The organism is Quadrisphaera granulorum (assembly GCF_003149145.1).
In the GTDB taxonomy this organism is placed as follows: domain Bacteria; phylum Actinomycetota; class Actinomycetes; order Actinomycetales; family Quadrisphaeraceae; genus Quadrisphaera; species Quadrisphaera granulorum.
In genome coordinates, this window is record NZ_QGDQ01000008.1 from 115,344 (window position 1) to 157,331 (window position 41,988).

41 protein-coding genes (1 of these 41 cut by a window edge) are annotated in these 41,988 nt (G+C 73.5%); 21 read left to right on the forward strand and 20 right to left on the reverse strand.

Annotation, left to right across the window (positions count from 1 at the left end; all coding sequences use genetic code 11):
• The 4 genes from BXY45_RS08405 to BXY45_RS08420 all read left to right on the forward strand — a co-directional run.
• On the forward strand, positions 1-705 hold the 3' portion of the coding sequence (locus tag BXY45_RS08405; protein ID WP_109773882.1) for an ABC transporter substrate-binding protein. 246 nt of this gene lie to the left of the window's left edge; 705 of the gene's 951 nt are visible here — the last part of the coding sequence; the start codon falls outside the window, past its left edge; it ends in the stop codon at positions 703-705.
• Entirely contained in the window at positions 705-1,838 is a 1,134-nt protein-coding gene (locus BXY45_RS08410; RefSeq protein WP_109773883.1) for a FecCD family ABC transporter permease, read from the forward strand. Before BXY45_RS08405 ends, BXY45_RS08410 begins: the two co-directional genes overlap by 1 nt.
• The gene (locus tag BXY45_RS08415; RefSeq protein ID WP_109773884.1) at positions 1,835-2,857 is read left to right on the forward strand and encodes a FecCD family ABC transporter permease; all 1,023 of its coding nucleotides are present in this window, start codon (positions 1,835-1,837) and stop codon (positions 2,855-2,857) included. Before BXY45_RS08410 ends, BXY45_RS08415 begins: the two co-directional genes overlap by 4 nt.
• A 141-nt stretch (positions 2,858-2,998) precedes the next feature.
• Positions 2,999-3,499, forward strand: a complete 501-nt coding sequence (locus BXY45_RS08420; RefSeq protein WP_109773885.1) for an HIT domain-containing protein — start codon at positions 2,999-3,001, stop codon at positions 3,497-3,499.
• 44 nt (positions 3,500-3,543) lie between these two features.
• Here the strand turns inward: BXY45_RS08420 and BXY45_RS08425 are convergent, their stop codons facing one another.
• Positions 3,544-4,185, reverse strand: coding sequence for a LysE/ArgO family amino acid transporter (locus tag BXY45_RS08425; RefSeq protein ID WP_245961697.1), 642 nt, complete (start codon positions 4,183-4,185; stop codon positions 3,544-3,546).
• Between the two features lie 80 nt (positions 4,186-4,265).
• Here BXY45_RS08425 and BXY45_RS08430 point away from each other — a divergent pair, with 80 nt between their 5' ends.
• Entirely contained in the window at positions 4,266-5,216 is a 951-nt protein-coding gene (locus tag BXY45_RS08430) for a LysR family transcriptional regulator ArgP (protein WP_109773886.1), read from the forward strand.
• A gap of 184 nt (positions 5,217-5,400) precedes the next feature.
• Positions 5,401-6,732 (forward strand): histidinol dehydrogenase, encoded by a 1,332-nt coding sequence (gene hisD / locus BXY45_RS08435; RefSeq protein WP_109773928.1) that lies wholly within the window; start codon positions 5,401-5,403, stop codon positions 6,730-6,732.
• Between the two features lie 27 nt (positions 6,733-6,759).
• On the opposite strand, the gene BXY45_RS08440 is transcribed toward hisD, so the two are convergent.
• Positions 6,760-7,164 carry a type II toxin-antitoxin system VapC family toxin gene (locus BXY45_RS08440; protein ID WP_109773887.1) on the reverse strand — a complete coding sequence of 135 codons (405 nt, stop codon included), beginning with the start codon at positions 7,162-7,164 and terminating at the stop codon, positions 6,760-6,762.
• Complete coding sequence (locus BXY45_RS24510; protein WP_281270565.1) at positions 7,161-7,436, reverse strand: type II toxin-antitoxin system Phd/YefM family antitoxin; 276 nt, start codon at positions 7,434-7,436, stop codon at positions 7,161-7,163. Before BXY45_RS24510 ends, BXY45_RS08440 begins: the two co-directional genes overlap by 4 nt.
• 138 nt (positions 7,437-7,574) lie before the next feature.
• Between BXY45_RS24510 and BXY45_RS24515 the strand changes: the two genes are divergently transcribed.
• The 4 genes from BXY45_RS24515 (at position 7,575) to thpR (ending at position 10,069) form a co-directional block, all read left to right on the forward strand.
• Complete coding sequence (locus BXY45_RS24515; protein ID WP_281270566.1) at positions 7,575-7,700, forward strand: hypothetical protein; 126 nt, start codon at positions 7,575-7,577, stop codon at positions 7,698-7,700.
• On the forward strand, positions 7,697-8,320 hold the full coding sequence (locus tag BXY45_RS08450) for a helix-turn-helix domain-containing protein (RefSeq protein WP_170131388.1): 624 nt from the start codon (positions 7,697-7,699) through the stop codon (positions 8,318-8,320). Before BXY45_RS24515 ends, BXY45_RS08450 begins: the two co-directional genes overlap by 4 nt.
• 46 nt (positions 8,321-8,366) lie before the next feature.
• On the forward strand, positions 8,367-9,425 hold the full coding sequence (locus tag BXY45_RS08455; protein ID WP_109773889.1) for an isopenicillin N synthase family dioxygenase: 1,059 nt from the start codon (positions 8,367-8,369) through the stop codon (positions 9,423-9,425).
• Positions 9,426-9,514: 89 nt separating this feature from the next.
• Positions 9,515-10,069 carry an RNA 2',3'-cyclic phosphodiesterase gene (gene thpR, locus BXY45_RS08460; RefSeq protein ID WP_109773890.1) on the forward strand — a complete coding sequence of 185 codons (555 nt, stop codon included), beginning with the start codon at positions 9,515-9,517 and terminating at the stop codon, positions 10,067-10,069.
• A 48-nt stretch (positions 10,070-10,117) separates the two neighbouring features.
• Here thpR and BXY45_RS08465 read toward each other — a convergent pair whose 3' ends face one another.
• The 4 genes from BXY45_RS08465 to BXY45_RS08480 all read right to left on the reverse strand — a co-directional run bounded on the left by BXY45_RS08465 (position 10,118) and on the right by BXY45_RS08480 (position 13,412).
• Entirely contained in the window at positions 10,118-11,092 is a 975-nt protein-coding gene (locus tag BXY45_RS08465; protein ID WP_109773891.1) for an ABC transporter ATP-binding protein, read from the reverse strand.
• Entirely contained in the window at positions 11,089-11,910 is an 822-nt protein-coding gene (locus tag BXY45_RS08470) for an ABC transporter permease (protein WP_109773892.1), read from the reverse strand. The genes BXY45_RS08465 and BXY45_RS08470 overlap by 4 nt, the downstream gene beginning before the upstream one ends.
• Positions 11,903-12,706, reverse strand: a complete 804-nt coding sequence (locus BXY45_RS08475) for an ABC transporter permease (RefSeq protein WP_109773893.1) — start codon at positions 12,704-12,706, stop codon at positions 11,903-11,905. Before BXY45_RS08475 ends, BXY45_RS08470 begins: the two co-directional genes overlap by 8 nt.
• A 184-nt stretch (positions 12,707-12,890) precedes the next feature.
• The gene (locus tag BXY45_RS08480; RefSeq protein WP_211319364.1) at positions 12,891-13,412 is read right to left on the reverse strand and encodes a GNAT family N-acetyltransferase; all 522 of its coding nucleotides are present in this window, start codon (positions 13,410-13,412) and stop codon (positions 12,891-12,893) included.
• Between the two features lie 125 nt (positions 13,413-13,537).
• Here BXY45_RS08480 and BXY45_RS08485 point away from each other — a divergent pair, with 125 nt between their 5' ends.
• The 4 genes from BXY45_RS08485 (at position 13,538) to BXY45_RS08500 (ending at position 16,569) form a co-directional block, all read left to right on the forward strand.
• Positions 13,538-13,885 (forward strand): hypothetical protein, encoded by a 348-nt coding sequence (locus BXY45_RS08485; protein WP_146211138.1) that lies wholly within the window; start codon positions 13,538-13,540, stop codon positions 13,883-13,885.
• A 79-nt stretch (positions 13,886-13,964) separates the two neighbouring features.
• Entirely contained in the window at positions 13,965-14,858 is an 894-nt protein-coding gene (gene yidC, locus BXY45_RS08490) for a membrane protein insertase YidC (RefSeq protein WP_109773896.1), read from the forward strand.
• A 60-nt stretch (positions 14,859-14,918) separates the two neighbouring features.
• Positions 14,919-15,704 carry a hypothetical protein gene (locus BXY45_RS08495; protein ID WP_109773897.1) on the forward strand — a complete coding sequence of 262 codons (786 nt, stop codon included), beginning with the start codon at positions 14,919-14,921 and terminating at the stop codon, positions 15,702-15,704.
• 154 nt (positions 15,705-15,858) lie between these two features.
• The gene (locus BXY45_RS08500) at positions 15,859-16,569 is read left to right on the forward strand and encodes a hypothetical protein (RefSeq protein WP_109773898.1); all 711 of its coding nucleotides are present in this window, start codon (positions 15,859-15,861) and stop codon (positions 16,567-16,569) included.
• An 83-nt stretch (positions 16,570-16,652) separates the two neighbouring features.
• Here BXY45_RS08500 and BXY45_RS08505 read toward each other — a convergent pair whose 3' ends face one another.
• Positions 16,653-19,181 carry a protein kinase domain-containing protein gene (locus BXY45_RS08505; protein WP_109773899.1) on the reverse strand — a complete coding sequence of 843 codons (2,529 nt, stop codon included), beginning with the start codon at positions 19,179-19,181 and terminating at the stop codon, positions 16,653-16,655.
• A gap of 66 nt (positions 19,182-19,247) precedes the next feature.
• The gene (locus BXY45_RS08510; protein ID WP_170131389.1) at positions 19,248-21,227 is read right to left on the reverse strand and encodes a serine/threonine-protein kinase; all 1,980 of its coding nucleotides are present in this window, start codon (positions 21,225-21,227) and stop codon (positions 19,248-19,250) included.
• Between the two features lie 149 nt (positions 21,228-21,376).
• Between BXY45_RS08510 and BXY45_RS08515 the strand changes: the two genes are divergently transcribed.
• The 3 genes from BXY45_RS08515 to BXY45_RS08535 all read left to right on the forward strand — a co-directional run bounded on the left by BXY45_RS08515 (position 21,377) and on the right by BXY45_RS08535 (position 24,406).
• A complete protein-coding gene (locus BXY45_RS08515) occupies positions 21,377-21,697 on the forward strand; it encodes a PadR family transcriptional regulator (RefSeq protein ID WP_211319365.1) in 321 nt (106 codons plus the stop codon).
• A gap of 5 nt (positions 21,698-21,702) precedes the next feature.
• Positions 21,703-22,776, forward strand: a complete 1,074-nt coding sequence (locus BXY45_RS22865; RefSeq protein ID WP_146211139.1) for a hypothetical protein — start codon at positions 21,703-21,705, stop codon at positions 22,774-22,776.
• Positions 22,777-23,200: 424 nt separating this feature from the next.
• The gene (locus BXY45_RS08535) at positions 23,201-24,406 is read left to right on the forward strand and encodes an extracellular solute-binding protein (protein WP_170131390.1); all 1,206 of its coding nucleotides are present in this window, start codon (positions 23,201-23,203) and stop codon (positions 24,404-24,406) included.
• Positions 24,407-24,450: 44 nt separating this feature from the next.
• Here the strand turns inward: BXY45_RS08535 and BXY45_RS08540 are convergent, their stop codons facing one another.
• From BXY45_RS08540 to BXY45_RS08555, 4 genes are read right to left on the reverse strand one after another with little or no spacing between them, the layout of a single operon-like run.
• On the reverse strand, positions 24,451-25,944 hold the full coding sequence (locus BXY45_RS08540; RefSeq protein ID WP_109773906.1) for an NAD-dependent succinate-semialdehyde dehydrogenase: 1,494 nt from the start codon (positions 25,942-25,944) through the stop codon (positions 24,451-24,453).
• On the reverse strand, positions 25,941-27,182 hold the full coding sequence (locus tag BXY45_RS08545; protein WP_109773907.1) for an alcohol dehydrogenase catalytic domain-containing protein: 1,242 nt from the start codon (positions 27,180-27,182) through the stop codon (positions 25,941-25,943). The genes BXY45_RS08540 and BXY45_RS08545 overlap by 4 nt, the downstream gene beginning before the upstream one ends.
• Positions 27,179-27,583, reverse strand: a complete 405-nt coding sequence (locus tag BXY45_RS08550) for an FmdB family zinc ribbon protein (RefSeq protein ID WP_109773908.1) — start codon at positions 27,581-27,583, stop codon at positions 27,179-27,181. The genes BXY45_RS08545 and BXY45_RS08550 overlap by 4 nt, the downstream gene beginning before the upstream one ends.
• On the reverse strand, positions 27,583-28,356 hold the full coding sequence (locus BXY45_RS08555; RefSeq protein WP_109773930.1) for an MBL fold metallo-hydrolase: 774 nt from the start codon (positions 28,354-28,356) through the stop codon (positions 27,583-27,585). Before BXY45_RS08555 ends, BXY45_RS08550 begins: the two co-directional genes overlap by 1 nt.
• A 201-nt stretch (positions 28,357-28,557) precedes the next feature.
• On the opposite strand from BXY45_RS08555, the gene BXY45_RS08560 reads away from it, so the two are divergent.
• The gene (locus BXY45_RS08560; RefSeq protein ID WP_119700371.1) at positions 28,558-30,342 is read left to right on the forward strand and encodes a helix-turn-helix domain-containing protein; all 1,785 of its coding nucleotides are present in this window, start codon (positions 28,558-28,560) and stop codon (positions 30,340-30,342) included.
• Positions 30,343-30,351: 9 nt separating this feature from the next.
• On the opposite strand, the gene BXY45_RS08565 is transcribed toward BXY45_RS08560, so the two are convergent.
• The 3 genes from BXY45_RS08565 to BXY45_RS08575 all read right to left on the reverse strand — a co-directional run bounded on the left by BXY45_RS08565 (position 30,352) and on the right by BXY45_RS08575 (position 33,918).
• Positions 30,352-31,074 carry a YoaK family protein gene (locus BXY45_RS08565; RefSeq protein WP_245961700.1) on the reverse strand — a complete coding sequence of 241 codons (723 nt, stop codon included), beginning with the start codon at positions 31,072-31,074 and terminating at the stop codon, positions 30,352-30,354.
• Positions 31,055-32,275, reverse strand: a complete 1,221-nt coding sequence (locus BXY45_RS08570; protein ID WP_211319367.1) for a benzoate/H(+) symporter BenE family transporter — start codon at positions 32,273-32,275, stop codon at positions 31,055-31,057. Before BXY45_RS08570 ends, BXY45_RS08565 begins: the two co-directional genes overlap by 20 nt.
• A 155-nt stretch (positions 32,276-32,430) precedes the next feature.
• Entirely contained in the window at positions 32,431-33,918 is a 1,488-nt protein-coding gene (locus BXY45_RS08575; protein ID WP_170131391.1) for an aminotransferase-like domain-containing protein, read from the reverse strand.
• 60 nt (positions 33,919-33,978) lie between these two features.
• Here BXY45_RS08575 and yczE point away from each other — a divergent pair, with 60 nt between their 5' ends.
• Both yczE and BXY45_RS08585 read left to right on the forward strand, forming a co-directional pair.
• A complete protein-coding gene (gene yczE, locus BXY45_RS08580; protein ID WP_211319368.1) occupies positions 33,979-34,674 on the forward strand; it encodes a membrane protein YczE in 696 nt (231 codons plus the stop codon).
• Positions 34,675-34,806: 132 nt separating this feature from the next.
• Complete coding sequence (locus tag BXY45_RS08585) at positions 34,807-35,142, forward strand: MmcQ/YjbR family DNA-binding protein (RefSeq protein WP_109773934.1); 336 nt, start codon at positions 34,807-34,809, stop codon at positions 35,140-35,142.
• 9 nt (positions 35,143-35,151) lie between these two features.
• Here BXY45_RS08585 and BXY45_RS08590 read toward each other — a convergent pair whose 3' ends face one another.
• From BXY45_RS08590 to BXY45_RS08605, 4 genes are all read right to left on the reverse strand, one after another.
• Positions 35,152-36,024: an alpha/beta hydrolase gene (locus tag BXY45_RS08590; RefSeq protein ID WP_211319369.1), complete on the reverse strand. Its 873-nt coding sequence runs from the start codon at positions 36,022-36,024 to the stop codon at positions 35,152-35,154.
• A 124-nt stretch (positions 36,025-36,148) separates the two neighbouring features.
• A complete protein-coding gene (helR, locus tag BXY45_RS08595) occupies positions 36,149-38,443 on the reverse strand; it encodes an RNA polymerase recycling motor ATPase HelR (RefSeq protein ID WP_109773911.1) in 2,295 nt (764 codons plus the stop codon).
• Between the two features lie 213 nt (positions 38,444-38,656).
• Positions 38,657-39,517, reverse strand: a complete 861-nt coding sequence (locus BXY45_RS08600; RefSeq protein ID WP_211319370.1) for a class I SAM-dependent methyltransferase — start codon at positions 39,515-39,517, stop codon at positions 38,657-38,659.
• Positions 39,518-39,603: 86 nt separating this feature from the next.
• Positions 39,604-41,040 (reverse strand): MFS transporter, encoded by a 1,437-nt coding sequence (locus BXY45_RS08605; protein WP_109773912.1) that lies wholly within the window; start codon positions 41,038-41,040, stop codon positions 39,604-39,606.
• A gap of 75 nt (positions 41,041-41,115) precedes the next feature.
• Between BXY45_RS08605 and BXY45_RS08610 the strand changes: the two genes are divergently transcribed.
• Entirely contained in the window at positions 41,116-41,850 is a 735-nt protein-coding gene (locus BXY45_RS08610) for a TetR/AcrR family transcriptional regulator C-terminal domain-containing protein (protein WP_170131392.1), read from the forward strand.
• Positions 41,851-41,988 lie beyond the last annotated feature (138 nt).

Genomic DNA, 41,988 nt, shown 5'->3' on the forward strand with positions numbered 1-41,988 from the left:
CTCGATGTCGTGCCGGTCGGCGCGGCCGTCGTCAACGCGACTGCCGGCGTGCCTGCCTACCTGGGCGTCGGTGACCGCGTGAAGCCGGTCGGCACGGTCTCCGAGCCCGACCTGGAGGCCATCGCCGCGCTCGCGCCCGACCTCATCCTGGGCACGGAGGCGCGGCACTCCAAGCTCTACGACCAGCTGTCGCAGATCGCCCCGACGGTCTTCCAGACGTCGCAGACCGACCCCTGGCAGGACAGCGTCCGTCTCGTCGGCGAGGCCCTTGGCAAGCCCGAGGCGGCCACGGCCGCGCTCGGGACGTACACCCAGCGGTGCGAGCAGGTCCGCAGTGCCCATCCCACGAGCGGCATGACCGCGCAGCTGGTGCGCCCCCGCGACGAGACCACGCTCAGCCTCTACAGCCCGACGTCGTTCGCCGGCAGCACCATGGAGTGCGCGGGCCTGACCATCCCGCCGCGCGAGTGGGCGCAGGGCATCCAGACGGACATCTCCCCGGAGCAGATCGCCCAGGCCAAGGCCGACCTCGTGCTCGTCACCGCGGCCGACCCGGCCGCGATCCCCGCAGCCATCACCGCCAACCCCGCCGACTTCCCCCGCGTGGTCGCCGTCGACACGAGCTGGTGGATCTCCGGGGTGGGGCCGCTCGGCGGGCAGAAGGTCCTCGACGACCTCGACAGGATCCTCAGCGCCGGTTCCTGATGCCACCTCGCTCGCTGGAAGCCGCTGCGCCGTCGTCGTCGTCTTCGCCCGAGGTCGGATCAGGACGACGACGACGGCGGGCGCCGCTGACCGTCGGTCTGCCCGTCGTCCTGCTCGCGGGGTTTGCCGCGCTGGTGGCGGCCGTGGTGCTGTCGCTGGCCGTCGGCGCCAAACCGCTGGCGCCGGCAGCGGTGCTGGACGCCCTCGCCGGGCGCGGCAGCGCCGACGCCCAGTACGTCATGGGACTGCGGCTGCCCCGCACCGCCGCGGCCGTGCTCGCCGGCGCCGCGCTCGCGGTGGCCGGTGCGCTCGTGCAGGGCCTCACCCGCAACCCGCTGGCCGACCCCGGCCTGCTGGGCGTCAACGCCGGGGCGGCCTTCGCCGTCGCGCTCGGCGTGGCGCTGCTGGGGCTCCACGACCCGTGGTCGGTGCTGTGGCTCGCGCTCTCCGGGGCGCTCGTGCTCAGTGCGGCCGTCATCGTGGTCGGCGGAGCGGTCGGCGGGGCAGGCAGCGCCGGCAGGTCCGGCGGATCCGGTGCCGCCGGGTCAGTGGGCGGCGGGTCAGTCGGCGGCGGCGCACTGCGGTTGGTGCTCGCTGGGGTGGCGCTCGGCGCCGCGCTGTCCGGCATCACCACGGGCCTCGTGCTCAGCGACCCGGACGCCTTCGACGCGATGCGCAGCTGGAACGCCGGCTCGGTGCTCGGCCGCGGCTGGGACGTGCTGGGGCCGGCGCTGCCGTTCGTGCTGGCGGGTCTGCTGATCGCCGTCGTGTGCGCCCGCGGCCTCGACGCGCTCTCCCTCGGCGACGACCTCGCCCGCTCCCAGGGCGTCCGCGTCGCACGGCTGCGCCTGGCGGTGGTGGCCGCGGTGACGCTGCTGGCCGGTGCCGCCACCGCCGTCGCGGGACCGCTCGTGTTCGTGGGGCTGGTGGCGCCGCGCGTGGCGCGGTGGCTGGTCGGCCCGTCGCTCGGGCGGCTCCTGCCGACCTGCCTGCTGCTCGGTCCGGTGCTCGTGCTCCTCGCCGACGTGATCGGCCGGGTGCTCATCGCCCCCGCCGAGGTCCCCGTGGGTGTGGTGATCGGCGTGGTCGGCGCCCCGCTGCTCATCGCCGTGGCGCGGCGGAGCACCCGGTGAGCGCGCTGACGGGTGCTGTAGTGAGGGCGCTGAGGCCGCAGCGCCGGCGATCGCGCGGAGCGGTGGTGGGCGCCGCGCTCGTCGTCGTCGTCCTCGTCCTGCTGGTGGTGAGCCTCGGGCTGGGGCAGTTCCGGCTGTCGCCGGCGCAGGTGGTCGCGGCGCTGACCGGAGACGGGCTCGGGCACGTGGTGGTGGTGCAGTGGCGGCTGCCGCGGGCGCTAGCGGCGGTGGTGCTGGGGTTCGGGCTGGCGGTGGCCGGGGCGCTGTTCCAGACCGTGACGCGCAACCCGCTGGCCAGCCCCGACGTGGTCGGGCTCGCGCACGGGGCGTTCACCGGCGTGCTCGTGGCGCTGGTGCTCGGTGCCGGGAGCTGGCTGACCCTCACGGCGAGCGCCGTGGCCGGCGGGCTGTCGGCGGCGCTGGCGGTATGGCTGCTGGCCAGCGGGGGAGCGGTCGGAGGGCTGCGGCTGGTGGTGGTCGGCATCGGGGTCTCGGCGCTGCTCGCGTCGGTGAACACGTGGCTGCTGCTCCAGGTGGAGCTCGACGTGGCGATGTTCGCCTCCGCGTGGGGCGCCGGGTCGCTCAACGGTGTGACCGCCGTGCAGACCACTCCCGCCGCGGTGGTGACGGCCCTGCTGGTGGTCGGCGCGCTGACGCTGACGACGTCCCTACGACAGCTGGACCTCGGAGACGACGTGGCCGCCGCCACCGGCGTGCGCGTGGCGCTGGTGCGAGGGGTGGCGCTGCTGCTCGGCGTGCTGCTCGTGTGCGTGGCCACGGCCGTGGTCGGGCCGGTGGCGTTCGTGGCGCTGGTGTCACCGCACGTCGCGCGGCGCCTCGCCCGCACGCCTCACCAGCCGCTGCTGCTGTCCGGGCTGGTGGGGGCGCTGCTGCTGCTCGCCTCCGACGTGGTGGCGCAGCACGTGCTGCCCGTGCCGCTGCCCGCGGGCGTGGTGACGGTGTCGCTGGGCGGCGCCTACCTCGTGCACCTCGTGGCGCGGGAGGTGCGGCGGCGTTGACGTCTCGCGCAACGGCGGGGTGGTCACAGCGGCGTGCAGAAGTCCCGGATCGGGCCCCCTGAGGCGGTCTGCGGCGACTTCTGCACGCCGCTGCTACCAGGGTCTGGCTCTGGCCGCTGGTTGGATCGGCGCGTGATCGGAATGGACAGCTCGGACAGCTCAGGTAGCTCAGACAGCACGGACAGCTCGGAAGCGTGGCGTGGGGACAAGGTGGGCGCGGCACTCCGCGGGGAGAACCCCCGCGTCTTCGCGCGGCTCCCGGCCTCCTTCGCCGCCATGGGTGACACGCAGTTCCTGCCCGGGTACTGCGTGCTGCTCACCGACGACCCGGCGGCCACGCGCCTGTCGGACCTGAGCACGGCAGCACGTCGCGACTACATGGACAGCGTCGCCGCGCTCGCCGCAGCGGTGGAAGGCGCCTGCGCCGCTGCTGATCCTGCCTTCCGGCGCGTCAACATCGAGATCCTCGGCAACGCCAGCCCGTACCTGCACACCCACATCTGGCCCCGCTACGAGTGGGAGCCGGCCGACGTGGTCCGGCGCCCGGTCTGGGTCTACCCGATCGAGCGGTGGCACGAGCCCGCCACCGCGCTCGGACCCCAGCACGACCCACTCCGGCGGGCCATCGCGGAGCGCCTGTGATCGTGACGGCGCTCGCCGTCGTCGTCCTCAGGTGAGGTCCGAGCTCATGCGCCGAGCAGGAGCGAGGTCGCCAGTGCGGCCATCATCACGGCGATGATCCCGTCCAGCACCCGCCACGCCACGGGCTTGGCGAACAGCGGCCGCAGCAGTCGCGCGCCGAAGCCCAGCGCGGTGAACCAGATGACGCTGCCGGCGCCAGCGCCCGCGCCGAACCACCAGCGCTCGTCGCCGTGGGTGCTGGCGATGGAACCCAGCAGCACCACCGTGTCGAGGTACACGTGCGGGTTGAGCCACGTCAGCGCCAGGCACGTGACGAGCGCGGCGGTCAGCGCGGTCCCGCTGCCGGTGGTGTCGGCGCGCAGCGCAGCCGCCTCACCGTCGGCGGGGCGCAGCGCGCGGCGGGCGGCGAGCACGGCGTAGCCGGCGAGCACCACCGCCCCCAGCACCCTGACGACGACGAGCGCCGCAGGCCACGCCTGCAGCGCCTCTCCCGCTCCGGCGACCCCGGCGAGGATGAGCACGAGGTCGGACAGGGCACAGATGGCGACGACGCCCAGCACGTGCTCCCCGCGCAGCCCCTGGCGCAGCACGAAGGCGTTCTGTGCGCCGATCGCCACGATGAGCGACAGGCCCAGGCCGAGGCCGGAGGCCGCGGCGATGAGGTGGGGGTCGGACGTCTGGATCACGCTGTCGACGCTAGGCAGAGCCGGTGTTGCAGTCCATCGACATCTTCTGCAGTTGGTGAAGCATTGCTTAACATCAGGGCATGGACCTGGACCTCGGGCAGCTGCGGGCGCTGGCCGCCGTCGTCGACGCGGGCACCCTGGAAGCGGGAGCGCGCCATCTGCACATCACCACCTCGGCGGTCAGTCAGCGGCTGCGGGCGCTGGAGCAGGCCACCGGGCGGGTGCTGCTCGTGCGCTCGCGGCCGGTGCGGCCGACGGCGTCGGGGGAGCGGGTGCTGCAGCTGGCGCGGCAGGTGTCTCTGCTCGTGGCCGACACGACGGCGGCGCTGGGAGGCGCCGCCGACGACGAGCCGGGCCGTGGCGGGGCGGACGACGGGCGCTGGGTGCGGCCGCCGGTGCTGCCGATCGCCGTGAACGCCGACTCCCTCGCCACCTGGGTGCTGCCCGCGCTCGCGCACCTCGCCGGGCCCGAGGCCGAGGTGTGCCTGGACCTGCGCCGGGAGGACCAGTCGTACACGGCCCGGTTGCTGCGCGACGGGTCCGTAGTGGGTGCCATCACCTCCGACGCGGAGGTGGTACCCGGCTGCTCGGTGCAGCCGCTGGGCGCGCTGCGCTACCTCGCGGTGGCGACACCCGAGGTGGTGGACCGCTGGTTCGCCGATGGCGTCACGGGGGAGGCGTTGCGGCGGGCCCCCGTCGTCGTCTTCGACCGCGACGACGAACTGCAGGACGTCTGGCTTGCCGCGCGAGCCTCGGCTGCCGGTGCGGGGGAGCGACTCGATCCGCCGCGCCACCACGTGCCGGCGTCCATCGACTTCTCCGAGGCCGTGAAGCTCGGGTGGGGGTGGGCGCTGCTGCCGCAGGCGCACGCGAGCGGCGACCTGGCGTCCGGGCGGCTCGTGCAGCTCGACGAGGCCCCGGTGGACGTGCCGCTGTACTGGCAGCAGTGGAAGCTGCGCAGCCCCGCACTCGATGCCGTGGCGTCGGCGCTTGTCACGGCAGCCCGCGCCGCCCTGGTCCCCATTTCGTGATCATGGACGCTGTGCGTAAACCCGGCCGTGATCATGGGCGATCGGCCACCGTCGAGTGGCCAATCGCCCATGATCACGGTGGGAAAGTGCTTCGGAGGTCCATGATCACCGAGGGGTGTCGGGGACGCCTCTAGGGTTGACCCCTGTGAGCAGCACGACCTCCTCGACGAGCGCCCCCGTGACGATGCGACGCCTCGACCTGCGCGGCCAGCACGTCGACGCGCGCGAGCTGCGCAGCCGCATGCCGCGCGCCGAGGTCGACGTCGAGGCGGCGCTCGCCGTCGTCCGTCCCGTGGTCGAGCAGGTCCGCGAGGGTGGCGCGGACGCCGTCCGCGCGCTGGGCGAGAAGTTCGACGGCGTCCGCGTCACCGACCTGCGCGTCCCGGCGGCGGCGCTGACCGAGGCGCTGGACGCCCTCACCGCCGAGCGGCCGGCCGTCCGCGCCGCCCTCGAGGAGTCGATCCGCCGCGCACGGCGCGTGCACGCCGACCAGCGCCGCACCGACGTGGTGACGAAGGTGGTCGAGGGTGGCACCGTCACCGAGCGCTTCGTGCCCGTTCAGCGCGTGGGGCTGTACGTGCCCGGTGGTGTCGCGCCGCTGCCCAGCAGCGTGGTGATGAACGTCGTCCCGGCGCAGGAGGCCGGCGTGGAGAGCCTCGCCGTCGCTACCCCACCCCGCCGCGGCAACGGCCCTGACGCTGCCCTGCCCGACCCGACCATCCTCGCCGCGTGCGCTCTGCTCGGCGTCGAGGAGGTCTACGCCGTCGGGGGGGCGCAGGCCGTGGCGATGTTCGCCCTCGGCGCGCGCGAGGTCGACGGCTCGCAGAGCTGCCCCCCGGTCGACCTCGTCACCGGCCCCGGCAACATCTACGTCACCGCCGCCAAGCGCCTGCTGCGCGGGGTCATCGGCACCGACGCCGAGGCCGGCCCCTCGGAGGTCGCCGTCCTCGCTGACGACACGGCCGACCCCGAGCACGTCGCCGCCGACCTCATCAGCCAGGCCGAGCACGGTGAGGCCTCCGCCGCGGTGCTCGTCACCGATAGCGCGGACCTGGCCGACGCCGTCGACGAGGCCCTCGCCCGCCGCGTCCCGGCGACGCGCCACGGCGAGCGGATCGCCGTGGCCCTGGCCGGCCCGCAGTCGCTGGTGGTGCTGGTCGACGACGTCGAGGCGGGCCTTGCCGTCGTCGATGCGTACGGCAGCGAGCACCTGGAGATCCAGACGCGTGACGCCGCGCGCGTGGCGGCGCGGGTGAGCAACGCCGGCGCCGTCTTCGTGGGGCCGTACGCCCCCGTCTCGCTCGGCGACTACTGCGCCGGGTCCAACCACGTGCTGCCCACCGGCGGCACGTGCGCGCACACCGCTGGTCTGAGCGTCGCGACGTTCCTGCGCGGCATCCACGTGGTCGAGTACACACGGGAGGCGCTGGCCGACGTCGCCCCCCACGTGCTGGCCCTCGCGAACGCCGAGGACCTGCCCGCCCACGGCGAGGCCGTCTCCGCCCGACTCACCTGACAGGCGCCTGCGGGTGGTCGTGCGCGGTCAGGGCGTCTCCCACCCGGGACTCAGCGTCGGGAGTCCCAGCCGGGTCGCCGCGGCGAGCAGCCGAACGTCGTAGGCCACTACGACGTCCGCGCTGAGCCTCAGTGCGGTCGCGAGGTGCAGGGCGTCCAGGCTGCGCAGGGAGGCGTCGGGCAGCAACCCGGCCTCCGTGAACAGTGCGCGGTCGGGCTCGGCCAGGTCGACGCGCTGCAGCAGGGCGGTCACACGTGTCTGTTCCACGCCCCGGCGCACGGCGAGTCGCCGCAGCTCCGTCTCTGCCAGGCTGCTCGAGGAGATGCTGCCCCCGGCGCTGACCACGGCGTTGAGGTGGTCGGCGAGCTGGCTCGACTCCGCCTCGGCCACCAGCAGCTTCGCGAGAGCAGAGGTGTCTGCGTAGGTGCTCACCTGTCGGCGCGGAGCTCGTCGAGGTCCTCGAGGACGCCCCGAGCGTCGTCACCCTCCGGCGCTGGACGGGTCGAGGCAGGAGGGGGGGAGAAGGGCTCGCGGGAGATGGCGCGTCGCACCGTCAGACCGGGAGCCGACTCCGGACGACCCGCGGGGACGAGGCGCGCTACCACAGCACCGAAGTTGGTCACCTGGAAGCTCTCGCCCGCCGCCACCCGGCGGAGCACCTCGCTGCTGTTGTTGCGGAGGTCCCGGTGAGCGATGTTCTCCACGTCAGCTCCTCGACCGCTCGTCACGACCGTGTGCAACGCCCGTGTGCAACGCCCGTGTGCAACGGTCGTGCATCCTGTAGCAAACGTAGCAGGATGCCGGTCTCGACGGGTGTCGGTGGCGGGTGCTGGGATCGGGGCATGAGCCGCCGCTCCCATCCGTGGCCCGCGGGCCTGCCGTGCTGGACCGACCTCGCCACCGACGACGCGGCGCCCACCGCGTCAAGCGGCGGCGTGGCCAGCGCGCCGCAGCCCGACAGGTCGTGACGGCTCCCGGAGGGTCGCCGGACACCCAGGACGACCCCGGCGCGCTGGTCGGCGCTGCCGTGCGCGCCCGGCGCACGGCCGCGGGGCTGTCGGTGGCTGAGCTCGCCCGGCGCGCGCAGGTGTCGGGACCGTTCGTCAGCCAGCTCGAGGGCGGCCGCTCGTCGGTGAGCATCCCGGTGCTCTACCGGCTCGCCTCGGCGCTCGGCTGCGCCGCCAACGACCTCCTGCCGCTCACCGGGGAGGTCCGCCGCACCACGCGCGCGGGCGAGGGCCCCCGCTACCGGGTCAGCGACGACGACGACGAGGGGCGTCCGCCCCAGCGCTCCCGCCTGCTGACGCGCACTGGGGAGGGCGTGCTGCTGGAGGCGCACCACTACGTCATCCACCCCGGCGACGCCGAGCAGGACTGGTTCTCCCAGTCGGGGGAGGTGTTCGTGCACGTGCTGCGCGGTGCGCTGACCGTCGAGTTCGCCGACGGCACGAGCACCGACCTCGGCGCGGGCGACTCGCTGCACCACGAGGGCGACGTCCCGCACCGCTGGGTGCTGCGCCCGGGCCCCGACGGCGACGTCCAGCCGGTCGAGGCCCTCGCCGTCGTCACCGCGGCGAGGAAGCCGTAACGCTGGTGTCACCCATAGGTCGTAAGTAGCACTTACGATCAGGGTCATGAGCGCAGCATTCGAGGTGCCTGTCGTCGACATCTCCTCCTACGTCACGGGGGGCACACCGCAGGAGCGCGCCGCCACCGCCGCCGCGATGGACGCCGCCTGTCGCACCGTCGGCTTCGTGCAGGTCACCGGGCACGGCGTGCCGGATGACGTCGCCGCCGGGCTGGCGTCCGCCATCGACGATCTCTTCTCCCTGCCCCTCGACACCAAGAAGCAGCTGCGCGCACCCAAGGGCGTCAATCGCGGCTACACCCCGCCCAAGAGCGAGAACCTCTCGCTGTCGCTGGGGGTCGAGTCCGCCAGCCGCATGAATGACTTCTTCGAGGCGTTCAACACGGGCGCAGCGGTCAGCGACTACCCGGACGCGCCCGTACCGCTCGACCCGGCGCACTACCCGGAGAACCTCTGGCCGTCGGAGGAGCTCGTCCCCGGCTTCCGTCAGCGGGTGCAGGCCTGGGAGGCCGAGGCCGGCCGGGTCGCCCGGACCCTGACCGACGTCTTCGCCGACGCCCTCGGCCTCGAGCCCGGCTGGTTCCGCGGCGTCACCGGCCACAGCCTCGACGTGCTGCGGATGAACAACTACGCGCTGCCGCCGGGCACCGTCGACCTCGACGGCGACCTCACCGGCATGGGCGAGCACACCGACTTCGGCATCGTCACCGTGCTGTGGGCCGACCAGGTGCCCGGCCTGCAGGTGCTCGGCGCCGACGGCGGCTGGCACGACGTCATGCCCGCCGACGGTGCCCTGCTCGTCAACCTCGGCGACGTCATGGCCCGTTGGACCAACGAGCGCTGGATGTCGACGCTGCACCGGGTGAAGCCGCCGATCGTCGACGGCACCATCGAGCGGCGCCGCTCCGCGGCGTTCTTCCACGACGGCGACGTCGACGCCGTCATCACCGCCCTGCCGGGCACCGTCGACGACGGCGAGGAGCCGCTCTATCCGCCCATGACCGTCGGTGAGCACATCGCGGCCAAGCTCGCGGGATCGCGTGACTTGCAGAAGAACGCCGACGCCGCCCGCGAGGCCGCTCGGGTGCTGGCCTCCACCCGCTGACCCCCCACCCCACCGCGATCATGGACTTCCGAAGCACGTTCAGACCGTGATCATGGGACAGGCTGTGATCATGGGAGTTGTGCACAGCCATGCGGCTTTTCGTCTCCCTCGAGCCTCCTGCCGAGGCACTGCAGCAGGTGGCCGAAGCTGTCACCGAGCTCGGCCACGTGCCCGGCGTGCGCTGGTCGCCGCCGTCCCGCTGGCACGTGACGCTCGCCTTCCTCGGTGAGCTCGACGACGACGTCGTCGACCCTCTCGTGCCGCTGCTGCGCTGGGCGGCAGCATCGACCGGGCCGGTGAGGCTCCGGCTGAGTGGCGCCGGGTGCTTCGGGAGTAGCGTGCTGTGGACGGGGGTGGCCGGCGACCTCGAGCGACTGTCAGCCCTGGCTGCCGCTGTGGCCCGTGCGGCGAGGGCGGGCGGGGTGGCGCTCGAAGAGCGTCCCTATCGGCCGCACGTCACGCTGGCTCGCGCGACAGGCCGAGGTGGCTCCGGTGCGCTGGGACGACTCGCCGACCAGCTGGCCGAACTGCGGGGGCCGACGTGGACCGCCACCGAGGCGCGGTTGGTGCGCAGCCACACCTCCACCGGGCGCTACGAGGTGCTGGAGCACCTCCAGCTGGTGGCGCCTTCCGCTCCTGGGTAGCGAGGATGGCGAAAGGAAAGTGCACGGGAAGTCCATGATCAGGGAGGGTCAGCGGCCGCGGGACTGGTAGACGCGACGGACGACGTCCTCCACGTCGGGCTCCTCCACGGACAGGTCGCGCACCTGCACGCGCTCGCTCACGGCGGCCAGCACCGCCGCGGCGGTGGTCGCCGCGTCATCGAAGGCCAGTCGCTGGCGCAGCCCGCCACCCTCGCTGCCAAGGTGTTCCGCGTGCGGCACCTCCACCAGATCCGGGGTCGGCGCCGCCAGGTCGACCACGAGCACGCGACGCGCCCCGACTTCCCTCGACAACCCCGCCAGCGACCCGTCGTAGGCGAGGCGGCCGTGGTCGACGAGCAGCACCCGCTCGCAGAGCCGGGAGACGTCGCCCATGTCGTGCGTGGTGAGCAGCAGCGTGGTGCCGTGCGCGGCCCGCTCGGCCAGGAGGAACTCCCGCAGCCGCTGCTTGCTCAGCACGTCCAGGCCGATGGTCGGCTCGTCGAGCACCAGCAGGGCGGGGGAGTGCAGCAGTGCCGCCGCCACTTCCCCGCGCATCCGCTGCCCCAGTGACAGCTGCCGCACCGGCGTTGCCAAAAACGCGCCCAGCTCCAGCCGCTCCACCAGCTCGGCCGTCCGTTCCTGCTCACGCGCAGCGCTGAGCCCGTGCACCGCCGCGAGGATCCGGTACGACTCCGCCAGTGGCAGGTCCCACCACAGCTGCGACCGCTGCCCGAACACCACGCCCATCCGCCGCGCCAGCGCCTTGCGCTGCGCCACCGGCTCCAGCCCGCACGTCCGCACGGTGCCGGACGTCGGGACAAGGATGCCCGCGAGCATCTTGATGGTCGTCGACTTGCCGGCGCCGTTCGCGCCGATGTACCCGACCGACTCGCCGGCCTCGATCGTCAGCGTGAGGTCGTCGACGGCGGTCACTTCGCGCCGCCCGAGCACCCCCGACCGCACGCGGAAGGTCCGCGTCAGCTGCGACACCTGCACGGCGGGCGCCGTCGTCGTCGTCCTCATCCTCCACCTCCCTGGTAGTGCCGGATGCCGGTGCGCCAGGCCAGCAGCGCCACCGCCCAGGTCCACACCGCCGCGAGCGGCGCCAGCCAGCCCACCCATCCGGGCAACCAGGCCGAGCCCCGCAGACCCAGCAGGGCGACCGTCGGCAGGTAGGCGGTGAAGGCGATCGGGACGGCGAAGCCGAACAGCGCCACCAGCGGCTTGCTCCACACCGACGCCGGCTGGCTGGCGGCGTACCGGCCGCCGTAGACGATGGCGTTGGTCATCTCCGAGGCGTCGACGAGGAAGAACTGCACGCCCGCCGCCGCGACGAACACCCCGGCGAACGTCGCGGTGCTCGTGAGCACGACGAGCGCCAGGAACAGCACGTGCAGCGGCGTCCACGCGATGTCGTTGATCACCAGTCCGATGCCCAGCGCCACCGCGCCCACCGCGATGCGCGTGATGCGACGCACGCTGATCTCACTCGTGACGAGTTGCGCGAGCAGCGGCTGCGGGCGCAGGTAGAAGACGTCGAGCGTGCCCGAGCGCAGGTAGCGGGGGAGGGTGTCGACGTGGCCGACGAGCATGTCGGCGATCGAGAAGCTGAGGTCCGCCAACCCGAAGACGAGGACGGCGGCCGCCAGGTCCAGCCCGCCGATGCCGCCCGGGTCGCTGATCGCGCGGTAGAGCACCCACACCTCGGCCAGCTCGACGAGGCCGACGAGCAGGGAGCTCGCCAGGTCGAGCACGAAGCCGCCGCGGTAGCTCGCCTGCGAGCGCACGCGGGAGGCGAGCACCGCGCGGTACGGGCGCCATGCCGCAGCCACGTCAGCCACCCTGCACCTCTAGGCGACGGCGCCCGGCGCGCGTCATGAGAGCGCCGATGGCGTAGATGACGGCGAGCCACCCGACCTGCAGCCCGACCAGCGCCAGCGCGGCGGTGCCGGTGACGCGCCCCGACAGCACGTCGACGGGCACCTGCAGCAGTGGCGGGAACGGCGTGCTCCACGCGAGGGTGAGCAGCCAGTCGGGGAACAGCGTCACGGGCACGAACAGTCCGGCGAGGAACCCGGAAACGATCATGTAGAAGACCTGGAGGCCGCGCGTCTCCACCGTCCAGAAGCCGCTTGCTGCGACGAGGTAGACCAGCAGGGAACTCAGGACGACGGCGAGCACCACGCTGATCACGCCGAGCGCCAGCTGCGCTGGATCCGTGGGGAGCCGCAGCCCTCCGAACAGTGCTCCGAGGACGACGAGCGGCACGCCGCGCGGCAGCAGCGAGAACAGTGCCCGGCCGACCTCCTGCGCGGTGCTGGCGGTCTGCACGTCGACGGGGCGCAGCAGGTCGATGGCGATGCTGCCGTCCTTCATGCGGTCGGCGAGGTCGCTGCGGCCGAAGAGGTTCACCGACCCGAGCAGCGCCTGGGTCAGCCAGGCGTAGGCGAGGATCGCGGCCTGGTCGTAGCCGCCGAGCTCACCGCCGGCGGCCCGCACGGCGGCGGTGAGGATGCTCGCCTTGAGCAGACCGAAAGTGGCGTTGGCGACCAGCCCGCCGAGGGCCGCCGCGCGGTAGGTGGCGCCGCGGCGCCAGCCGGAGGCGAACAGGCGCCCGTGGACGCGGAGCCAGGTCACGGTGAGTTCGACAGTGCCGGAGGCTGGCTGCCCGTCGTGACGCACGGTCGCAGGAACTTACTCTCGCGATCGCCGTGCGCCAACCCTTCGCTGTGGGTGAGGTGGCCAACCGCCCATGATCACGGTGAGAGAGCTCTCGATTCCCGCGGTGATCATGGGCAGTTGGCCACCTCGAGGGTGGGGGTCACAGGGTGAGCGCGTAGGTCCGGTAGGTGGTGTCGGGCACCCAGCCCTCGCTCTCGTAGAGGGCCTGGGCCGCGGTGTTCGTGTGCGCGGTCTCCAGCACGGCCGTCGTCGCGCCGGCGGCACGGGCGCGCTCGGCGACGGCGCGCAGCAGCACCCGACCGACGCCACGGCCGCGGGCAGCCGGATCGACGAAGAGGTCGTAGAGCACCCACGCCGGAGCAAGCTCCAGCGAGGCCCACGTGGGGTAGCACTGCGCGAACCCCAGCGCCGCCCCACGGTGGGCAGGGCCGTCGGCCGCGGGGTCCTCGGTGGCGGGGACTTCGGCGGCGGGGGCTTCAGCGGCGGGGGCTTCAGCGATCAGGACGACGCTCTCCCCGTTCGCGATGCGCGCCGTCAAGTACGCGGTCACCGCCGCGGGCTCGCGGGGGCATTCGTAGAACTCGAGGTAGCCGCGGAACAGTCGCGCGACCTCCTCGACGTCGTCGAGGGTCGCCGTCCGCACCACCACGTCACTGGTCACGACGATCATCCTGGTGCGCGCCTCGCGGCGCCGGAAGGCGGTGGCGATGGCACGGGGCAACGGGAGGGGAGTGCGAGGGTGTGGCGGTGTTGCGCCGGCGGGCCGCCGGGCCGCACAGTGGCGAGGTGAGCAGCCAGCGCGGAGCCGTCCGCCGGCTCATCCTCGCGCTGGCGGTGCTGCTCGGCCCGCTGCTCCTGCTGCTCCCGTCGGCCGTCTCCGACCAGGGCCTGCCCCAAGCGCTGGCCAACGGCGCACTGGCCGCGGCGGTTCTCGCCGGGTCTGCGCTGGCCGTCGGGCCCGCCGTGGCGTCGGCGCTCGCCGTCCTGCTGCTCACCGCCCCACCGCGCGCGCCCGCCGCGGTGCGCTGGCAGGCGGACGTCGTCGTCCGCCTCGACGACAGGCCGGGACGTCCCGGCCGCACGCGCTCGCGGGCTCCGGGCGCGGGAACCTCCCCGCGCCCGCTCGCCCTCTGACGACTGCTCACCCGAGCACGCCCGGCGGCCCGGCGCGGGGACTCCCCGTCCCCGTCTGCCCGTCGTCTGGAGTTTCCGCATGCCGTCGTCCTGGTCCCTGCTCAACCCCTTCGCCTGGCTGGAGACCGCGGTCTCCGGCGTCCTCGTCGTCGCGCACGCGCTGCTCGGCGCGCTGGGGCTCGATCCCGCGTCCGGTGCCGCGTGGGTCGGCGCCATCGTCGTCCTCGTGGTGTCGGTGCGGCTGGCACTGCTGCCGCTCGTGCTGCGGCAGGTCCGCGCGTCGCACCGGTTGGCGCGCATCGCACCGCAGCTCCGCGCCCTGCAGACCCGCTACTCCCGACCGACCGGGCCCGGCGGCCGCCAGCAGCTGACGCGCGACCCGGCCGAGCTGGCCCGCTGGCGCGCTGAGCAGAAGGCGCTGCATGTCGAGGCGGGGGCGTCGCCGCTGTCGTTCCTCCCGGTGCTGCTGCAGGTCCCGGTGATGCTCGCCCTGGCGCACGTGCTCGACGGTGCCGCCCGTGAGCACGCCGTCGGGCTGCTCACGCCGCTGCTCGCGGCGCAGGCCGGGGCGGCGACGGTGCTCGGTGCGCCGCTGTCGGGGTCGCTGCTCGGTGGTGGCGCAGGGGCGCTGCTGGCGGTGGTGCTGGTCGCCGTCGTCGCGGTGGCGACCTGGGTCACCACCCACCGGCAGCTCCGTCTCGGCACCACGCCCGAAGTGCTGGAGGGGCCGGTCGGTCAGGCGCAGCGGATGACGGTATGGGTCATGCCGCTCGTCATGGCCGCGACCAGCGCTGCCGTGCCACTGGGGCTGCTCGTGTATTGGGCGAGCTCGGCGGTGTGGTCGCTCGTGCAGAGCGCGGCGCTGCTGCGGTGGCTGCCGACGCCGGGGACGCCGGCCGCTGCGGCCCGGGAGCAGCGGCTCGAGGGGCGGCTCGAGGGGCGACCGGCTCCGGAGGTGGCCAACCGCCCATGATCACGGGGGGAAAGTGTTCGGGAGGTCCATGATCACGGCTGGGCGACTACGCTCCGCGGCGTGCCCGGACCGGTAGCCCGCGCCCCCGTTGCCGTCATCCGCAGCGGGTCCGCACGCCGCGAGCTCGCCCCGGGCGAGCAGCTGGCGTTCGGACGCGGGCAAGGCAACGACCTGCGGATCGGTCACGACCCCGCCGACCTGCGCATCCCGCGCTACGCCGGCCGTCTGGAGTGCCGCCCCGACGGCGTGCTCATCCACAACACCTCCGACAAGCGGTCGCTGGTGGTGGAGACCTTCCCGGGCGAGCCGTTCGAGGTGCTCCCGCTCATGGTGGGCGGGACTGGCCCGCACGACCTCGTCACCGTGACGATCGACGGCGAGCACGGCGTGTACTCCGTCTCCGTAGACGTCACCGGGTTGCGGGCCGCGCGACGACCGCCCCGAGCGCCGCTGCCGATGACGGCGGTGATCGGGGCGGCCAGCGGAGCGACGGTCGGCTTCGCCCGCATCGAGTCGCTCACCCCGCGGCACCGAATGCTGCTCTGCGCCCTCTGTCTGCCGTCCGCTTTCGGGTGGAACGGGCAGCACGGCACGCCGTCGTACGCGGAGATGGAGCAGATCCTCGCCGAGCGCGGGCACCGCACCAGCGCCAAGACCATCCGCAACGTCCTCGATGACCTGCGCCGCGAGCTCGCCACCGCCCACGGCGTCGACGGTGTGTGGGAAGAGCCCGGTGCGGAACGCGCGGGGCGGGAGTCGTACCTGCCGCGGCTGGCGCGCTGGGCACGGCTGTCCGGCAACGTCACCACCGAGGAGCTTTCGGACTTCGAGGCCCTGGCCGGCTGATCCCCGACCCGACCCGACTCGAACCGGCCCGGCCCGACACCGCACCGGCGCGGCACCGGGCACCCGTGCCCTGCTGCGCGGGCGCCGATCGGAGTTGTCTCTCCTCATCGCCGCCGGCACACCGGCCGGAGCACAGAACGTCGAGGAGACCGCCATGAAGACCAGCCGCCGTCTGCGCGTCCGTCTGTCCCGCACCGCCGCCGTCGCCGTCCTGGCGGCGCTGCCCTTGGGAGTCGGTTCCGTGGCGCTCGCCGGAGCTGCGAGCGCCGCTGAGCCGACGTTCGTCCAGGACAGCCAGGGCCGGACCACCGACGCCCTGGGCGGCAAGCACCGCGTCGTCAACAAGCCCGACGGGCAGGCCGACGGCCGCAGCGCCATGGCATGGTTCGTCGCCGGGCAGCGCTTCACCGAGTCGCACCACGACGGGTGCAACCCGTACAGCAAGACGTCCATGGAGACCTTGGCGACGACGACCGAGTGCCCGAGCGGCCAGAAGCAGAAGTTCGACTGGAACACCGACTTCGTCGTCTCGGCCCTGGCGTCGAGCGGGCTGAACACCACGGGCCTCAGCAGCGACCTGACCACCTTCACGGGCCTCGGATCGGGTGCGCCCTACTACCACCACGAGGACACGCCGCAGTACGACGTCGTGCCGAACCCCGGTGACCTGGTGCTGTGGACCGACCCGTCGGGCAAGAGCGGGGCGGTCGGTGTGGTCATCGACGCCACGAGCGCATCCCACGTCAAGGTCGTGATCGGCGACATCAACGACAAGATCGCCACCAAGTGGATCAATCCCGCCACCTCGAAGGTCCGCGGGAACCCCGTGACCTACATCGTGACCCCCGCTGACGCTCGGCAGTGACGAGCGACGTGCAGAAGTCCCCCGTCGGGGCTCGAACAAGGCCCGCGGGGGACTTCTGCACGTCCGACGTCACCGCCGGGAGGTCAGCGGCCGACGTCGAGGATGCGCACCTGCCCCTGATCCAGCAGCGTCACGTACGCCTGCTTCCCGTCCGGTCGCACCGTGACGCTCGTCGGGTTGCCGCCCACCGGGATGCTCGCGGTCACGGTGTTGGTGGCGGTGTCGATGACGTCGACGGTGCCGGCGTCGACGTTGGCCGTGTACATGTAGCGACCGTCGGGCGCGTACGCGATGTCCTGCGGCTTGGCATCGACGGGGATGGTCGCCACGACGTCCTCGGTGCTCGTGTCGATGACCCAGACCTCGTCGCTGTCGTAGCAGACCACCGACACGTGCGTCCCGTCGGGCGAGACGGCCGTGCTGTGCGGCGACTTGCCGACCGGGATCTCCTTGACCGTCTCCTGGGTGGCGGCATCGATGACCGTCACGACGCCGGACTCGTGGTTGGCCGCGTACACGTGCTTGCCGTCCTTGCCGAAGGCCACCCAGTGCGGGTTGGGTGCCACGGGCTTCTCGCTCACCACGCTGGCGCTGGCGATGTCGATGACGTCGATCTTCCCCGTGTCGTGGCTGGGCACCCACAGCTGGGACCCGTCGGGCGTCGTCGCGGACGCGAAGGGCCGCTGGCCCACCGGAACCACGTGCGTGATCTTGTTGGTGGCGGTGTCGAGGAAGACAACGTCGTTGTCGTCGAAGGTGCCCTCGCCGGTCTTGCGGTAGGTGCTGATGTAGGCGGTGTCTCCGGTGGGGGAGAACGAGAGGAACTGCGGCGGCCCCGCGTCGACGGTGATCCTCGCGGTGACCTGGTTGACGGCGGTGTCGACGACGGTGACGATCCCGGCGTCACGGTTGGCGATGTACGCGAACCGCCCGTCGGGGGTCATCTCCACGAAGCCCGGCGTGGCACCGACGTCGATGGTGGGACCGACCGCCGGAATCGCGACGCTGCTCGCCGGCACGATCGGCGCCCGCGTGCTGGGCTCGGGGGAGGCGGCCGGCGTCTGCACCGCGGGCTGGGTGTCGCCGGCAGCGACGGGCGTCGAGTCGTCAGGCCGGAGCAGCCACCAGGCGCCCGCGCCGAGCCCCACCACCAGGAGGAGGAGGACGACGACGACGGCGAGCGCGCCACCCCGGCGCCTGCGGCGCTGCTCGCCCGGACCATCGGCATGCGGGCCATGGGCGCTCGGGCCAGGCGGGACCGGGCCAGGCGGGACCGGGCCAGGCGGGACCGGGTAGGCATGGCCGGGCGGCGCAGGTGCGGCGGGTGCCTGCGCGGCAGGCGCAGATGCGACCGGTGCAGGCGTGGCGGGTGCCTGCGCCACTGGCGAAGGCAGAACGGTGAGCGGCTCCGCCGCGCGCGCCACCGGCGCAGGGGGCCAGCGCGCCTCGACGGTCTCGGCGTCGGCCGGGGGCGCCTCGACGCGCGGCGCTCTCCCACGAGGTGCTTCGACGGTCTCCGCCTCGAGGTGAGACGGCTCGGCGGCCGCAGCGGCAGCTGGCAGCGGGTCGGTGGTGCGGTGCGCGCCACCGGCGACGACGAGCCCGAGCTTGACGCCGCTGGTCTCCGCCACGGCGGCCGCGGGCACGCGTGGCTCGGTGGGAGCGGTGCGGTCGTCGTCGTCCTTCGAGTTCGGTGGGGCGAGGGGGCTCGGCGCGTCTCGCAGGTCGATGACCTCCCGCTCCGGCTGCGGTGCGGCCACGGGCGTCACGAGTGGCGACCAGCGCGCCGGAGTCGTGCCGCCGACGGCTTCCTGAGCCGCGGCGGCGAGCTCACCGGCGGTGGCGAACCTGTCGTCGGGGTTCTTGGCCATGCCGCGGAGCACCACCGTGTCGAGCGCACCCGGCAAGGCGGGTTGTACCGATGACGGCGCCTCCGGCTCGGTGTAGAAGTGCGCGTACATGAGAGAGGGCAGGTCGTGCCCGGGGAACGGCCGCCGCGACGTGAGGAACTCGTAGAGCAGGCAGGCGAGGGAGTAGACGTCGGCGCGCGCGTCGAGCGGCTGCGTGGTGAAGCGTTCCGGCGCCATGTAGTCGAGAGTTCCGACCGTGGCGCCAGTCACCGTCAGCGACGTGCGGGTGGTGCCGACCGAGCGCGCGATGCCGAAGTCGACCACGTACACGAAGCCGCTCGGCGTCACGAGGAGGTTGGACGGCTTCACGTCGCGGTGCACGAGGCCCTCGGCGTGCGCGGAGTCGAGCGCCTGCGCTGTCTGCTCGACGAGATGCACCGCCTGCTGCGGTGTCAGCGAGCTCTCGGCCAGCAGGCTGGCGGCGTCTCGCCCGTCGACGAGGCGCATGTCGATGAAGAGGCGCCCGTCCACCTGGCCGAAGTCGTGGATGGGGATGATGTGGGGGTCGCGCAGGCGCGCAGCGATGTGCTGCTCCCGCCGGAACCGCGAGCTGTACTCGCTGTCATGGCTGAACGCCTCCGGCAGCACCTTCAGAGCAACGCGGCGGTCGCGCACCGTGTCGTGGGCGCGGTAGACCTCGCCCATTCCTCCCGCGCCGAGCAGGGATTCCAGCGTGTACGGACCCAGCGAGCGATGCTCCATGAGGCCACCTCCGCGGGCGGACGCTACTCGCGACGGGCCTCGCCCGACAGGGCCCGACGCCGAACCTCAGGGGGCGTCCTGGCAGGCGTACTGGGTGGAGCGCACGTATCCGGTGACGGGGTACCCGCGCTCCGTGAAGACGGCGGGGTCGACCCAGCGCGTCACGAGCGCGTCGTCGTCGTCGCCCACCATCACCTTGATCTTGTTCGAGCTGGCCGCCTCTAGCACGAGGCCGGCAGCTCCGGTGCGCCCCGACGGGTCCGTCCACAGCACCGCGTCTCCCGGACCGGGCGTCACCGCCGCACCGGGGGAGTACGGCGTGTAGTCGCCCTCCTGCTGGAAGGTCCGGAGGTCATCCCTGGTCAGCGTGTAGCCCGGGCACCCCGCCACACCCCATGCGACCGCAACGAAGTCGGCGTTCCAGTCGGCCTTCCCCTGCCCGGACCGACACGCAGGGTCGGGACTCTGCCCCGGGAGGAGGGCGGTGTAGGGGTTGCAGCCGTCGCCGTTCACCTCGCGGAACTTCTCCCGGGAAGCCCAGCGCACCATCGAGGCCCGGACGTCGATCGTGCCGTCCGCGCGCTCGGGGTCCGGGTAGTCCGCCAGTACGGAGTCCGGGTAGATGCCTGCCGAGTTGGCGGTGGTGTCGTCGGTCGACGCGTTCGCCGTGCCGCCGCTCGCCGTCGTGCTGGTCCCCGCTGACGGTTCCGTGGATGCGGTCGTTCCCGTCGCCGCGGTGACGTCCGGCGCGGACCGCGAGTCGGAGGCGAGCTGGGTGTCCTCCCGGGCGAAGGGGCCGAGGCCCATGAGCATCGCCACCCCGACCCCGGCGAGCAGCAGGAGCGCCAGGCCACCCGCCAGCGCCAGCGGGGTGCGGCGCCGCCGACGGCGGCGCGGGGCGCTCGGAGGGAGCGGCGCGGTCGGCTGCCACGTGGGTGGGGCGGCATGAGGGACGGTCGTCGCCGGGCCGGAGGCATGCTCGAAGCTCGACCCGAAGGGCGATGTCGGTGCGTCCTGGAACGACTGCTCAGGGCGTGCGCGCACGACGGTCGGCTCAGCGTGCGGGGCCGGGGCCGGGGCCGGGGCCGGGGCGGGGGCAGGGGCAGCGGCCCACGTGGGCGCGAGGGGCGGCTCGTCGCCCAGCGGGCTGCCGGCCGTCGCCGTCGTCGTCGTGGTGCTGGTGCCCGCCGTGGGGGCCGCTGGTGCCCAGGCGGGGGCGTGCAGGGCCCGCCCGCCCAGCGCACGGTGGGCGGCCGCGGTCATCTCGCCGCACGAGGCGAACCTGACCGAGGGGTCCTTCGCCATGCCGCGCAGCACCACGTCGTCGAGGGCGGGCGGCAGACCGGGAACACGCTGGCTCGGCGGCACGGGCCGGACGTGGAAGTGGGCGTAGAGAAGGCTCGGCAGGTCGTCACCGGCGAAGGGCCGCGCGCCGGTGAGGCTCTCGTAGAGCACGCACGCCAGGGAGTAGATGTCGCTGCCGGGCTCCAACGGTGCGGCGGTGAATCGCTCCGGGGCCATGTACGCGAGCGTGCCGAGCGTCGCGCCCGTGGAGGTGAGCGACGTCGCGGTGGCCGTGGTGGACCTGGCGATGCCAAAGTCGACCACGTACAGGAAGCCCTGCGGCGTCAGCAGCAGGTTGGACGGCTTGACGTCACGGTGTACGAGGTGCGCGGCGTGGGCGGCGTCGAGAGCCTGGGCTGCCTGGTCGGCCACGTGGATGGCGCGCTCGGGCGGCAGGGGGCCGTCATCGAGGACGCGCGCGAGGTCACGCCCCTCGACGAGGCGCATGTCGATGAAGAGGCGGCCGTCGACCTCGCCGAAGTCGTGGATGGGGATGATGTGGGGCTCGTTGAGCTTCGCGGCGATGTGCTGCTCGCGGCGGAACCGGACGGTGAACTCGTGGTCGGCGCCGATGCCGTCGGCCAGCACCTTCAGCGCCACATGACGGCCCCGGACCGTGTCGAAAGCCCGGTGCACCTCGCCCATGCCGCCCGCGCCGAGCAGCGACAGCAGCTCGTATCCACCCAGCCTGCGCTGCTCCATCCGGACACCTCCGCGGGGCGGAGCGTAGCGGCGGTCACTGCGGCGTGCCGAATTCCGCGCGAAGGCGCTTCGGAGAGGGTGCAGGAGGACTTCTGCACGCCGCTGTGACCGGAGACACCCATAGCTCGTCGGGCGATGTATTGTCAGGCATGGCATTGACGGAGCCGGCCGTACTAGTGCTCACCGCCCTGGTGGGTGAGTCGCGGCACGGGTACGCACTCATCAGCGAGGTGCAGGAGCTGTCCGGCGGTCGCGTGACGCTGTCGGTCGGCACGCTGTACGGCCTGCTCGACAGGCTCACCGGCGAGGGGCTCATCGCGCGCGACCGCGAGGAAGTGCACGCCGGGCGCACGCGCCGCTACTACCGGCTCACGGACGACGGTGCCGCCGCGCTCGCGGCGGAGGCGGAGCGGCTGGCGCAGCTGGCCGCCGCCGCGAGTGGCCGGCTGCGCGCCGCCGGGGCGGTGTGACGGCGGTGTCGCCGTCGCCGTCGCCGCTTCCGGCACCCGCCGCGTCACCGCTGGAGCGCAGCTACCGCAGGCTGCTGCGTGTGCTGCCCCGCGGCTACCGCGAGCGGTGGGAGGACGACATGGTCGCCGTCCTGTTGGACACCGAGCAGGAGGCCGCGGCACAGGCCGTGGCCTCCGAAGGCGCACAGCGGCAGGACGAAGAATTCGAGCTCGCGCTGCTGCAGCGGCCCCCGCTGCGCGAGGTGGCCGGTGTGCTGGGGTTGGCGCTGCGGCTGCACCTGGCGGCCCCGTCGACGCCGGGGGCCTCTGCGCGCAGCCGTGCGGTGGGCGACGCGGTGCGGTTGACGGCGCTGTTGGGCCTGCCGCTCCCCGCCGCGTACGGCGTGCAGCAGCTCGTCCTCATGCCCTGGTGGGCCGAGCAGCCCGGCTGGTCGCAGCTGACCGTCGCGGACGGCGTCGAGTGGGTGGCGGGATGCGTGGTCGCGCTGCTGACGTGGACGCTGCTCGTCGCCGGGCACCGGCGGGTTGCGGCGGGTGCGGCGGTAACGGGGCTGGTCGTACCGTGGGTCGTAGCGGGGGCGCAGCTGCCACCACCGTGGGCGCTGCCGCCGGGGGAGCTCGTGGTTTGGCTGGTGCTGCTCCTGCCGCTGCTCTCGGTCGCGGCGTGGCACCGGGACGCGCCCGCGCCGTCGCCGCGCTGGTGGTGGACGTTACCGGCGGGCGTCGCGCTGGTCTTCGCGCTGTGGGGGCTCGAACAGGTCCGCGTGAGCGGTGCGTCCTTTGCGGCTGACGTCGTCGTGGCGGCCTTCGCGCTGGGTGCCGGGTGGCGTCACGCTGACCGCGGATGGCTGGGGGCCGCCGCGCTGCTCGGGATGCTGGCGTTGGTGCGCGGGGTCGTCACGTGGGGCTTCGTCGCCGCGATGCCGGCCGAACAGGGCGTCGCGGTGCTGGCGGCGATGGCCGCGGGGGTCCTCGCGGCCTCGGGAATCGTCGTGGTGCTGTCGTGGGCGCGCTGGCGGCTGCTCGCCCGGCTGAATCGTCCCTCCCAGCATGCAGAAGTGGGACCGGAGGCGTCCTGAAGGCGGCTCGACCGGGTTCTGCATGTCCGGCGGGACGGCCTGGCGCTGCTGCTACGGGCGGCGCTCGGGCCGGCAGGCTCATGTCGCCGGAGCACGTGCCGATGATGGTGAGGGGAGCGCCCGGTACCGCTCCCGCGCCTCCACGGTGTGGTCTCTCGTTCGATCGTTCGCCCGGACCGCGCTGTGGTGCACCACGTTGAGAAAGGTTCATGCCATGGGGACACCGACGACACCCATCAGCTGGACCTGGCCGTCCGGCGAGGTGTCTCGGCGCGCGGTGATCGGCCTCACTGGTGTTGTCGGCCTCGCGGTCGCCCTCAGCGGGTGCGGTGCATCAGCGGGTCAGTCATCGGGCGATCCGTCTGGCGCTGGCGCTGGCGCTGGCCAGCCGACGAGCACGACCGGCGCTGAGAAGACCAACCGGGTGACCATCACGGTCGCGCTCGCCGCCGATCCACCGCCGCAGGCACTGCTGAACCAGTTCACCGAGAAGACCGGGATCACGGTGAACTGGTTGACCCTTCCCTGGGACGACTTGCAGGCCAAGATCTCGGAGGCTGCGACGGCGAAGGCGTTCTTCGCGGATGCCACCAACGTCGACTGGTCCCGCGTCGGTGAGCTGGGCGAGCTGGACTGGTTCTACCCGCTGGAGGACAGGCTCGATGTCGACGCCATGAGGGCCGAGGTCCCACAGCTGGAATCCTTCACGAAGGACGGCCATGTGGTCGGCATTCCCTACGACGCGTCCTACCTGGTGACCACCGTCAACACCGAGCACTTCGCCAACGCTGGCATCACGACGATGCCGACGACGATCCACCAGTACACCGAAGATCTCCGGAAGATCAAGAAGGCCGGCGTGGTCACGTACCCGCTGAGCATCCCCTTCGCAGCCGCCGAGGGGCTGTCCACGTACTGGTACCAGACGACCAACGCCTTCGGCGGGACAGTCCTCGACGAGTTGGGCGCGCCGCAGTTCGCCAGCCCCGACTCAGCAGGTCACCGGGCCGCGCGGTGGATGGTGGCCGCCTTCCAGGAGGGACTCGTCCCGCCGGGCAACATCGACCTCGCCGACCAGCAAGCGCAGCGCACCCAGATGGCCAGGGGGCAGGTGGCCAGCACCTTCGCGGACTACTCGGGCGTGGTGGGCTCCCTGTACGAGTCGCTGATCGACTCTTCGGTGCCCGGGCGCGTGCAGTACCTGATGACTCCTGGGGTCTCGGGTCCGGCACAGAACATCTCCAACCCCGACGGCATCGGCATCCCTCGACAGGCCCAGCACCCCGAAGCGGCGGCCAGCTTCATCGACTGGTTCACCTCGGCTGCGGTCCAGGAGGAGATGGCCGGCCTCGGTGACCCCCGCCTCGCCTGGGCCGCGTACACGCTGCCCTCGCACGTGTCCTCGGTGGAGAAGATGGCGACGTCGGGCAAGCTCGCGGGAGGACCGGAGATCGCCGGGATGCTCAAGACTTCCCGGCCGGTCTTCCCTCAGGGAGCCCCGACCTGGTACCCGCAGTTCTCCCGCGCCGTGTTCACGAACCTCCACGACGCGGCCACCGGATCGATCACCGTGGACCAGGCCATGAAGGCCGTCGCCGCTACGGCAACGGAGCTGTCGGGCGGCGCGTGACGGCGGAGCCGTGACCAGGCTCGACCACCGCCGTCACGCGACCATCAGGCCCAGGGGTCGGCGATGCCGGCGTAGAGCGTCTCGAGGTACTCCTCGATGCCTTCCTCGCCGCCCTCGCGGCCCAGACCCGACTGCTTCACCCCGCCGAACGGGGCTGCCGGGTTGGAGATGACGCCGGCGTTGATGCCGAGCATGCCCGTCTCCAGCCGCTCGGTCAGCCGCAGCGCCCGCGCCGTAGAGGCCGTGTACGCGTAGGCGATGAGCCCGAACTCGGTGTCGTTGGCCAGGGCCACGGCCTCGTCCTCGGTCTCGAACGTCGTCACCGGCGCCACGGGACCGAAGATCTCCTCCTTGAGCAGTCGCGCGTCGAGCGGCACGTCGGCGAGCACGGTGGGGGAGAAGAAGTACCCCGGCCCGTCCACGGGGCCACCGCCGGTCAGTACGCGGGCGCCCTTGGCGACGGCGTCGTCGACAAGGCCGGCGATCTTGGCGCGGCCCTTCTGGTTGATGATCGGACCCACCTGCGCGCCGTCCTCCGTGCCGCGCGCCACCTTCATCGCCCCGATCCGCGCCGCCAGCTTCTCGGAGAACGCCGACGCCACGGACGAGTGCACATAGAACCGGTTGGCCGAGGTGCACGCCTCGCCGCCGTTGCGCATCTTCGCGAGCAGCGCGCCCTCCACGGCGGCGTCGAGGTCGGCGTCGTCGAAGACGAGGAACGGGGCGTTACCGCCCAGCTCCATCGACGTCCGCAGCACCTGCTCGGAGGCCTGCTTCAGCAGGTGCTTGCCCACCGGGGTGGAGCCGGTGAAGGACAACTTGCGCAGGCGCGGGTCGGCGATGAGCGGCCCGGTGACGTCTCCGGCCGCGGTGCACGGGATGACGTTGACCACGCCGTCCGGCAGGCCCGCGTCGAGGAGGATCTGCGCAAACAGCAGCGCCGTCAGCGGCGTCTCTGCCGCCGGCTTGAGGACGACGGTGCACCCCGCCGCCAGCGCCGGAGCGATCTTGCGCGTGGCCATGGCGAGGGGGAAGTTCCACGGCGTGATGAACAGGCACGGACCCACCGGCTTCTTCACCACGAGCAGGCGCTGCTTGCCGTCGGGTGCGGGCAGGTAGCGGCCCGCGACGTGCGCGGCCTGCTCGGAACTCCACCGCAGGAACTCCGAGCCGTACGCCACCTCACCGCGCGCCTCGGCGACGGACTTGCCCATCTCCAGGGTCATGAGGAGGGCGAGGTCGTCAGCGCGGGCGGTGACGGCGTCGAACGCGCGGCGCAGCAGCTCGGCACGCTCGCGCGGAGCGGTGCGGCCCCACGACGCCTGCGCGGCGACGGCGGCATCGAGCGCGGCGGCACCGTCCTCCACGGACGCGTCGGCCACGGTGGTGAGTACGGCACCGGTGGCCGGGTCTTCCACGTCGAACCGCGCGCCGGTGGACGCCGGCACCCAGCGCCCGCCGATGAGGAGGTCGGTGGGAACGCTCGCGACGAGCGTCTCCTCGCGCGTGGCCTGCTCCGTCGAGAAATCCGTGGTCATGCGTCAGATCCTCCTCCCACCGCTGATTCCGCGCCGACGGGGGCACCCGAACCGTCAACACCGTCGACATCGTCGGACCCGGAACGTCCGTCAGCACTGTCGAAAGCACTGTCGAACACCAGCACCTGCCGCACCGCGCGACCCTCGGCGAGCGCGTCCATCGCCTCGTTGACGCCGTCCAGCGTGGTCCGCGAGGAGATGAGCGCGTCCACCGGCAGCCGCCCCTCACGCCACATCTGCGCGTAGGTGGGGATGTCGCGGGCGGGCACCGCCGAGCCGAGGTAGCTGCCGACGATGGTGCGTGCCTCGGCGGTGATGCCGAGGGGCTTGACGGTGGCCTCGGCCGTCGGGGCGGGCAGCCCCACGGTGACGGTGGTGCCACCGACACCGGTCAGCGCCACCGCGGTCTCGAAGGCCCGGGCGTTGCCGGCGGCCTCCACCACCACGGGCGCCTTGAGGCCTGATGAGAGCGCCTCGGCGGGGGTGAACACCGCCGAGGCGCCCAGCTCACGGGCGCGGGCCAGCTTCTCCGGGACCGCGTCGACACCGATGACGTCACCCAGGCCCAGTGACACCGCGGTGATGAGGGCAGCCATGCCCACGCCGCCCAGGCCGACCACCACCACGGTGTCGCCCTGGGCCGGCTTGCCGGCGTTGAGCACGGCGCCGCCGCCGGTCAGCACCGCGCAGCCGAGGACGGCCGCCACCTCGGGCGGCACGTCGTCGTCGACAGGAACGACTGAGCGCCGGTCGACGACGGCGTGCGTCGCGAACCCGCTGACGCCCAGGTGGTGGTGCAGCTCGCCTCCGGCCTCGACGGTCCCGACACCGCCGACGGCGTGCAGGCGCCGTCCGCCGCCGAGCAGCTCGCCGGCGTTGTTCGCGGCCGAGCCGGGCGTGCAGGGCAGTCGGCCCTCCGTGCGACAGCCCGCGCACTGTCCGCAGCGGGGCAGGAACGCCATGACCACGCGCTGCCCAACCGCGACGTCGTCCACGCCGTCCCCGACCTGCTCCACACGACCGGCCGCCTCGTGGCCGAGCAGCATCGGAACGGGACGGACGCGGTTGCCGTCGACGACGGACAGGTCCGAGTGGCACACCCCTGCCGCTTCGATGCGGACCAGCAGCTCGCCGGGGCCAGGCGGGTCGAGCTCGACGTCGACCACCTCGATCGGCCGGCTGCTCGCGTAGGGGCGCTCCCGGCCGATCTCGACCAGGACGGCGCCGCGCGCCCTCACGACGCCGCCTCCGCAGCCTTCGCGGCCTTGGCCGCCGCGAGCGACGCGGCGACGTCGTCCCCGGCTCGTAGTGGCCGCCCCGCGAAGACACCCTCGTGCGCGAGCACCGGGCGGCGGTCGCCCGCGAGCTCGGGGTGCCGTTCCTCCAGCTTCTCGCGCTGCTCGGCCACGGAACGCCAGTGCGCGACCGTCTCTCGGTCGCCCCGGCCGACGCCCTCCCAGCTGCGCGGCATCCGCTCGCGCGGCACGCCGGTGGACGCGCGCCCACCGATGTTCAGCCGCGACGGACGGCGCCGGGTGGCGGAGCCGCAGGCGGGGCACGCCGGGTCCGGCGAGGTCATCGACGGCACGCCCGCCTCGAAGCGGTGCCCCTGCTCGCAGGTGAAGTCGTGCAGCACCATCAGCGGTACACCCCGTCGGGGGCGTAGCGGAGCTGGGCGGCCTGCTCGCCGTCGTGCCCGAAGATCACCTCGGCGCCGGTCTCCTCGGCGATCTTCCGCAGCTTTTCCACGCTCTCCAGCCACGCCAGGTTGTTCCAGACGATGGCGGCACCGACGGCGGGCGGGCCCCACGAGTCACGCAGGTACACCGCGTCGGAGGTGAAGATCTTGGTGCCCTCCTGCGGGAGGTCCACGCGCAGCGACATGGTTCCCCAGGTGTGGCCGGGGGTCTCGATGACCGAGATGCCGGGAAGGATCTCCACGTCGCCGCTGACCGTCTCGATCGGCAGGCCCTGGTAGTCGCTGACGATGTGCGCCCCCGCGCTGTACCCCTGGATTTGCGAGGCCCCCTCGACCTCCTTGTCGTTGGCGATGATCCGGGTCTTCCCGCCGGCGAAGTCGCGGGCGTTGGCGGCGTGGTCGAAGTGCAGGTGGCTCAGCACGAGGATGTCGATGTCGTCCGGGGTGAGATCCAGCGACGCCAGCGAGGAGTCGAGGTAGCCCGGCCCGTCGATCGGCTCCTTCACGGGGAAGAAGTCGTGGAAGCCGGTGGGCGCCCAGCGCTCCTCCCAGTCGCGCGGCACGCCGGTGTCCCACAGCACCCGGCCCTCGGGGTGCTCGATGAGTACCGCGTGCGTGGGGCAGTCACCCCAGACCACCGGGTCGTCCTTGTGGTGGCGGTCGCGGATGGTGCGCCCGCCCTTGAGCAGCAGCCAGGTCAGATCGGTCTCCATCACGCCGGTGGACAGCACGTGGAGCTTTATCTCGGGAGCGGCACCGATCACGGGGGTCTCCTCGTCGTGCACTGTCCTGCGTCGTCGCAGGGCGCCGTCGGAGGGGCGGCGCACTCCCACCCTGCGCCGAGCGGAGGCCTCTGGACCATGGAGGCCACGCACACAGTGGCGGGCCGCGGGTGTCGGCGGTACACACGTGGGGTGACCCTCCTCAAGGGCGAGGCCACGACGGCTGGGGTGACTCCTGGGACGACGACGACGGCGCCCGCCGCCTTCGCCGCGCCGACGGCTGACGCCTTGCTGCGCGCCGTCCACGACTCCGCCGCCGACCTCGCCAGCGTGCGCGACCGCGCCGTCATCCTGCGGGCGATCGTGCGCCGCACCCGGGCCCTGCTGGGCGCCGACATGGCCTACCTGTCCCTCAACGACCTCGACGCCGGCGAGACGTGGATCCACGTCACCGACGGCGTCCGCACCCCCGCCTACGCCGAGATCCGGATGCCGCTGGGCACCGGCATCCTCGGCACGGTGGCCGCGGGGGGTACGTCCGTGCATACCGACGACTACCTCGCCGACGCCGACCTCAACCACCTCACCCACATCGACGCCGCGGTCGCCGGGGAGGGCGTGCGCGCCATCAGCGGGGAGCCCCTCCGCGTGGACGGGCACCTCGTGGGCGCGCTGCTGGTGGCCCAGCGCTCACCCGTAGCGATGCCGCCGGCGGGCCGCGAGGCGCTGCGGCTCATGGCCCTGCAGGCGGCTGTGGCGCTGGAGCAGACGCGCCGGGCCAGCGAGATCGCGGCCCTGCGCTCCGCGGAGGCCGCCGCGCGCGCCGCGGCCGCCCGCAGCACGGGGGACGTCGCCGAGGCCGCCGCCCTGCTAGCCCTGGACGCACGTCTGCTGGCCGCCCTCGGCGGCGGGGGCGGCTGCCGCGCCGTGGTCGAGGAGCTGGCGGACGCGCTGGACGCCCCGGTCTGGCTGGTCGACATCGACGGACGCCCCCGCTGCAGCGCTCGCGGCACCACCGCGGGGACTGGCGACGACGACGAGGGCACGCGCGCGCTCGTCGTCGTCCCGAGCCGCACCACCAGCCACCAGGGCGAGCTGGTGAGCTCCGCGACCGGTGAGCGCGCCCGCGCCGCGCTCGACCGCGGGGCGCTCGCGGTGGCACTGGCGCTGCAGGTGGAGCACGAGCTCGCCGAGGCGGCCGACAGGTCGCCGTCGGCGCTGCTGGACGACCTCCTCGACGAGCGCGGTGACCGAGGCGGCGCCGGCGACGACGACCGCGGGGTGCGCCGCGAGGTGCTCGAGGCGCGGGCGCTGGCGCTGGGGCTCGACCTCAGGGCCCCGGCCTCGTCGCTGGTGGCGCTGGTGCCGGCGTCGGACCGCCAGCGGACCATCGCCGCCGTGCGACCTCTGCTGGGCGGCCGGGGCCTGGTGGCCGTGCACGCCGGGCACGTCTGCGTGGTGTGCACGGGCGGCGGCGCGGCCGCCGACGAGCTGGGCGGGGCGGTGGAGGCCGTGCTCGGCGAGGTGGGGGTGCGGGCGGTGGTCGGGTGCGCCGACGCGGACGGACGCGGCGCCGGTCCGCTCGGGCGCGCCCACGCCGAGGCCGCGCAGGTGGCGCGCGCGGCGCAGGTGCTCGGGTGGCGCACCGGCCACGCCGACCGGGCGCGCCTCGGTGTGGCGGGGCTGCTGCTGGGCGGCGCCGACGAGGGAGTGGTCGACGCGATGGTCGAGCGCCTCCTGGGCCCGGTGCTCGTCTACGACGCCGAGCACGGCACCCACCTGGAGCAGACCGCGGCGGCCGTGCTGGAGGAGGGGTCGCGCAGCGCCGCAGCCGCGCGCCTGTACGTGCACGTCAACACGGTGCGCCAGCGCGTGGAGCGCCTCGACGCGCTGCTCGGCGCCGGGTGGGACGCACCGCCCCGCAGCCTCGATGTGCAGGCGGCGCTGCGGCTGCGAGCGCTGCGCCGGGACGGGTGACGCGGGGGCTCAGCTCGGGAGGCGTCGCGCTCGGCGGGCCACGCGCACCCCGTGCAGACCGATGGCGAAGAGGATCAGCGCTGACGTTCCCACGCCGGCGCCGACGTGCCACCGCATCAAGAGCGCCCCGACCAGCGCTCCCACGAGCATGGCCGCCACCGCGCCCGCGCGGCGGAACAGCACGGCGCGGTCGTGGGTGCGTCCGCTCCAGCGGTGGTCGGCGGACAGGCCGACGATCGCCGCGGTGACCACCACCGTCGGGACGTCGGGCACGCCGATCCGCCGGGCGGCCACGGCCTGCGCTCCCATCGCGGCGGAGATCGCCACAGTGACGGCGTCGAGGCCGCTGACGGGGAGGTCGATCGCGGACAGCAGCACGGCCGTCGCGCCGATGACCAGGGCGACCGTCACGAAGGTCCAGGAGGCGAACGCGTCGGCGCCGCGCTGGGCAGGGCGCCCACGGGCGACGCGACCGACCACGGCCGCGCCCACCATGAAGCCCGCCAGCGCGAGGCCGGCGCGCAGCAGCACCTGCGTCTCGAAGCCGGCGACCCCCAGCCCGATGAAGATGACGTTGCCGGTCATGTTGGCGGTGAAGACGCCGTGCAGGCCGAGGTAGGTGGCCGCGTCGAGGACACCGGTGCCGAACGTCACCAGGAGCATCGGCACCAGGGCCGAGGTGGCCTCCAGCGGTGCCGGCGCCACGCTCGCGTCAGCGACTCTCGCCGTCATCGTCGTCCTTCTCCAAGTCCTGAGGGTGGTTCTGTGCGGTGTTCATGATCGTCCGCGGTCGTAGCCATGCGTAGCACAGGCCACCCGCCAGCAAGCCCCAGACGGCGCTGCCGATGCCCGCGACGCTCACCCCGCTGGCGACGACGAGGAACGCCAGGACGGCAGCCGTGCGGTGCTCGACGGGCTGCCCGTCCTGCACCGCCGACGCGAGACCGCCGAGGAACGCGCCCAGCAGCGCCAGCCCCGCCACGGCCTGCACGAGCAGCGGCGGCGCCGACGACACCAGCGCGGCCGCCGCCGTCGAGACGAGGGCCAGCCCGAGGTAGGCGACCCCGCCGGTGACGGCCGCGGGCCAGCGGCGGCGCGGGTCGGGGTGGACGTCGGGGCCGGCCATCATCGCCGCGGACAGCGCGGCGAGGTTGAGGGCGTGCACGCCGAACGGTGCGCCGACGATCGTGCCCGCCCCCGATCCGATGAGTCCGGCGCGGGCTGGCGGGTCGGGATAGCCGACGCCGCGCAGCACGGCGATACCGGGCAGGTTCTGGCCCGCCATGGTCACGAGGTACAGCGGCACGCCGATGCTCAACAGCACCAGCGGGTCGAACTGCGGGGTGGTCCACTCCAGGACCGGGGTCCAGCCGAGACCGTCGGCGCCCGCGCCGCCGGAGCCGCCCTCGACGGTCAGGGTGAGGGCCAGGGCGACGACGAGCGCCGCCGGGACCGCCCACGCCGCGGCGAGACGCCGCAGCACCAGCCACACGAGCACGACGACGCCGCCCGCCAGCGGCTCGCGGGCCACAGCTGTGACGGGTGACAGGCACAGGGGGAGCAGCACCCCGGCGAGGAGTGCTCCCGACAGCGGCGCGGGCAGGCGCGTGACGAGGCGCGAGAGCGCCGGCCAGGCGCCGGTGAGCACGACGAGCGCGCCGCACAGCAGGAACGCGCCGATCGCCTCGGGCCACGTCACCCCACTCGCGGCCGCTGCGATGAGGACGGCCGCGCCCGGTGTGGACCAGGCGAAGGAGATCGGCATGCGCGTGCGCCAGGAGACGGTGATGGCGAGCACACCCTGCAGCGCGCACATCACCACCAGGCCGGAGGCCGCTTGCGCCGGGGTCGCGCCAACGGCCGCCAGGCCGGTGAGGACGACGGTGAACGAGCTGGCGTACCCGGCGACGCCCCCGACGACACCCGCCGTCACCTGCCGCCCGATCCCCTCCCGCTCCCTCCGTCCCCGCAGCCGAGCGCCTGGCTGCGGTTCAGGGGGGCTCCCGGACCGCAACGGGGCGCTCGGCTGCGGTTCGGAGGGGGGCTGGAAGCGCAGCGAGGCGCTCGGCTGCGGCTCGGGTGGGGTGCTCATGCGGTCCACCGCGCGGGAGTGCGCGACGTCGGGGCGCTCGCGAGCGCCCGCGCCCGCGCCTCGCGCAGCACCGCCACGAGCGCCGGCGCGTCCTCGGCGGGCACCGTCAGCGGCACCCGGATCCAGCGGTCACCCGTCCCGTCGACGGTGAACCGCGGACCGGGAACCAGCCGCACGCCGAGGTCGAGGGCGTGGGTCACCAGCTGCGTGGCGCTCGGCGTCGGCAGGCCCACCCACAGCACGAGCCCGGCCTGCGCCGGACGGACGGTCCAATCGGGCACGCCGGCGGCCAGCGCCGCGAGCATCCCCGTCCGTCGCTCCGCGAGCAGCGCCCGCCGCTCCGCGAGCACTTCGGGCGCGCGCGCCAGCAGGTGCACCGCCACCAGCTGGTCGAGCACGGGGGAGGTGATGTCGAGCCCCGCCCGCACCTGCGCCAGCCGCGACACCAGCTCCGGCGACGCCCGCACCCAGCCCAGCCGCAGCCCGGCCCAGAAGCTCTTGCTCACCGAGCCCAGCGTCACCACCTCGTCACCCGACAACCGGCGGCGCGTCTCGGCCAGCGCTGCCAGCGGCGTCTGCGCCTCGCCCGGCGCCACCAGGTCGGCGAAGGTCTCGTCCACCGCCACCACGGGCCCGGCGCCGGAACTGCCCGGGCCGCCCGCCGCACCCGCGCCGCTCGTCAGAGCAGCTAGGAGCTCGGCGCGGGCGTCGTCGTCCTGGACCATGCCCGTGGGGTTCTGCGCGTCCGGGGTGACGTGCGCCAGCACCGCCTGCGCCATCGCCCTCCGGCCCGCGGGGGAGGCCGGCAGCTCCCAGCCGGACTCGCCGATCGGCAGCGCCACCGGGCGCACGTGGTGGGCGCGGACCGCGTCGACGACGGCGGGGTACGTCGGCTGCTCCACGAGCGCCCGCTGACCCGGGCGCGCGAGCGCCCGCAGCAGCAGGTTCCACCCCTGCAGCGCCCCGCTCGTGATGAGCACCTGCTCTGGCCGCGTAGCCAGCCCGCGCCCGGTCAGGTGCGTCGCCACGGCGTCGCGCAGCACCGGCAGCCCGAAGGCGTGCATGCCGTGGTGCGCCAGCTGCAGCGGCAGGTCGGCGCTCGCGGCGGCCACCGCGTCGAGCACGGCAGCGGGCGCCGGCAGCGCCGCCATCGTGAGGTCGAGCACCCCTTCCGGTTCGCGCTCGCCGCCGGGCTCGACGTCAGGCCGCTCCACCGGGCTGGAGCCGGTCGGCAGGGACACGCGGCTGCCGGCCCCGTGGGCGCTGCGCAGGTACCCCTCGGAGCGCAGGACGTCGTACGCGGCGCTCACGGTCGTCCGGCTCACGCCGAGCGCCGCCGCCAGTGCGCGCTCGCTGGGCACGCGGGCGCCGACGGGCAGGCGACCGTCGAGGGCGAGCCCGCGCACGCCGTCGGCGACGGCGGTGTACGCGGCGCCCGCGCCGAGCCACGGCACGAGGAGCGAGGAGAGACGACCGGGATCCACCCGTCCATCGTGCCGGACTTGGCCCTGTTGCGGGAGGGCCAAGTGGAAGACAGTGGCTCGGTGCCGACATCCCACCGTTCCGCGCCGCTGCTCTCCCGGGTGCTGCTGCCCGTCGTCCCCGACCGCCGGCCGCTGCGCATCGCCGTCCTCGTCGTGGGCCTGGCCGCCTACGGTGCGAGCACCGCCCTCATGCTGCGCTCCGACCTGGGCGTCATGCCGTGGGGCGTGCTCGACCAAGGCCTGTCGCGGACGTTCGGTGGCGAGGTGGGTACCTGGTCGATCGCCACCGCGGTGCTCGTACTGCTGTGCTGGATCCCGCTGCGGCAGCGGCCCGGCCTGGGCACGCTGGTCAACGTCGTCCTCGTGGGGCTGTCCATCAACACCACGCTGGCGCTCGTGCCCGTCGCCAGCGGCCCCGTTGCGGCCTGGGGGCTGCTGCTCGGCGGGGTGCTGCTCAACGCCCTGGCCACCGGCGTCTACGTGGGCGCGGGGCTCGGCCCCGGCCCGCGCGACGGCCTGAGCATCGGCCTGGCCCGCAAGGGGGTGCCCCTGCGCGTGGCGCGCACGGGTGTGGAGCTGCTGGTCCTGGGCATCGGCTTTGTGCTCGGCGGCACCGTCGGGTGGGGCACGCTCGTGTACGCCCTGGCCATTGGGCCGATGGTCCACCGCACCATCCCGGCGTTCCGCCTGCGCACCCCCGCCGAGCGCGCCGCACGGACGGGTGTCACGGTCCCGGCTGCCGCGCCCGCCCACTGACCCACCCCCTCCCCTTTCGCAGCCGAGCGCCTGGTTGCGGTTCCCGGACCCTCCGGAACCGCAACCAGGCGCTCGGCTGCGGATCGGGCGGCGGTCTACCGCTCCGGTTCTGCCAGGAGCACGCTGATGTTCGTGGCTGATGAGGACGACGTCAGACGTCTCGCGCTCGCGCTCCCCGACACCACGGAGAAACCGTCCTGGGGAACTCCGGGGTTCCGCGTGCACGACAAGCTCTTCGCCAGGCTGCACGACGAGCCGGGGATCCTCGCGCTGAGACGCCCGAGCATCGAGGACGCCGAGGAGCTCGCCGTCGCTGACCCCGTCGCCTTCTTCCGTACCTCGCATTACACGGGTTACCCGTATGTGCTGGCGCGCCTGGCCGAGCTCGAGGTCGACGAGCTCGCCGAGGTGCTCCGCGAGGCATGGGAGGTGCAGGCGCCGCGGAGCCTGCGTGAGCAGCACCGCTGAACACGTCGATCAGACTCCGGCCAGAGCCTCACCGAGGAAGCGCAGCTGCCCCGCGGCCGTGGCACGCCAGTAGCCGCGCGTATGGGAGCCGGGTCCGAAGTCGGTGCCGGCCAGGTCGGGCACGGTCGGCGCGAAGGCGTGGGTGACTGGCGCGAACGGGTCGTCGTCGCCGCAAGCCAGCCGCACCGGCACACCTGCCAGCTGCTGGGGGTGACCGACGACGTCGTGCGCCGCGAAGTCCTTCGCGTCGTCGAAGGCACCGTCGGCGGTGTCCCGGGCGCGGCTCCACAGCGCCGGGCTGCTCGCCGCGACCGCCGCCACGCGCTGCGGGCCTCCGGACTGCGCGAGGGTCTGCGCGAGCAGCAGCGCGCCGTATCCGCCCATCGACCAGCCGAACGCGCCGAACCGCTCGGTCCGCAGCCCGCGCGACGCGAGCAAAGGCAGGTACTCCTCGAGGAGCATCGCCTGCGGGTCCTCGCCGGTGGCGCGGCGGTGCCAGTAGCTGTGGTCGCCGCCGTCCACGGATGCCAGCGCGAACGGCGGCGTCCCTGCCGTCACCACCTCCGCGAGGAACCCGTCGAGGTGCAGCTGCGCGAACGCCGCCGACACATCACCGCCGCGCCCGTGCAGCACCAGGGCCACCGGCAGCCCCGTCCTCTCAGACGCGCCGGGCGGCAGCGCGAGCTGCCAGGCGACCTCCCGCCCACACGCCCGCGACGCGAACGTCCCGCCGGCGAGCGCGCCCGGGCTGGAGGTCGGCATGGCGTCGGGTCCAGGGCCGGGAGCCGGTCGCAGCTCGCGCCACGCCGCTCCCAAGCCGCCGGCCGCCACGGCTGCCCCACCGGCGAACAGCGCCAGCGCCCGGCGGCGGGAGATCTCCACGACCGGACCGTAGCTGCGCTGCCTGGAGGTCGTGCGGAGGTCATTGATCGTCACACCCCCTCCGAGATCAAGGAAGTCGTGCACGATTCGCGTGCACAACTTCCTTGATCGTCAAGGGGGGCTATCAGGGGGTGAGGACCGCGAGGCGCTGGGTCGCGCGGGTCATCGCCACGTACCTGTCCACCGCCGCGGCCGTGTCGTTGACCCCAAGACCGTCCGTCAGCGGGTCGAGGAGGACGACGACGTCGAACTCCAGCCCCTTCGCCAGCGCCGGCGTCAGCACCCTCACCCGCTCGGCGACCAGGCCGCTCACCGCCGAGGGATCGCCGGTGACGACGCAGGCCGTCCCCTCGGCGTGCTCCGCCAGCCACGCGCGCAGCAACGGCTCCAGCTCAGACGCCCGCCCGTGATGGACGGGCACGCCCGTGCTGCGCACCGACGTGGGGACGTCGACATCGGGCAGCGCCGCGCGGATCACCGGCTCTGCCTCCGCCATGACCTCCACGGGCGTGCGGTAGTTGGTGCTCAACGTCGCGACGCGCACCGCGCCGAGGCCCACGCGCGCCAGCCGCTCCTCCCACGACTCCGCGAACCCGTCCCGCGCCTGCGCTCGATCGCCGACCACCGTGAGGCTCCGTGAGGGGCAGCGCGCGAGCACGCACTGCCACGCGGCGTCGCTGAGCTCCTGCGCCTCGTCCACGACGACGTGCCCGAACGGCCCGGCCAGCCTCTCCACGCCCACGCCACCACCTCCTGCGCCAGATGAGTCCAGCCCGTCCAACCCGGACTCGTCCACGAGCACGCTCTGCGCATCGGCGTGCCGCAGCGAGCTGAGCAGTCCCACGCCGTACTCGTCCCCGCCGGTCTCGTGGACGCCAGCCAGCAGATCGGCCACCACCTCGTTGCGCTGCCGCCGCTCTGCCTCGGCCACCCGCTCGCGGCGACGGCGACGTCGCTCGCCGTCGGGATCGCCGAGGCGCCGGTGGGCGGCGTCGAGGATCGGCAGGTCGGCCGTCGTCCAAGCGGCGGCGTCGGGTCGCCGCAGCACGAGCACCTCCTCGCGGGTCAGGTGTGGCGCGCAGCGGCGCAGGTAGGCGGGCACGGTCCACAGGTCACCGACGACGTCGGCAGCGCGCAGCAGCGGCCACGCCCGCTCGACCGCCCGCCGCAGCTCCGAGTGACGCCTCAGCGCGCGGCGCAGCTCCGACGCAGCCTGGCCGGCGCGCTCGCCGTCGTCGTCGTCGTCGAACCCCTCGTCCAGCGCGTCGGCGGCCTGATCGACGAGCAGATCGAGCAGTGCGTCCCAGACCTGCTCGCGCGCCTCGTTGTGCGGGGTGCCCGACTCCACCGCGTCGAAGGCCGCGGCCCAGTCGGTTGGGCCGACGCGCACGTCCGCGAGCTCGGTGGACACCCACAGCGGCTCGGTCGGCGGCTCCTCGTAGAGCGCGACGGCGGCGTCGACCACCGTCGTCGCCATCTCCACCGACCCCTTGAGCGACGCCACGAGCGCGTCGGTCTCCTCGACAGCGCCCGCGCCCTCCGGGACGAGGTCGCGCAAGGTGGCGGTGAGCACGTCCTCCTCGCCCAGGCTCGGCAGCACGTCGGCGACGTACGCGAGGTACGGCTCCGACGGGCCCAGCACCAGCACCCCGCCGGTGCGGCGTGCGGCGCTGGCGGCCAGGCGTGGGTCGGCGTGCAGCAGGTGCGCGGTGCGGTGCAGCGCCACCACCGTCTTGCCCGTGCCCGGACCACCCGAGACGACGAGCGGGCTGCGGGCTTCGGATCGGATGATCGCGTCCTGGTCCGATTGGAGGGTGGCGAGCACGTCGCGCATCCGCTCGCTGCGGCTCGCGCCGAGGCTCGCGATGAACGCCGACTGGTCGTCGAGGGCCGCCCGCTCGGTCTCGTCCACCAGCAGCGCGGGGTCGAACACCTCGTCCCAGAAGTCGACGACGACGGCCCGCGCGCCGGCCGGGCGGCCCCAGCGGTAGCGCCGACGGCTGACCAGGCCCATCGGGTGCGCGTGCGTCGCGGCGAAGAACGGCTCGGCGGCGGGGGAGCGCCAGTCGACGAGGAGCTGCTCGTCGTCGTCGTCGGTGAGACCGAACCTGCCGATGTAGATGGTGGTGCCGTCCGTGGTGACCATGCGGCCGAGGCACAGGTCCGCGTCGAAGCGGCTCAGCGCCCGTAGCCGCGCGGTGAGGCGGTGGACCTCCTGGTCGCGATCGAGGGCGTGCTGGCCGGTGCCGCCGGGCGCCCGGCGCGCCGCAGCGAGGCGACCGGCGAGGTCGGTGCGGGCGTGGTCGAGGTACGCCGCGACGGCGGCGAAGTGCTCGTCGTCGGCGGCGGTGAGGGCAGGGGCGGACTTGGCTGAGAGGGATGCGGGCAGCACAGAGAAGCTGCCGGGGGTCAGCGCCACATGGCTCCGATCACGGCCTGCGAAAGGGGGACGGTCGCAGATCCTGGACCCGGCGTGGGGTCTTGCGGCAAGCCCCCTGCCGCGAGGTACGTTCGTCGTGGCGGGACGACGGCGTTGACGTCTCGCCGCCTACCTCTCGTCCGGCGCTCCCCACCCCTCCGTGACGATCAAGGAAGTTCTGCACGTCGGGCGGAGCCTGGGGGCATGCGGCCGTCAGTGGGCCAGCGGCGTGCGTGCGAGGACGAGCTCGAAGAGATATCGCCGGGTGATGCGCCCGCCGAACCTGTCGTCGGCAAGGGCGCGCAGCGCCTGGAGGAGCGCCGCGCGGTTCTGCGGCGGCAGCACCGCCACTTGCGAGTACGTGCTGATGAGGTCTAGGAACTGCGCCGTCGAGTACTCCACCTCGAGCGGGAAACCGCGCCAGGTGACCTCGCTGAAGGCGTCGCACTCCTCGAACTCCGCAGTGGCGGGCTCCACCTGTTCTTCCGGCAGGAGCCTGAACCGGGCGCTGCCGTTGCTGTCCTGAGGGGAGTACCGGCGCCAGATTGCGTTCGACAGCGTGAAGAACTCCTGCGAACCGCCGGCCACGTGATGGGACCTCACGACACCCAGCACACCGCCGGGTCGCAGGGCAGCCGCCGCCTTCTGTGCGCGCACGGCCGGGTCGAGCCAGTGCCACGCCGTGGCGCAGAGGGCGGCGTCGTACGGCTCCGACGGCAGCGGCCAGTCCTCGAAGGGCGCGACGACGACGTCGACGTCGGCCGCCGGCACCGCGCTCAGCGCCCGACGTGCGAGCGCCGCCATCTGCACGCCCAGCTCCACCGCCGTGATGCTCCAGCCGCGTTCAGCCATCGGCACCGTCGCCTGGCCCGTGCCCGGGGCGACCTCCAGCGCCCGCGACCCCGCGTGCAGGTCCGTGGCCTCGGCGAACGCGTCGAAGAGCTCCGCAGGGTAGGTCGGGCGGGTGCGGGCGTACCGCTCGGCGTCGTCGTCGAAAGTGGTGCGCCGTCTCAGGCGATCCTCGGTCGGGAGGGTCGTAGCCCCTGCCGCGGAGGTGTCCACGCTGTTGCTCACGACAGCCACCCTGCGGGGCCGCGCGCGTCGTCGTCCAGGGCTGTCAGGGGAGGTGCAGAGGACCCTCAGCTCGGGGACAGGGTCGGTCACGTCGAGGCGCGGCGGCTCATGGCGGCCTGCCGGGCAGCCCAGGCGACGAGGAGTACGCAGGCGCCCGTGAGCGCGAGCGTGGCCGTGGTGACGGCGTCCTCGAAGGCAGTGGCGCTGGCAGCGCTCGACCCCACAGACATCAACGGTCCGGTGAGGGAGGCCGTGACCACCGTGCCGGTGACAGCGAGTCCGATGCTGCTCGCAACCTCCTGACTGGTGTCGTTGAGTGCGGCCCCCAGCGACGTGCGCTCCGGGGGCAAGCCACGCATGACGTTGATGGCAGCGGTGATCATCACCAGACGCATCCCTGCGGCGGTCAGCATCAACGCGAGAGCCACCCAGAGGTAGGCGTGGCGACCGAGCAACCCGTAGACGAGAAGCCCGGCGACGACGGCAGACGCGCCGAGCGGTCCCGCCCGCAGCAGTCCCACCTTCGCCACCACTCTCTCCACGAGCGGGCCGACGGCGATCATCGTGAGTACCTGCGGGAGGTTGGCCAGCGCCGCCTGCGCGGGGGACCAGCCCCACACGAGCTGGAACTGGAGCGTTGCTGTGTAGCTGATGGCTACCAGTGCCAGTCCCAAGGCTGCCTGGTAGGCGAGGCCGCTCGCGACGAGTGGACGGCGCAGCAGGTCGAGGGGGAGCGCGGGGTGAGCCGTGCGCTGCTCTCGCACGACGAAGGCGACGCCGCACACGACGGCACCGGCGGCAGCCAGCCAGGGACCGGTCGGTGGGCCGGCCTCGACCACGAGGGTCGCGGCCCACAGGGCCATCGCCGTGGCCGCTGTCCCCAGGGTCGCTCCGAGCAGATCGAGCGGGGCTCGCGACAGCTCGTCGGGGCGGTCACGGGGGATCCCGCGCCCAATACACCATGCAGCGAGCACCGCGACGGGGACGTTGAGCGCGATCAGTGCCTGCCACGGCCACACGGACAGGAGCAACCCGCCCAGCGTCGGGCCGATGGCCATGCCCACCAGGCCCACAGTGGAGATGAAGGCAGTTGCGCGGACGCGCAGGGCGTCGTCGTCGAAGAGCCGGAACCCCAGTGCCATCGTGCCGGGAGCAGTCACGGCGGCCGCGACCCCGGTCGCGGCTCGTACGCCGACGAGTCCTGCAGGGGTCCGCACCGCCAGCACAGCGGCGCTGGCCACGCCAAACAGCGCCAGTCCGACGAGCATGACGCGCTTGCGACCGAACCTGTCGGCGGCGGCGCCGAAGGCGAGCATGAGGCCACCGAAGGTCAGGGCGTAGGCGCTGACCACCCACTGCAGATCCGAGGCTGACGCGTGCAGATCTCGGGCGATGGTCGGCAGAGCCACCGTGAGCAGTGATCCGTCGAGCATCTCGACGAGGAACACCACCGAGAGCCCGACGATCGCGAGCGTCGCTGTGCGGAGCGAGGGGGTGGGTGTTGCGGGACGAGTGGTGTCCATGAGCGCTCCCTAGAATGTCATTCCAGAAGGATGGCGACGCTAGAACCGCGTTCCAGAAAGTGTCAAGATGGGGTCGTGCCCCCCGCTCGCGCAGGCAACCGCCACCGTCCCGGTCGCGGGAGTGACGCGCTCTCCCGCGACGTCGTCGTCGATGCCGCCGTCGCCCTGCTCGACGAGCTCGGCGAGCGCGGGTTCACCGTCCGGTTGCTCGTGGAGCGCCTCGAGACCGGACCGGGCGCCGTCTACTGGCACGTTGCGAACAAGGACGAGCTCGTCGCTCTCGCCGCGGACCGCGTACTCGCGAGCGCGCTCTCGTCGCCGGCGTCCTCAGCGACGGAGGGGGGGCAGGGTGAAGGCGACATGGCTCCCGTGAAGGCGCTGAGGCGGCTCGCCGTCGCGGTCTACGACGCGCTCGACGTCCACCCATGGGCGGGGCCGCAGGTCACGGCAAGCCCTGTGCTGCCCAGCGCCCTCGCGCTCTTCGATCGCGTGGGAGGTCTGCTCGTTCGTGCCGGGGTGCCCGCGCACCGGCGTTTCACCCTGGCGACCGTCGTCTTCACCCACGTCCTCGCGGTCAGTGCTCAGATGACTGCCCGGGCCGAGGCGGGCGGGGAGCGCGTGGATCGGCAGGCGTTCCTCGAGCGAAGTGCTGCGCGGCTGGAGCAGCTCGCTGGGAGCCACCCATTTCTTGCCGACGTGGCCGGAGACATGCGGCATCACGACGACCGGGAGCAGTTCCTCGTGGGCCTTGACCTGCTGCTCTCCGGACTCGCTGCCGAGCTGGCAGAGTCGCCTGAGCTCATAGAGTGAGCACCGCTCATTAATGAGAGCGGCTGCTTCACTATTCTCGCTTAGAACGTCCGCCAGTAGGTGTGATCATGCTGCGCGGATGCGCTTGGAGCGAGGCCGGTTCTCCCAGCGGTACCGGTCCCAGCACCCCACGATCAG

Coding starts and splice junctions, on each gene's coding strand:
- BXY45_RS08430 (WP_109773886.1), top strand. CDS start 4,266: ATGGACCTGGACCTCGGGCAGCTGCGGGCGCTGGCCGCCGTCGTCGAC.
- yidC (WP_109773896.1), top strand. CDS start 13,965: ATGCCGTCGTCCTGGTCCCTGCTCAACCCCTTCGCCTGGCTGGAGACC.
- thpR (WP_109773890.1), top strand. CDS start 9,515: ATGCGGCTTTTCGTCTCCCTCGAGCCTCCTGCCGAGGCACTGCAGCAG.
- BXY45_RS08465 (WP_109773891.1), bottom strand. CDS start 11,092: ATGAGGACGACGACGACGGCGCCCGCCGTGCAGGTGTCGCAGCTGACG.
- BXY45_RS08420 (WP_109773885.1), top strand. CDS start 2,999: ATGGACAGCTCGGACAGCTCAGGTAGCTCAGACAGCACGGACAGCTCG.
- BXY45_RS08540 (WP_109773906.1), bottom strand. CDS start 25,944: ATGACCACGGATTTCTCGACGGAGCAGGCCACGCGCGAGGAGACGCTC.
- BXY45_RS08605 (WP_109773912.1), bottom strand. CDS start 41,040: ATGGACACCACTCGTCCCGCAACACCCACCCCCTCGCTCCGCACAGCG.
- BXY45_RS24515 (WP_281270566.1), top strand. CDS start 7,575: ATGAGCCGCCGCTCCCATCCGTGGCCCGCGGGCCTGCCGTGCTGGACC.
- BXY45_RS08500 (WP_109773898.1), top strand. CDS start 15,859: ATGAAGACCAGCCGCCGTCTGCGCGTCCGTCTGTCCCGCACCGCCGCC.
- BXY45_RS08455 (WP_109773889.1), top strand. CDS start 8,367: ATGAGCGCAGCATTCGAGGTGCCTGTCGTCGACATCTCCTCCTACGTC.
- hisD (WP_109773928.1), top strand. CDS start 5,401: ATGCGACGCCTCGACCTGCGCGGCCAGCACGTCGACGCGCGCGAGCTG.
- BXY45_RS08410 (WP_109773883.1), top strand. CDS start 705: ATGCCACCTCGCTCGCTGGAAGCCGCTGCGCCGTCGTCGTCGTCTTCG.
- BXY45_RS08555 (WP_109773930.1), bottom strand. CDS start 28,356: ATGGAGACCGATCTGACCTGGCTGCTGCTCAAGGGCGGGCGCACCATC.
- BXY45_RS08515 (WP_211319365.1), top strand. CDS start 21,377: ATGGCATTGACGGAGCCGGCCGTACTAGTGCTCACCGCCCTGGTGGGT.
- BXY45_RS08510 (WP_170131389.1), bottom strand. CDS start 21,227: ATGGAGCAGCGCAGGCTGGGTGGATACGAGCTGCTGTCGCTGCTCGGC.
- BXY45_RS08550 (WP_109773908.1), bottom strand. CDS start 27,583: ATGGTGCTGCACGACTTCACCTGCGAGCAGGGGCACCGCTTCGAGGCG.
- BXY45_RS08565 (WP_245961700.1), bottom strand. CDS start 31,074: ATGACGGCGAGAGTCGCTGACGCGAGCGTGGCGCCGGCACCGCTGGAG.
- BXY45_RS08505 (WP_109773899.1), bottom strand. CDS start 19,181: ATGGAGCATCGCTCGCTGGGTCCGTACACGCTGGAATCCCTGCTCGGC.